This window comes from Pseudomonas sp. GW821-FHT02H09, from assembly GCF_059421425.1.
This window is the reverse complement of sequence record NZ_JBWKVA010000015.1, coordinates 114861-158814: the sequence shown is the minus strand read 5'-3', so window position 1 is coordinate 158814 and position 43954 is coordinate 114861. Positions and strand designations below refer to the sequence as shown.

Below are 43954 nucleotides of genomic sequence, written 5' to 3'. Positions count from 1 at the left end.
CCCGACTACGACACCTACGTCGAGCATATGCAAACCAAACACCCGGACAAGCCGGTGATGAGCTACGAGGCGTTCTTCCGCGAACGTCAGGAAGCCCGTTACGGAGGCGGCAATGGACAGACTCGCTGCTGTTGATTGTCGACACCGGGTTCAATCCTGAAGTCGCTGCAACGCTCAAATCGCGCTCATAAAAAACCCGGCTGATAAGGCCGGGTTTTTCATTGAATACCGCTACGAGGAATCGACAAGTTTTTCTCGGCCTGAGCTGGCGCTAGCCCATCGTTGAATTGATATCGCCCCCAAAAACGCGGTCAGGCTTCGCTGATTTTATTGACGCTGGTGATCTGACCGCTCCAGATCATCTCGTAATGGGCTGTTTGAATAATTGATGAGACTGGTCTCGGGGTCATCAGCGCCCAGCAGTAGTTGCCAGGCGTACGCACGGAGTTGTAACGAAGACCGGGACACCCTGCATCCTTGACAGCCTTCCCCAAGCGATGGGAATGCGTGTAATCGTCAGGAGCGTAGATAGGATCAGTCATCGGGATGGATGCGGCATCCTTCATCGCTATGTCCACGAAGGAGCAGGATAACCCCCGGAAAACAAACCGCTCATAGTTGAGGCTCTGGACTTTCGACCAATACAGACTCTGGTGATGCTGCACCTCTGCCAGCGCCGTTTCCATTGAGCCAGCCAGGTACAACACACCAAAGCTACCATCGCTGAATCGCGAACCAGCCGGGTTGACGTGGGTAAAAGGCGCTGTCGCGTAAGAGCATCCAGGAATACCGAACGGGATCTCCCCTCGCGGAATCAACTCAAGGTGTCCAACCTCATTTTGCAGCCTCGGATTAGTGAAAGCCTGTATTTGATACAGAACCTCAAACTCGTCCGCGTCCGCTACGTCATCAAACAATGAAATAGGCGGAAACTTCGAATTGACCAGGCGGTAGGCCTGCAACGGCTCACCGGCCAGCTCTGCCAGCTGGCTCACCATCACCATTGCGCGCCTCGTAGCACGTCAATCCGCCGAAACGTCTCGTACAGAGAAATCATATCCCCCTGAGACATAATATCGAGCGGGGTACGCCCGTTGAAAAACTCGTTTTCGTTCGCCATCGTCGGGAAACCATAGACGTTTTCCGGGTTATCAAAGACGAGGCGCAGAGCGGCGTGGATATTGAGAACAAAACTGATGCGCTGCATCTGGTCTGAATCCAGGCCCACGGACCAGCCGGGATCGCGCTGCTTGGCGCGTGTGTACGTGCTGCGAGAAATGCGCAGGATACGGCAGGCCTGATCGCTGGACGCACCCCATTTTTCGAGTATGCCTACAGCTGCTCGCAGACCAGTAACACACTGGCTCTTGGTAAATCCTTGTGCTTGGGGGATTACTGTCATGTCCAATACCTCATCACCAATCCATAGACTCAAATATAGACAAATAGCATCTACAGATCAATGCTGCCTCGACCAGTGGAGATCGTGCAGATCGAACCGATCCAGGTTGACTAGCCAAAGTGAACGACTGGAGACGGTCGATTCTGTTGAAAAAATCGCCTATGTTCCGGCGAGCGAAAAATGCCCCTCTGAGATTGAAATCCGGACGTGGAGCAGACGTTAAACCGGATCAGATTTTGCGTAGCAACTTACTGGGCGTTTGGGGGTATTTGCTTCGCCTGCAGTATCTGCATCGGCGCTGCGCTGAGCAGTTGAGAAGTTAACTTCGTTACAGCATCGCCAAAGCGGGGAACATCGGTTTTCGGCCCTGGGCGAAACTCTACGATCAACAGCGAAAAGTCATTGGCCAAGGCACACCAGCTAGCTGCCAACGTACCTGATCGGCGTTATGCTGAATGCATAATCCTTGGGACATTCATCATGCGCACGTTGATGCTGTTACTCGCCGCCAGTGTTGTTGCTGGTTGTCAGACCCCCATGCCGGCGGCGAATCCTCAGATGGCCTGGGTCGACTTCTCTACGCCATTCCCCAACGACAGACTGCTGATGGCCGAGCGCCTGGACAAGCAGCGCTTGGTTGACGGGCGTTTTTTTGAGGTCGCGCCCGGAAACCATGAGTTGATCGTCCGCTTCGACTTCGAAGTACCCGGTTCCGGGGGCTCGAGCATGATGGACGGCCCCTCCGAACGCGTATGCTACCTGACCATCAACTACGATCATTTCGAAGCTGGCCAACGCTATGTGCTCGAGGGCCGCTCGATAGCCTTCACCCCCGAGGCCCGGTTGTACAACGCCAAGCGCGAGATCGTCGCTGAAGACCGTGAGTCCTATTGCCTGATGTGAGGCGAATCAGCGGTCGTTTTTCTGGTAGATGATTTTCTTGGTGCCGGTTTCGCTCGATGGACAAATATAGCGAAGCGTTGCGTGATGCAGCTTTGACGGATCTGGGTATCGCGCTTTTGCCCGATTTCAGCGCTCAGGCTGGGCTGAAGAGCGGAACATTGGTGCAGGTGCTGCCAACGTGGAAAATAGTAGGCGCCTTCCCTGAGGACATTTATCTGGTGCGTCCTTATTCCACACATGTGCCGAGGGCCGTAACCGTTTTTGTCGAATACCTGCGAGGGCGATTCGCGGCCGGTTTTAACTGACGGTATGGAGGAGGGTTACGGCGGAGCATCTTCAGTACTAGTCCGTTGTAATGGTTGATGACCTCGTCGATGCTCATGCGGCCATTGGCTTGGTACCACGCGCAGCAATGGGTCAGCATGACTGTAAAAGGAGGGTATGCGTAACAGCTGATCTTCCTGATCGTGGAGCGCTTTGAACTAGCTCAACTAAACAGTCATTTAGTTGAGTTATAACTTTACATGCTATGACATTAGGGCAGGGTGCCAAATTCTCAGCTTTCATCGCTAATTTTTCGTAGGGCAATCAGCGATTCATGCGGCAAAGGCTCTCCGTGAATAGCAGCCATTATCTAATCCAAAACCTCTACATCAGCATCCATATCGCCACATACCAGATACAGGTCTATCAATACGTTGATCAAGGTTTCGGCATCGTGCTTCTTTTGTTCACTCACGGTTTTCTCCTCTGGGATCATGTAGACCGTTGTCTTTGAATGGCTTAATGAATCCTAAGAACGAACTGGCGTCAGGGTTATCGTGCCGTCAGGTTGTTTTTCCATGTCCAGCTTGTCACTGCTGGTCAACCCGATGGCCGCCAGAAGATCGTCAGGCAAAGGTATGATCAGGTCGCTAGTTCCATCATCAGCGTCTTGGCAGGTGACAATCCAGCGTCTATTTTCAGAGCTTGATGTTGGGTTCATATTTTCCCCTGGTGATCAAATGACAGAGCCGATTCATGATTATGATCCTGCGGACTCGCTGATTGATTCAGAGACCGTAGCTGTCTTTTTGGCTGATGCTTACGACACCGGTGACGCTGCTTATATTGTCCAAGCGATGGCCGTTGTTGCACGCGCCAAAATCCGTATCGATGCAGCGGCAGAAGCACAGCGGCCATCGTCATGTTCGTAACGGCGTTTTTCTCGCATGCGAGAAATTCGGCCTGGCCAGCCTGATCACCTGGTGAAAAGCATCGAGCAGAGCCCCACAAGGAGAATCCATAGGTACGCATAATGTATATTATGTTAAATAATGTGTCTGCGCGGAACTTCCCTCCATGTGTCCCATTTACCTATAAATCGGACTTTGCCCGCAATTACCAGAATCCAACGAAATCAATAGCATCTGCTCCCTACTTCCTAGGCTTTCGAGGTTCCCCCCGGATCTGAGTGTCGATTCTTCAGAGTTGAAAACCAGAATTCCTATCACCGCTCTAAGACCAACAGCTCTTACGTGTGATCCTTGCTGTCGGCATTACATCATTCTATTCTTCCCACGAAGAATTGGCATCTCCAGCATAATTCTTCAGGCAAACTGTCTTGGTCGGATTCGACGAAATTCGTTTGTTTAGGCGATGATGCCTCCATCCAAGTTCAGAACGGCCAAGGGTTTTGTATAGGACTCATCCATGGTTGGGCCTTCAGTTCCTTTTCCTTTGTTCCCGCCCCCTGGTGTAAAGGCTGTTGATTAACTGGACTACATCTGAAGGTTTACTGGAATACCAACCGCATCAGATGCTTAGCGCTCATTTATAACCCAACGAAGCTAGGCGATTTACCCACTCGCTGCTATTAACTGGAATCTATGATAACTAATACAGTCGGGTGGGCATGCCGAAATCGACAAACAATTGCGAAAGCTGTTGAGTAATAAAATGGAAGAGTTTCGAACATTCTCTAAAAAATGGGAAAAATAACACGCGCGGCCAAGGACAATTTGTAGTTATGATGAATTGCAGCCTAGTAACTCGAGTGCTGAATCTCTACTGATCCTAGCAAGCGTTGAAGTACTCGATAAAAATTTGAATTCGGTGGAAAGCCTTCAGGCCGCTTGCCGTTTTCTTTCGGGGATTAGATATCGATCTATAGGCTTCGTTAGAAGTCACAAGTCCATGTTGGAGAAGTTGTTGTTGTGGTGCTTTTACATTCGCAAAATACCGTTACTGCATCTGACCGACTTCGATCTTGTCGACTTTGAATTATTTTATTTATCCCCGCCCAAGCATTGGGTTGCGAAACGTTCATGCTGCCGATTCAACGCTACCGCTAACAGCACATGCTTCAACAAATCCTGGCGTCCATTTCATCCACCTCATAATATGTATCACAGTAGACGGCTTCTATGCCGTACATTAAATAGAGTTATCAGGGATGTTTTGCCAAATGTGACCTTGCGCGCGATATTGCCTTACAAACAGCCCTCTACAGAAAATAAATAACTAACAAACGGTGAAATTCAAGTAATTATTGAAAGCTATTTGAATTATTTATTTGAGCTTAGCTCTAATCGCAGTGCGCATGCGAGAAAGCTTTTTGTGTTTGTGTGCGCGCTTTATCTAAAGGTTGATGTACGCGCTTTCAATATTCTCAGACCGCATCTATACTTAAATGATGTCACCCGGCTTTCTGATGGCGGATTTTCCTGGAAAATTGATACGCCTGAGGGACAGGTCATTCACTATCTCCCTGAAAGCTTTGGGAGATATTATGAGCGCTACTGTGACGCAGTCGGTTTTAATGCTGAAACATCTTATCCACCTAACGAGTTAGCGTTTCAGCGTACAGCAACTGGCTGTGAGGTTACTGCACATACCGTGATCAGTTGGCTCCAAAACCTTCCTAAACACCCTCAGATAGACTTCACACCTTCAAAATTGTTAGACGCGCTCGCGATAAAGTCCGCCACTAAAGCAGAAAGAATAAATTATTCGGCAAGAAAACGTATGCAGGATGTGATTATTGACTCCAAAAAGCGTTATCATAAGTTTCAAGTCAGGCTGGATGGCATGAATATCAACTCAACTCATCTAGTCTAGAAGAAAACCAATTACTATCGAATAGCGGTGGCGTTGCGTTTCCACTGCTGTGTTTGACAGTAACGAATGGTGCAGTCGTCTTATGTTTTAATTACTCCGAAGTTGGTCGCTAGATACCCAAGACGGCTTTCAACGCGATCCGCCCGCCCGGTTGCGGCACTTCCCTCCCCTGGTGACCTTCATAATCAACCCGGACTCATCCCCACCCAACCCTATCCACTCTGAAGCTTTTCGCGGCGTCACGGCGAAAAACTCTACACCCCTTTGAGGTCAAACAGGCAGAGTTGACGTTCATCATTAGTCGAAATATTTTGCTCTCGCCGACCACGACGCGTTAACTTCATCGCCAGCTGCTCCGTCGACGCAGCCTGCTTGGGACTACCGCGCGTAAGTTGATCCTACGCGCGGTCAGTTAACTCTTTAGATCGGAAGTGTTTGCTGCTCCTCACCGGCAGTCGGTAGTGCCGCCAACTCGCCGATGTCCTCGTCATCTTCATCCATGGATGTGCTAACCGCGGATGACCAATCCCGTAGCTCTACTACAGCCGGGAGCTTTTCCAAGGCATTGGTCGGTTCGATCCCAAGCTCAGCTAGGCGCTGCAGAAGTTCTCCGAAGATTTCCTCCTTATGCATGCTCCAGGACGAAGCAAAGCACCGCCAGAACGTCCAGCCTGCACGCTCGAGGATACGTTGGCGATTCATGTCTGCCTCCCAGCGATCGGGGCCATGGAAAGCGTCCCCATCACACTCGATGGCCAGACGATTATCGTTGGCGCCTTCTACGACCATGTCGAGCCTGAATGCCCCACTCTTCACCTGCGGGATGACGCGGTATCCCCGCTCAACCAATCTGCTGAATACCTGCTGCTCAAACCCAGACTCGCACAGCTTGATGAGGCCATCCTGATCGACCTCCTGCTCAGTTAGCGGTTTGCTGAAGTACTCGAGGAGTGTACGACGAACATCTTTCTGGGAGAGATGATCAAGAGTGACCGAGCGAATCAGGTACATCCTGTCACGCGCACGGCTAGCGGCTACGTTGAACCGCTGTTCAGCAGCATTGCCTGAAAGCGGATGGCAGTTCTCTGGATCTGCGACCATGGAAATGAAGATGATGTCGCGCTCGCTTCCCTGGAAGGTGCTGGCGTCACCACACGCAAATTCGCGAGCATGGAGCTCCACGGCCGGGCATCGTTCACGTACTAGCGAATCGATGAATTTGGCTTGTTCCATGCCCCCTAGCAGCGTCACCACGCCAATCGAGCGACCCGCATACTTGTCGTCCTTGATAAGTGCCTGGATTTCTTCAACGATGGCTTCGGCCTCAAGCTTGTTGCAGCCCTTCTTGTTCCGCACTCCTTCTTTGACGTAGATATCCACAAGCGGTGGATCGAGGCGCTCGGATGGTCGAGGGATTCGAAGGGGCTGGATCGCGCCGCCGTAGAACTGGTTGGAATAGGAAATTATGGGAGGGACGCAGCGGAAATGCTCACGCAGCATAACCATGTGGCCTGCGAAGACTCGCGATGCCAAATCGTAAAGAGATTTATCCGGCGTCATGTCGGCGCCATAGGGCTGGTCATTCAGGAACCGGTTACGGAGCTCGCCGATCCTCTTGCCGGATTTGAAACCGCCATCGGGAGAAACCTGCTTGTCATCCCCTACTACCAGTACCTTTTTGGCCCTAACGATAGCCGGCAAAGCCCATAAATCTGACTGGCTCGCCTCATCCACAATCACCAAGTCGAAGGCGCCTATTTCCGCCGGCATGGACTCTGAAATCTTGGCGTGACTCATGATCCAGCATGGCACGGCGCCGGCAGCATCCTGCATGCACTGTTGAGCATCGCGGCGATAACGCTCCGCGTTCGGCCCTGTCCCCTGCCCTATCTTGCGTATCGCCGTCGAGTAGCCGGCTAACGCTTGCAGTACCATCGGGCTGGCATTGGCCTTAGTGGACAGCCAAGCCGCTCGGCTCACCACTTCCCGATACATACGCGCCAGGCCAGCCTCGAGTTTTACTCGCTTGCCGTTTAGCTCGACGAGTTCATGACGCGCTTCGATGCTTTGCAGGTGAGAGCGTATCTGCGCATGCTGCCACGCCTCCTTCCAACTACTTGGGAAAGCCAGGTCTTCAGCACCGTTCTCAACGGGGACAGTCAACAATCGTTCGGAGAGCTTTTCCGCTCCAGCTTTCATCACTCGATGCGCGCCCTCCCTGACATTATTCAGGAGGCCACCGAGTTCTCTGATCCGCTGCAGTTCTGTCAGCAGATCGACATACTGGGATACGATCCGATGCGTATCCTGATCCGGGCTGCCCAGGCACTCCAGAACGAATGTACGAAGTCGGCAGGCGATAGGGCCCTCGCCCGCGACTTTGGCCTGCAGAATCGCGAGCGAGGCGCCCGCCATACTGAGATCTAATCGCGCAAGGTTCTGAGTGAGGTGATCCCGCAGGCCACGAATCTCGGCGATTGTCAGCCGATGCATGTTATCCGGCGCGTCTGCGAAGACCTCCTCGCAGAGCGGCTGTACCTTGTCGACGTACCGTGATGTGAGCTCAAGAGCCGCCTGAACTGTACTAACGGTTAGCTCCAGTTGCCGCAGATGGGCCATTCCCGCTTGAAGTCGCGGGATCCCTAGGGTCTCGGCCAGCGGGTTCCAACGCGCAGTGAAGGATCGCACGTCCGCGTAAAGATTCAGGTAGTCCTGGACGGTCTTCCAGTGCTCGGCAGACTTCGGAGCTGAGCCATTGATCCGGACATGGCTGATATGTGTCTTGGCTTGGGATGCTCCGAAGCTCATCAGACCAAACGGCTTTCCTGTTTCGGTAGCTCTATCCACGGCCTCGGACGTTTTCTCGCAATCCAAGGCTTCCTCTGGGAATTCAACAAAATTTTCCAGCATGACCTTGCGCCGTTGCATTAACGCCTGCGCGGCTGGAAGCATGCCTACAAGGACTGAAATCTCACTGTCGTAGCGTTCACCTGCTGCTTTGTGGCGCAGCTCCATCGACCAAGGAACTTCGCAGTCCCCGCCGTCGTGCAACACCACAAGCTTTTCTTCGCATTGATCCAGTTCCAGATCCAGCTTCCTGGCGGCAGCGACAACGGCTTCACTGTCGGATTTCAGGGGCATGAGATCACCCTGACCCAAGGCATATTCGAGCGACTTTAGCTGGCGGAGTGAGCCATGGAGCTTCCCGATATCCGCCGCTGCCGGTAATTGCTCCACCTCAGGCAGACTGGAGTTGACGTAGACAAGGTCATGCCCGAGGTCGCGGCGGGCCTGTTTTAAGCTCCTACCGAACTCATCGTCGAAAGGCAGAGAGTGTTCGGGAGACAATGAAAGTTCGTCGTCAAACCAGGCGTATTGGTCGCCGCCCTTCATCAGAAGCTCAGCAAGCTCTTCCGCACGATACTTGGCATCGCCTACCTGGATATCGGAAAGCTGATTCAGGGCAATCTCATTGACGCGGCGATCAAGCCTCACCAGCTCAGTATGAGCAAGATCAATGGACTGGTGCAGGCGATCAATCTCCCCCCGAGCAAGTGATGGATTGATTTGCGAAACTTGGTGTTGGATAGCCTCAATCGAGCCTTGGAATTGCCGGATCCCCTCGCGGTCACTGGTCAGCAGCGCAACCGTCAGTGGCCGAACCTCAGACGGTATTTTCGACTGGAGTACCTTCAGGGCCTGCTCGCCACGAGAGGTGACAAGCACACGTTTGCCAGTCGCCAGGTAGTGGCAGATGATGTTGGCGATCGTATGGGTTTTGCCGGTACCGGGAGGGCCCTGAACCGCCACGCCTGGTGCGTGCTCCAGACGTTGAACGATAGTGACCTGCTCGTCGTTGTATGGGAGGGGGAAATACAGTTCCTTGGGCTCAGCCCTCGACCCATCCATGCTTCGGCTGGACAGCCCGCGGAAGTTGACGTGCTGGTAATCGATTGCAATCGTCGATGCCGGGGTCACCAACGCAAGCGGGCCCGCAGGCAGCTCGAGACAGTCCTTAAGTTTCTCCCGGATCTTGCGAAGGTCGTTGATCAACCAGTTGCTGGGTTTGGGGCGCGCAAACACGACCCATGCATCGCTTACCTGCAGCGTGTCACCTGGTTCCGGGAAGCCCTGGGCGCCGTCTCCCATCACCTCCAGATATTTGCCTCTGCTGTCGAGGCTTCTGGCCGAGAGCTTGAGCACATCAGCAAAGGTCGATGGCAAGAATGGGTTCAAAGTGGAGTCGGCATGCCTGCCCAGGTGATCTCGAATAGCTCTTTCGCACTCGCTGGCGCCAGGGATATTGGCATTAATCAGAGCATCGAACTCGATCATCGACTCTGTAGCGCGCGGGCGGACTTCGACCGCCATGCTCTCCTCGTTCAAAGAGATGTCGAGCGCCTGGGTCAACAAAGGATAATTGAATCCTTGCTGCGCATCGTTGATTGTTAGCGTCCAAGCGCTGACGCCGATGCCCCATACCAACTCCCGGGCAGATTTTCCCGTCTCCATCTGCTGCATCAATGCAAACATGTCGCCATAGAGGCTGATGGTCTTGCGGCGGGGCTTCTCAAGCTCAGCCCATTCGTGCCACTGGATAAGGTATGTCGTAAGCGCAGCCGAAGCTTGCGTGCGCACCTCGGATTCCACTGCGCCGATATCGCCCTCCGGATCTTTGTCCTGCTGCTCGCGGATAAGCTGGAGGAGTGCCTGCTCGGAGAGCGCTGGTGGCTTGGCGGGATTGTCACTGACTTTGATGAGGGAGCTGTAGCCGCCATCAACTGGTGCTGGAGCACGTGATTCTTCGAGCCGTTCGATCTGCAGCCAGACATTGTCGCCTGGGAATTGGAGATCAAAGTGCAACCCAGGGAGACCTAGAAGGCCCGCCGGTGGATACACGTCATTAACAGAGCTCGTTAGCTGAAAACGCGACGGATCAAGCTCCTTGAGACTTTCCTCTGCATACTCAAATAGCCGGCTGAGGAGCTCGTTAGGCGTCCGTTGCATGTTGATACTCCGTAAAAATTCAGGGGCGCGATTACATAGGTAAAGATGGCGCCAAGGATGCCATATTGCCTCTACACGTGGTCTCGAAATTAATCTCTTCCGACGAGTGTCCAGACTCATTGGGCAAGTTCAGACAGAACCGCAGGTGCCAGTCTTCCGCAGATTAGGCGTAGAGGCATGTACGTCCTATCTATAAGTGTGTAAACCGCTCGATCCGTCTTGGACAGAATCAAATGTCCAATCGGCCAGCCCTTCACAGTCACGGGCAAGGTAGTCAGATGGTACGCCTACTCTTGGATCAGTCCCCACTGCCAATGCGGCAAGCCCTGCACTCTGGGCCGACGGGTTCAATCCATCCCACCAAGAGATACGGACAGCATGATTCTCACAGGCCAATGAAATTCGCAGCAGCATATCTTCAAGCTTTGCACCGCAACGGGAGCCTTCTTGTAGCGACTGACGCACCAGCTGACAGGTCTGGTCGCTTGACTCGTGCCAGGCGAAAACATACGCCCACCCTTGATCAGTGGGGGCCGTAAAAAATGTCAGTAAATCGAGCGCTTCAGCCTCTGGCCCCAGACCCTGGATCTTGCGCCCAAGAAAATCATAATCTGGGAAAAGCAGGCCTGTGGCTTGTATTGAGCAAGGGGAACTTGACCAAAAGACAATGAATCGGAATTCAGCAAAATTCCGCTGGGCGAGTGCCGCATCGTAGATGACTTTGTGCCAGTGGAGATGCTGAAAACCAAACGCCTGACCTTGAGCAGCATCCTGTAGTAATAGGCGGTTGGCTTCAGGCAAATCTGGGTGGTCGATCATAGCTGCCAGGGAGCGTGCGGCATTCTCTTTGACAAAGTACTCACGACAAACGCTGCGGTAGGCGTAAAGGGCAACCTGTTCATGATCGAATGTCAGTGGCCTGTCATCGATAGGCGCGAACAGCCTGTTGTCGTGGTGCTTGCACAGCCACGGAAGGTAGAAACCTTATTGATCCCCGCTTTCTTCAGTTGAGGCTTGCCCCCGGTAGCTCTCAACGTGGTGAGATCTGCGGAGACCGGTAAACGTGACCCTGTTCCTCGATCAGACTGAGCTGGCCGCCCTTCTGGATGGAATGCGCAGAGATGATGGCGTTGCAGCGGGCCCCATTTTCGTGATGGAGGCATCGCCCCCTGTTGCGCTGCTGCGCCATTGCTGCCTGATGCGCTTTAGTAAAGGACATGACGGTCTCTATGTATTGGTGCCTACTCAGAGGATGCATTCCGGCACTATAGGTCGCTAGATGCCCGGGGCACCTTTCAAACTGATAAGAGGGGCATGTTCTCTCAGGCTCTTACGGCCTTTCTATCTGCCGATGGGGCGGACGGCCATTGATATCTGGTGCCGGCAGCATCCAGCTTCATAATCGGAGCCAGGGCGCCGAATGGCTCAACCCTTTTTAAGAGCAGTTGGGATAGACGATGATGAGCGAACTTCCAACCTGAGGTGCCTTCATCATGGCTACGTGGTTTTCCTGTGATCTGATCCATGTTTCAACTCCTAGGTCGTTTCGAAGGCTTGGCGTGCCTGGCGATTTGCTTATCCTCTACTCCTGAGGAGGCATTGCTACCCTCCTCCAGGCCTGGCTCATCAACCCTAGCCTGCCGCAGTTGCTCATTCTCTTTCTGTGCAGTCGCCAGCAGCACCGCGGTTTCTTGCTCACGCAAATCGGCTACAGCGGCGGACTGGTGGAGTCCCTTAACTTCTTCACGCAGAGCTGAGATCTGCCCCATGAGGTGCTCGACCACCCCGGCGGACTTGGCCTCACCCTGGCGTAGTATCTCAACTTGAGAGTTAAGAGACTGAAGCAAGGCTTCCTGAGTATGCAGGGCTTTGGTTTGCTGTCTGGCTTCACCGAGCAGGCGTTCATTGTCGCGATTCAGTCGGGTCAAATCGTCCTGTTTCACGGCGATGGTCTCCCGCAACTTGCGCTGCTCAACTTGCATCTCGTGCAGTTGAGACTCGTGCTTGCGTTGATCCTGATCCCGCTGTTCCTTCGCCGCTTCCCGATAGTGCTGGAGCGCCCCACGGGCCTGGACGTGCTTTTCCTCCAGCGATTGGATGTGCTTGTCCTTCTCAGCAACTAGAGACTCTAGGTCGGTGCAGCGCTGACTGAGGCCTGCGTTACGGGTCAGCTCAGCCTGGAGTGAGGACTGGGTGGTTGCAAATTCAGCGATCTGCGTCTCTATCGCCGCCTGCTGGGTGGCCGAATTACGGTGAGCGGTAGCCAGCTCCGATTTGAGCACGATGACCTGGTTTTCCAGCGCGGCCCGCTGCAGGTCAAAAGCCGCGGTCGCCTGGGAGATTACTTCCTGGCTCTCCTCCATAAGCTGATCCAGCAGCGTTTGCACCATGCCGTTGAGCGCGTCGCCCATCCGTTCACGTGATGCCACAGGCTTTGGGTTGGAGGGTTCAAGCTCTTTCAAGTATCGAGAAATCGTTGTCTTGGAGCCCGTATTTCCGAGCTCGACGCGCACCGCGTCGATGCTGGGATTGGCTCCCCTGGCTAGCAACGCCTGACGCGCTATTTGCACAACAGCTTTATTGATTCCGCCTCGTGCCATGGGGAGGGACTCCTACGATTTCGTAATGTGTTACATGTCATGTAAATACATAACACTTTATAGAAATTTTACGCCGTTTGATCTCGATTTACTAGAAGCACATAATAGTGCTTTATAGCCTCTTGATTCTTTGTGGCGCCCGGAAAACCTCCAAGAGGCGTATGCAGGCGCAAACGCTCCGATTTTGAAGGCAAAGTACGATGGAAAAGGCAGATCGGTACCTCAGCGCCGGCACCCGGGAGAACACCCGAAAAAGCTACCGGGCGGCGATCGAGCACTTCGAGGTGACTTGGGGCGGGTACCTGCCCACGACCGGCGTGGGCGTCGTTCGCTACCTGGCGGAGTACGCAGACAAGCTCTCCATCAACACTCTGAAGCAGCGTCTGGCAGCCCTTGCGCAATGGCACATCACTCAGGGCTTCCCTGATCCGACCAAGACGCCTGACGTTCGCCAGATGATCAAAGGCATCCGGGTCGTGCACCCTGCAAAGGTTAAGCAGGCCGCCCCACTGCTGCTGAAGCATCTGGAACAAGCGGTCACATGGCTGGAAAGGGAAGCTGCAGTAGCCCTTGAACGCGGAGATTACAAATCGCTGGTGCGTCACCGTCGCTCGGTGGCGATCATCTTGATTGGATTCTGGCGTGGCTTTCGAGGCGACGAGTTGGCCAGGCTTACGGTGGAGGACACCCAAGCCATAATCGGTGAAGGCATTACCTTTTTCCTGCCCTACACCAAGGGTGACCGCCAGCATGAAGGAACTACGTTCCAGACGCCGGCGCTCGCCATGCTCTGCCCCGTGGAGGCCTACATTAACTGGATTACAGTTGCCGGGATTGCGAAAGGCCCAGTGTTCCAGCGAATTGATCGCTGGGGCAATCTGTCAGGCAAAGCCATGCAGCCGCATAGCCTGATCCCCGTGCTGCGCCGTATTTTCAAAGAGGCAGGATTGCCAGCGGAGCTATATAGCAGCCACTCGATGCGGCGAGGCTTCGCGACTTGGGCCTCTGCGAACGGCTGGGACATCAAGGGCTTGATGAGTTATGTGGGCTGGAAGGACATGAAGTCGGCGCTGCGCTATGTGGATGCGAGCGTGTCGTTCGGCGGAATTGCTTTGCGCGCGGCCCAGCGATCGCCCGACATCGAGAGTAAAAGGATTTCCGTTGATCACTCGCGCACTGATTGACGTCTAGTCGGCAGTCTCAAAAAGTTCTTTCAGAAAGCCGTGGAAGCAGTCATTCAGAATGATAGAGCACTCGGAAAACTTATCTGCAACCTCGCGAATCTGTTGGGCAGTCCATGGCTGCCCTGCCCTGAATAGCCTTGCCATGCCGTCAGCTTGGTCAGTTCCGGGCCTGCCATGTAGAAGGTTATTACGATCCACGACTAGATCAGCAAAGCGGGATGCACCATCAAACAGGCGCGCTTTTCCTTCACTGTCATCAAGTGATTGACTGAGTGCTATGAGCCTTTTGGAGATGGCACCTGCAGTCCTGGGGTTGAGCTCTGATAGAGCGCCAGGTTGAATTCGCTCGCAGATCCAGACCGCATTCCACTCTAGTATGCTGAAGGTGAAAACCGCTTCGCCCAGCGCCTGTGAGTACTCTGGATAGATGGGTTGTCGCAAGCGTGCGTCCTTCATGACTACCTCAAGATGTTAGGCCGGTTTCTTCCGGACGCGGTACATACCGCTCAATTGTAGAGACCGGATACGTCCGGCAAGCCCAGTTGTCTCGGAAATATTCGATTGAAGGCGCAGTCGGCCGGCGTCGCTCCTGGGGTGTTCCGGGCTCAAGGACATTACCCGTTGGGCGCTCGCTAGGATGGTCAGCCTTTGGCGTATCCGGTGAGGTAGGTGCCGTAAGGAAAGCAAACACAACAACGCAGACTACCCAAGCGGCCAGAACCCCGACGCCCGAGATGGCAGTCCGCTTGAATACTGTTTCAGAACGCCCAACCGGTATCGTTACCATCGCATCGTAATCGTCTGCCGATAGAAATCTATAAAGCTTGGTCTGCCACTGTTTACGTAGTCCGCGTTGCACAAGAATAAAATGCCAACCCGACCACGCAATGGTCACCACATACAGCCACACAATGATCATTACAGCCAAAATGAGCCAAGGATTGAGCGCAACGCTGATGCGTGCGACGGCGAGGCCAATGCCTACACCCGCCGCTGTTGTAATGGTGGTAACTGTCTGGCGGGTCTTCGTTATTCATTCTGAATTCTCAGCCGCTGCCGTGACCTAATTTGGTGTCCATTTCAAATCAATCCCGTTGTTAATAGATTGATCAGTAATGGGAAAGCTCACACTTTCCCAATACGTTCCGGATCAAATTTGGGCGATGCCGCCGTCGACAAATACTTCGCTGCCGTTCACGAAGCTGGAATCATCAGAGGCCAGGAATACTGCTACCTTTGCGACTTCATCTGGATCGCCAACGCGGCCCATTGGAATCAATGAAGCAAAGTGATCCAGCAGACCTTGCTGCTGTGCCGCGTCTGGGCCTGCCAATTCTACGAGGCCTGGTGTCTTGATCGGACCAGGGCTGAGAGTGTTCACGCGAATGTCCTGACCTTTCAAGTCGAGGATCCAGTTACGGGCGAAGGACCTTACAGCTGCTTTCGAAGCGGCGTAAACACTGAAATCTGGGGTGCCAACACTACCCGCGGTAGAGCCCGTGAGAATCACGGAAGCTCCCTTGGACAGCAGTGGCAGCGCCTTTTGGACCGTAAAAAGTACGCCCTTGGTATTTCGGCCGAAGGTGTCGTCGAAATGCTCTTCAGTGACATCTTTCAGATTTCTCATTTCACCGCCGCCAGCGTTCACGAACAGAACGTCAACACGACCGTGTTGTTCTTTCACCTGGGCGTACAACGCGTCCAATTGATCCAGCTTGGAGGAGTCGACTTGAACACCGGTTGCATTACCGACAGCCAAAACAGCAGCATCAAGCTCAGGTTTGCGCCGACCAGTGATGTAAACGTGAGCACCTTCCTTAGCGAAACGAATGGCAGTTGCCAATCCAAGGCCGCTGGTACCGCCGGTGACGATGGCGATTTTACCTTCAAGTTTGCGTGACATTTGACGTTCCTCAGGTTGGCGCAAGAAAGCGCATGACCAAAGAATATCGACGAACCCTGCCTTTCGAAATAGAATTGATTGCAAACCATCATTGCAGAAATGTCGATGTCAAAGATGCCAGATTTTGAAGGATTAGCGATGTTTGCAAAGGTAGCTGAGGAGCGATCCTTTGCGGCTGCTGCGAGGGTGATGGGTGTCTCCGTCGCAACGGTTTCACGAGGAGTTGGTCGCTTGGAAGAAAGGCTAGGTGCCCGTCTTTTAAATCGGACCTCCCGACAGCTCGCACTCACAGAATTTGGCCGCAGCATAGCGGAAAGCGCTAGTCGCCTGTACCGAGAGGCGGAAGAGACGGAGGGTATTGCACGCGAACTTTCGTCACAACCTAGAGGGCTCGTGCGATTGGCGATACCGATGACTTACGGCGTCCGCTGGGTTGCCCCGATTCTACCGGAATTTCTTCTCGCTTATCCCGAAGTGTCAGTCGATCTTCATTTGTCCGACGCGTCAGTCGACCTCATTGGGGAAGGCTTTGATGCTGCGATGCGGATCGCAATATTACCCGACTCATCTCTAGTAGCACGACGAATTAGCCGGGTTGCTCGGTATCTTGTGGCGTCTCCTAGATACCTTGAACAGCATGGTCACCCAAAACACCCTCATGATCTGGTAGGTCGAAATTGCTTGGGATATGCCTATCGAGCCCAGAGTGACGTCTGGCGCTTACTCAATAAATCAGGGGATGAGGTCAGCGTCTCCCCCAATGGCTCTCTGCGCGTCACAAATGTGGACGCCTTAATCCCTGCCGTACTTGCAGGAATTGCGATAGCTGAGCTTCCAGAGTTTGTCGCAAGTGAATATCTACGCGATGGAAGACTTCAAGTGGTACTGCCAGAGTGGAGCATGCAGGAGGGAGGACTGTATTTTGTGACGCCGACCGCTCGCACCCGGCCAGCCAAAGTGGATGTGCTAGCGGATTTTTTCATAGCCAAATTATCTGATCCGGCTTGGCGTTTGACTAATCGATCCTAGGCGAATACTAGCGAATTACAGAGCGTAGCGAAATTTCCGCCCCAACCCTGATACCTCTACGCCCAAAAATCACAAACAAGATTCGGAAAGAGTGAAGCTCGACCTCACCACTCTCCTAGCTGAAACGCCTGCGCAGTGTATCGATTTGGATTGGGAAAATTTGCCACCTATGGGCCGGGAGTTTCGATGACCTGCTACTAAGGCTGCTTTGTCCCTGACACCAGGAAGCTTCAGCCTCTGGAAGCGCCAGAACCGTCACTCGAAATTTTTCCGCCTCCACCTCATGATGACGTTCGACTTTTACTCCAACGAACACCGTCAGTCCCAACCCCACCGACTCTGCATCGAGCGTTGCCTGATAACCGCGGATGACTCCTGCCTCCTCCAGATTGCGCACGCGCCGCAAACAAGTAGAGGGAGAGAGACCGATCTCTTCTGCCAGTTGTACGTTAGTCAGTCGACCGTCTCGTTGAAGGGCGGCTAGGATGCCTCTGTCATCGCTATCGAGCTCTATTTGAGGATTTCGAAAATTTGGCATAGGCAAACCTTTTATAAAACTTCATCGGCATAAACTGCCAAAACAACCCGAGTATTGAGTTCAAAACGCAACCACCTGCCCTCCCCCCTTGGACCTAGAATTTATCTCCCTCACCACTCACTGAGCTGCTTCAGAATGGAAGATAAAGCGCTGTATCTCTTAGCCCTTTTAATGATCTTTTTAATGCCCGGCCCGGACATGATCCTGCTGCTGCAAACCGGCGCAAAACAAGGCAGAACGGCTGCATTGGCAACCGCACTGGGTTTGGCATTTGCGCGTGCCTGCCACGTCACATTGACCGCCTTGGGGCTGGCAACGATGTTCAAAGTTCTTCCCTGGACATTTGATGTCGTTAAATACGCAGGCGCTGCTTATCTACTCTGGATAGGGTTACAAATGTTTAAAAGCAGTGGCGCAAGCTCACCAACAGCTGTTGAGAATCCCGTTGCATCGCCATCCTTGAAGGCAGCTTTCCGGCGTGGTCTTCTGACTAATCTGCTCAATCCGAAAGCGTTACTGTTCAGCTCAATATTGCTACCACAATTCATTGACCCCAATCGCTCCTCCGTATGGGAGCAATTTGCCGTGTTAGGTATCGTCCTCGTAATTACAGGGCTTCTGTTCGACAGTATTTTTGCAACCGCCAGCGCATGGGTAGGCCGCTGGATGGAACGAAGCGCGCTGGCGCAACGCATTCAGCAATGGCTATTCGGTACTCTTCTCATAGGATTCTCCGTAAGGCTGGCACTGGTACAGCAAGCCTGAAACCCAATTATTGAAGAGCTTTTTCATTGGCTATTGCGGTACCAGCACATTCGCGCCGATACCGACGCGAAATTGCTGCATTGACCACTGGGGCGACTTTCAATTGGGCTAACCCGCCCAGACAAACGATCCAGTTGCCAACTTTTGGATTATTTATCCGACTGCCAGCTGTAACGGCTAAGCTCCGGATTGAGAGGGGTTTTAGCGAAAACATTGGCAAAGTTGCACAGGGTTGCCAGGCTCACTCCAAGGATTACTTCCAAGGCATTTCCCTCTGTGTAGCCCGCAGTTTTGAAAGCGTCGTAGGTTTGTTCACTGACGTTACCGCGCGTCGCGATTACTTCGCGGGCAAAGGCTGCCAAGGCTTCAAGCTTCACCTCCGGTATGGCTGTTTGTCCGCGCAGTGCGCCGACCACTTCATCAGACAACTTCGCCTTGTTCAACGCTACCGCAGTGTGACCCGCTACGCAGAAATCACAACCGTGATTGGTCGCAGCAATCAGCTGCACGACTTCACGTTCAGCTAAGCTCAGCTCAGCTTTGCCATTGAGGGCAGATACCGTGACGTACGTTTCCAATGCCGCTGGAGCATTTGCCAACACAGCCAGTAAATTTGGAATGAAACCAGAGTTTTTCTGGGCGTTTTCCAAGAAAGGTTTGGCTGCTTCAGGTGCAGTTTGCAATGTGTGGAGAGTGACACGTGCCATGAGATATTTTCCTGCGAATTGAATGTCCGGCAAGTCTGTTGGCAACACGAATTTACAACCACTCTCCTGAGTAGCGTTTACCTGCCTCTGAGTATTTTCATTAGATGATTTCGTCCAGCCCGCTGATTGATTGGTTATTAGAAAGTCTTGAGCTAGAGGCCAACCTCTTTCATGTTGGCCGTTACTGTGGAGGATGGCATGCCAGCACCTACGGCTCTGCACGATCCAGTTTTCATTTGGTCGTACAAGGCAATTGTTGGCTACATATCAATGGACAGAATCAGGCGCAGCAACTGAATGCAGGAGATGCTGTGTTTTTGTTGCGTGATCAGAATTATCGGTTGTCCAGTGCCGAAGAGGCTAATACCGCCCACCGTCTACCTCGCAGAGAAATGACAAAGCTGGATAGCGAGTCCGTGGACGGTGTGGGGCTGGTATGCGGCTTCTTTTACTTCAAGTCCGGGTTGTCATCACTGATCATCGAGGGGTTGCCGGACTGGATAATTCTACGGGCTGGGGATCCGTCGCTGAGTGCTGCCCGCGCCCTGTTCGATTTGATCCTGGATGAATGCCAGCAAGCCTCACCCTCCTCTGCATTGTTGGAGCGTCTAAGCCATCTGCTATTTCTGTATGTGTTACGCCAACAGGTAATGGAAAATCATAACCTAGGGGGCTTGGTGGCCCTTGCTCGACATCCGGTCTTTGCCACATTACTGGACCAATTAATTGAGTACCCAGCGCGCTCATGGTCTTTAGAGAGTATGGCGGCGTGTACCGGGCTTTCTCGCTCGGCGTTTTTCATAAAATTTAACGAACTGGTAGGCCAGTCGCCGGGGCAAGTGCTACTAGCGCTGCGAATTCGCCATGCCTGTCAATTACTGAAGAACAACCAGACAGTGGAGACGGTGTGTGCAGCTGTGGGCTACCAGTCGATTTCCGCGTTTTCTCGCGCTTTCGCCAAATCGGTGGGCATGCAACCAGGAGCCTATCGAAAAAATTATGAAGGCCGTTGAGCTACTTTCGGATGGAATCCACCCGTATGGAGTTGGGCACCCTATCGGCAGCACGACAGCTACAGTCACACCGTCGGTGACTGTTGTGAGGAGGATTGGTGAAAAACTTTTTCGCTCAAAGCGATCGCCATCAGAATCTTGTGGCGAAACAACTTTTTGCTTCAACGCTCCGAATGAATGGTCAGCAGCAGCGCGTTGTACATTTTCCATTGCCGTAGCGAGCTTTCTGACGCTCGCGAAAGAGTTCCGAATACGTCATTACCGGCTGGTCCGGATGGTTGATACCCATTTGGGCCACATAATTGTCGTAATCGGGTACACCTACCATCAATCGCGCGCTCTGGCTCACCGACTTCAGCGCGGTCTGTAATGTGCTGAACAAAACAACTCTCTCTGTTTGGAGGGGGACTGATGCATCAAACCGCAGTTATATATCTGGAATGTGTCTGAGCTTTTCTATTTCTAAGTACGTCCAGAATCGCGCGTCACGTTGTCAGTTAACGCTAAGGCGAACAACGGGCCAGTAGGTAAGCGGCGCTATTTAATTCGGGCCGTCTGCCCGGAAATCATGTTTTCCAAGCAGCCGGCAAGTGCAGCCTATTTCTGCAAGTTAACCGGCGGCTCACCCTTCTTGACGATGTAAGGTGGTCTACGCGCGGACCCCGTTCCGATGAGTCTCCCGCCCCTCGATCTATCCATGTCATGGATTGCCACGCTGGACAACGATCCAGGCGAGCGTTGGTTACGCTCCCGCATTGCTGATTATTTGAGCGAAAAAAGTGGAACATTGCTCGAAATAAGTGCAAAAAAAAAGCGGCTTAAAATTTCCGTCAATAATTCAGGTTAACCAAGCCTAATTATTGCAGTAATTGATGAACGAAGTCACGACTCACCCTCCAGCCTTACATAGATAGCATGAAAGCTCAGCAGCATTAGACTTATCCCATATAATAAATAAATCATTGCTCCCTCTTATTCTTGGACGATATTTAGCAAGACCTCTAGCATTGGTCTTCGCAATTTCACCCAGACACTTAACGCCGGAACTTGTACATGAAAGAACTCATCGAAGGTTTCATCAAGTTTCAAAAAGAAATTTTTCCGCAGCGAACGGACCTTTTCAAATATCTCGCCACTACCCAAAATCCAAAAACGTTATTTATCACGTGCTCCGATAGTAGAGTCATTCCGGAGTTGCTCACACAGCAAGAGCCCGGAGAGCTATTCGTTATACGCAACGCTGGGAACATAGTTCCATCCTATGGTCCACAACCGGGTGGTGTCACCGCCTCTGTCGAGTATGCCGTTGCGGTACTCGAGGTCCATGACATCGTCATTTGCGGTCACTCGGATTGCGGAGCAATGACGGCGGTTTCCAGTGGCAAATCATTGAATCATTTACCGGCAGTGGCGGCCTGGATGAGCTATGCGGAGTCGGCGAAGGTAATGAACGCGACCCGTACCCACGCATCCGACAAAGAACGTGTCAGCTCAATGGTTCGGGAAAATGTTATCGCTCAGCTCTCCAACCTGAAAACCCACCCCAGCGTCAGATTGGCTCTGGAACAGAAAAAGCTGAATCTGCATGGTTGGGTCTATGACATCGAAACAGGGTCCATCGTCGCGCTCGATGGCAGAACCAACAAATTCGTTCCATTGGCGGAGTTTCCGGAAACAACGGCATAGGGCTCACCTGCTCCCTAAGCACATTGCCTGCTTGACCACGATGTCCCCACACGTTTGGAGTGAAAATCATGGCTGAATCTGAAACGCGTCCCCCACTACCCCCTTTCGATCGTGAGTCGGCAATTCTCAAAGTCCGGCTTGCAGAGGATGGCTGGAACTCCCGCGATGCAGAAAAAGTTTCACTGGCTTACACAACTGATACCAAATGGCGAAATCGAGTCGACTTCGCAGTAAACAGGGCTGAAGCTGCAGCATTCCTGACCCGAAAATGGAACAAAGAACTGGACTATCGACTGATCAAAGAGCTGTGGGCATTTACCGATAACCGCATCGCGGTACGTTACGCCTACGAATGGCACGATGACTCCGGTAATTGGTATCGCTCATACGGAAACGAGAATTGGGAGTTTGCTGAAAACGGACTGATGGCTCATCGGTTTGCCTGCGTCAATGACATGCCAATCAAAGAGTCGGAGCGAAAATTTCGTTGGCCGTTAGGCCGTCGCCCTGACGATCATCCAGGTCTTTCTGATTTAGGCCTGTAACAACCGGCGTTCGACAGATGATGTAGCGAAACGAGGAAGTGAAGATGGTCAAGATTCTGGTTCTCTATCATTCGATGTACGGCCATATCGAAATGATGGCGCAGCATGTAGCTCAGGGTGCTAGCAGCGTCCCGGGGGGGTGAAGTCACGGTAAAGCGTGTTCCTGAAACCATGGATCCTGAGGCATTCAAAGCTGCACATGGCAAAACTGACCAGGCGGCTCCAGTGGCAAACCGTGCTGAATTGTCTGGCTATGACGCCATCATATTTGGCACGCCTACCCTCTTTGGCAACATGTAAGGACAGATGCGCAACTTCCTCGATCAGACTGGCGGCCTGTGGGCTAGCGGAGCACTGGTTGGCAAGGCCGCAAGTGTATTTACATCAACGGGTACTGGCGGTGGCCAAGAGATGACCATCACCTCGACGTGGACGACACTTGCTCATCACGGCATGGTCATTGTGCCTATCGGTTATTCCGATCCAGCCTTATTCGATGTATCGCAACCAGGCGGCGGTACCCCCTATGGGGCATCCACCATTTCAGGTGCTGATGGATCCCGCCAAATTCATGAACGCTCCGACCTGCATCTATAGGAACGACTTATGCGCAGGATTGTATATCGGTCTTGGACGCTATCGAGCAACCAGCAGAACATTGCTTCACACCCAAGCAACACCAACCTGGCAAACAGCCAACAAGCAAACCCGATAGGAGAAACACCATGCAACAGTCCCACGCTTACAACGACACCAGCCTCGAGCTGACCGCGAAAATCCTCGACGCCAAGGCGCGCAAAAACTTGTCCTTCGAAGACATGGCTCAAGGCACCGGCCTCGGTCTGGCTTATGTCACTGCCGCCCTGCTCGGCCAGCATCCACTGCCTGAAGCCGCTGCCAAAGTGATCGGCGAAAAACTGGACCTGGACGCCGACTCGGTCGCCGGTCTGCAAATCATCCCACTGCGCGGCAGCCTGTCGGGTGTTCCAACAGATCCGACCATCTACCGCTTCTACGAAATGATCCAGATCTACGGCACCACCTTGAAAGCCCTGGTTCACGAGCAGTTCGGCGACGGCATCATCAGCGCGATCAACTTCAAGCTCGACATGAAGAAAGTCGAAGACCCGGAAGGCGGCCACCGTGCAGTGATCACCCTCGACGGCAAGTTCCTGCCACTGCGTCCTTTCTAAGGATGCAACCGGGCCTGTAAATCGGCCCGCAGCCTTGCGGGCCTGCTTCAAAAAATTTCTAAACCCTTTTCGATCAATCACCACATTTGAATGGAGGATTCGTCATGAAAAAATTCTGTTTCTCGCCCTGTCCCTGACGGCTTCGCTGTCAGCCTACGCACAGGAAGCTGTGGTAGCACCTGAGGCCGTTCCATATGCGTATGGCATGCACTTGGATATCGCCAAAGTCATTCACATCACCCCGACGGCTGATGTCTGTGGCCCGACGCCAGTGCAAATGACTTACCGCGATTCGCACGGTGAAACCCACATCCTGGAATACAGCGTGATCGGTAGCGGCTGCACCAACTAATTGTCACTCACTCAACACTCAATGAAAGGTAAACATCATGAAAGCGCTCATCGAAGGTTTTTTGAAGTTCCAAAAAGAAGCATTTCCGCAACGCACTGACCTGTTCAAACACTTGGCCACCACGCAACATCCAGGCACGTTGTTCATCACCTGCTCCGACAGCCGTGTTGTACCGGAACTGCTGACGCAGCAAGAGCCTGGCGAACTGTTCGTGATCCGTAACGCTGGCAACATCGTGCCGTCCTACAGCCCGCATTCCGGTGGTGTGTCTGCCACGGTCGAATACGCCGTCGCCGTACTGGGCGTGACCGATATTGTGATCTGCGGCCATTCCGATTGCGGTGCCATGACCGCTGTCGCCAAGTGCAAGTGTATGGATCACTTGCCTGCGGTCGCCGGCTGGTTGCAACATGCCGAGTCGGCGAAAGTCATCAACGAATCGCGTCCTCACGCCAGTGAAGCCGCCAAAGTCAGTTCCATGGTGCGTGAGAACGTCATCGCCCAACTGGCCAACATTCAGACTCATCCAAGCGTGCGCCTGGCTCAGGAAAAAGGTCTGGTGAATCTGCATGGCTGGGTCTATGACATCGGCACCGGTTCAATCGACGCCCTGGACGCCGACAACAAGACCTTCAAGTCACTGGTCAAGCATCCGAACACCGTTGCCGTTCATGCCCGTCCAGCAAAAGCTGTTGCCTAAATCAGCCTCTAATTTTCAGGAGCACTCAACATGCTTGAAGTCACTATGTACACCACCACGACCTGCCCCTACTGCCGTAATGCCAAGCGTTTGCTCGATGCCAAAGGGGTTGCGTACAAGGAAATCGATGTGCGCTCAGTCGACGTGAAGAACGAAATGGTCAGCCGAAGCGGTCGCCATACCGTCCCGCAGATCTTTTTCGGCAACTGGCACGTTGGCGGCTTCGATGACTTGGCTCAACTTGAAAGCGAAGGCGGCATCGACCAGGTACTCAACCCGCGCATGGCGGGATGAGCACCGATGACGGCCAGTTCACAAATCCAGCACCAGGGGGGCGTCGCCCTCCTTGGCTTGCGCTGGCACCGCACAGCAAATCAGTACTTCCCCTTCGGCCGGCATCTCAGCCGGCAGGTTCAGATAATGCACTTGGCCACTGACCAATCGGGTCCTGCATGTACCGCACGATCCGCCCCGGCAACTGAAGTCCGGGTTCAGGCCACGGCTCTCGGCCAGTTCCAGTAAACTCCCACCACCCGGCTCCCAACGAGCTTCCTTCGCCGATGCCGAAAACAGCACTTTGACCGGGCTGCTTGCCGCGGGTATCTGCTCGACCGCCGGGGTTAAATGATCCCGTTGGCGAACCAGGGTCGAAGGACCGAAAGTCTCCGCGTGAATACGATCATCGCCAATACGCAACTGACGCAGGCCGTCGTACAGCGCCTGGGTAAAAGCACCAGGGCCACACAGGTAAAAGTCGTAATCGTCCAGGGGCAGCAATGCCTTGAGCAGTTCGACATCCACACGCCCCGCCACTTCAAAATCCTCACCAACGCGAGCATGAGTTTCCGGCTGACTGAGCAGACGCAGCGCACGAACTTTATCCTTGGCACGGGTCGCCAGTTCGTACAGCTCATCGCGAAACCCGAGTTCACTCAGGCTGCGCGCACTTTGGATGAACCAGGTCGGTCGAGTGCGACGGATACGTTCGCCTTCATAAATCACTTCACGCAGCATCGACAACAGTGGCGTCACGCCCACGCCCGCGGCCAGCAAAACCAACGGTCGATATTCATCGGCTTGCACCGTGAAGCGCCCTTGAGGGGCACGGGCTTCAACCAGATCCCCTACCTTAACGCGGTCGTGCAGATGCGACGAGATGAGTCCGTCACGCTTGACGCTAATACGGAAAAAACTGTCCGACGGCGCACTCGACAGGCTGTAGGTTCTGACCAGAGGCGCCTGTCCTTCAGCAAGGCAAAAGCGCACCGGCAGATGTTGGCCAGCCTCAAACCGCGGTATGCCCGCGCCATCGGCCGGTTCAAAATAGAAGGAGCGAATGGAGCTGCTCTCGTCAACGATCCGCGTCACCCTTAGCGGTCGCCATTGATCACGCAGGTTATCGGCTTGCAATCGGCCCTCAGCTTGCTCCCAACTGCCCGTCATCAGGCTGTTAGGCGAAAAACCTTCAAACCGCCAACGTAGGGCCAACACAGCCTGACGTCGAACCACCTGTTCCACGGTCAGTGTCCAGAGCCGCTCAGCCCCCTGAAAGGCGGCAATCTCCGGCCCCTCGAGAATGATCTCGGTACGCCCGCTGACTTGCAGCATGTCGCCTGTTTCAAAATCGATGAACACCAGCCCTGCGCGCGGGTTGAGCAGGAAATTACCCAAGGTGTTGAAGTGCAGGTTGCCAGCGAAATCGGGAATCGTCAGCACGTTGCCTTCGATCCTGACGAAACCTGAATTGCCTCCCCGGTGAGAAACGTCCACCGAGCGCCGGGATGCATCGCCATCCAGATCGACGTAGCTGGCGAGGAAAAAGGTATCGGCCTTGCTGATGGTCGACTTCGCGGCTTCATCCAGTTCGCTGAGACATTCGGCCGCTACGTTTGCTGAGGCTTGGCCAAGGCTGACCGGCTCAACGCCTCGCAACTGAATGTATTGCGGGCAGTTGCCGAAAGTGTGCACCACAGAAACGGTAAAACCGCCTGACGAGGCGGTGCTGATGTTGCCGTTCATGCGATTGCGCCTTCGGGTCTTCAGGTCAATGCCCAGCAGTCCCACCGCAGCGCCTTGCTTAAGGGCCGCCCTAACTGGATCACCCTCGGCGGGCAGGCGGTCGAGTTGCAGCACACGCGGATCGGGTGAATGGATGAAGCCAGGGGGGCCTTCGATCAACGTGGCCCAAGGCATCCCTTGTTCATCGACCGCGCCCACCACCAGGTAAGGCAACTGGTTGTAAAACAATCGATGCTGATCAGGCATGTAGTCACGTACGACCTTGCGTCCAAATATCTCCATTTGATCGGCGACGCCGACGCTTTCCTGCAACTCACGCTCACCCGCATGCCAAGGGGATGCTCCTGGCGCGTCCGACTGATTCATGATCACCTCTACGCATTCGTAAACAGGTGCCCTTCACCCGCCGCCCGGCGAGGAATGGTTGAATCCCCGGCAGCGGGGTCTAATACGCAGTTGCCGGTGATCATCAACTCTGCGCTTTGCAACCTCATGAAGCTCGAGACAGACCCTGCACGCACTTCGAGCAACCTGGAATCGCCTAAGTGGGTAGCGACCCCGCTATGGAAGCCCATAAAGCTTTTTTCTGTCTTGATCAGTTTGACCAGATGGACGAATTTGCTCCCCTTTAGCGTAGGCCCGAACCACTGCTGGGCGCGTGCTGATTTTTTCTAGCCAAGCGGCGACGTTAGGATAACCATCGAGCGTCATTCCTTGCTTGTCATGTTGTAGCATCCAAGGATAGATCGCCATATCGGCAATGGAGTACTCGCCGGCGACGTAAGGTCGTTCGCTCAATTGCTGCTCCAGAACGCCATACAAACGTTCGGTCTCTTTACTGAACCGTGCCACGGCGAGCGGTACATGTTCAGAGGCGTAATTAAGGAAGAACACTGCCTGTCCCAATATCGGCCCCAGGTTCGCCGCTTGCCAGAACAGCCACTGCATGACTTCAGCCGCCCCTTTCGCATCGGCGGGGATGAATTGCCCGCGGCGCTGAGCCAAGTACAACAAAATCGCCCCTGACTCAAAGACCGATACACCAGTCTCTCTGTCGACTATCGCTGGAATGCGCTGATTGGGTGAAATTCGGGTGAACTCAGTGGAAAATTGCTCACCATTGCTGATATTGACGGGATGCGCGACGTAGGGATGTTCCGATTCCTCAAGAAAAATGGCGACCTTCTGCCCGTTGGGGGTTGGCCAGTAGTAGTAATCGACAGCATTGGAAAGATTGAACATTGGGTTACCTTTTTCGGCAGCAGAATGAAAACCTAGGCCACATACTCGTCAGTGCTCAGCACTTCGGCGTACCCGAACTTCAAAGCGGCCATGAACGCCGCATGCACCAGATGTGCAGGAACCTTGACGTCGTTGAATTCCAGGTCGTGGGTCGTACAGGCATCGTGAATAACTGTCGCCTCAAACCCGAAGTCGTCAGACGCGCGGGTGACAGCATCGATGCACATGTGGCTCATGTTGCCGACCACGGTGACCCGTTCAATCTCGTTGTGTTCAAGCACTTCGAGCAGTTCCGTTTCGCGGTATGGGTTCATGAAGTGTTTGACGATGACCAACTCGTCCCCAAGATTGCGCACCTTCTCGTGCAATTGCGCGCCGTCGGATCCTGGAACAAAAAACGGTGCATTAGGGGCTAAAGTCTCGTGACGGATATGGATGACTAAGTCACCCCGCTCACGTGCTGCTCCAATCACACGAGCCGCATTGTCAGCGGCCGAGTCAGTAGCGTTGAGTTCCCATTTGCCGCCGGAAAAATAGTCGTTCTGAATATCAACGACGATGAGTGCTGTGTTAGTCATATGGTTACCTTGGTAAAAAGTCGATCGGAGTTGGTGGATCATTTCAGGGCACTTGCGGCGTTTCGTACCAACCACGGTCGGGGGTGGCGAAGCGCATCTTCTTGCGGATAAAAGCGGCATTTTCGACGCTCGTTATTTTTTCGAGCAGTACGAATGCAACTTCGGTGGCAGTGCCCGGCCCGCTTGAAGTGATGATCTGGTCATCGACAACCACGGGGCGATCGACAAAGCGTGCACCGGTTTCCAACAGTTGGTTTTTCCGCTTGCCGCCCTCCTGGTGGTAGGTCGTGGCGTTCCTGTCACGCAGCACGCCGGCCACGCCCAGGCACACGGAAGACACGCAAACGCTGGCAACGTGTTTACCGGCTTCGACGAAATGCCGGATGGTCGCCAGGAAGGGTTCGCTCAAGGCTTCCTCGTAAAAACCCGACGGTTCAAAACCACCCGGCAGTGCCAAGGCATCGAAGCTGCTCACGTCCAGATCGCTCAATAAAAAACTCGGATTGAGCGTGAGACCAAAGGTGGTCACGATCTTTCTGCGAAGGCCGGCGTTGACCAGTTCCACAGGGTGATCACCCAGCAGGTTGGCCCAGCCAAGCACATCGGTAAAAGCGGCCATTTCCAGAGGCTCTACGCCGTTGGCCAGTAACATAAGCACGCGTTTCATCGGTCATGAGCCTCTGCTGTACAGCATGGAAGAGTGTGTGTGCTTATGCTCCGCCTTAACCGCGATGTAGAGAACGACCACAAAATACAATCCACTATTTCGCTCACTGAAATGCCCGAACGGCGCTTGTATCCGTTTGTAGCTCAGGCGATTTCAGACATATTTCCATGCGCCGGGCGGGCAAGTCAGACACATACGAGACACAGCATCCGGTTCAAATGGCCCTGTCGCTTCACTCCTCCCACCCCGTACAGGAACACCCGATGAACAAGTTATTCGCAGGACTGGGACTTGCCACAGCCATGGCCAGCGCCACTGCTGCGCTGGCGGCCCCCGTTAAACCAACGGTTGTGCTGGTGCACGGCGCCTTCGCCGACTCCAGCAGCTGGAACGGCGTGGTCAAGATTCTGGAAAAAGACGGCTACCCGGTGATCGCGGCTTCCAACCCGCTGCGCAGCCTCAAAGGCGATGCGCAATCGGTGGCTGATGTACTGAAAAGCATCAAAACCCCTGTGGTACTGGTTGGTCACTCCTACGGTGGCCCGGTGATCAGCGCAGCCGCCTACGGCAATGCCAACGTCAAGGCGCTGGTTTACGTCGCGGCTATCGCGCCTGAAGCCGGTGAATCCACCGCCGACCTGACGGGTCGTTTACCGGGTAATACCTTGGGGCAAACCCTGGCTCCACCGGTTGAATTGGCCAATGGTGGAAAGGATCTGTTCATCCAGCAGGACAAGTTCCACGATCAGTTCGCCGCCGATGTGCCGAATGCTGACGCAAAATTGATGGCAGCGACCCAACGTCCCGTGACCGTAGCTGCGCTAAATGAAGCCTCGAGCGAACCCGCCTGGAAAACCATTCCGTCGTATTTCGTCTATGGCGACAAGGACAAGAACATCCCTGCGCAAGCCCAGGTGTTCATGGCTGAGCGGGCACACGCCAAGAAGACTGTCGTAGTCAAAGGCGCGTCCCATGTGGTGATGGTGTCCAATCCGAAAGTCGTTGCCAGCCTGATTGAAACAGCTGCCACTGCTAAGTAATGACTAGCAGTGACCTCCGCTGTTGAGTGCGCTGCAAGCGTTCAAAGAACATCCGGCTGCATGGCCGGATGCTCGCGCAGGCCGTCGACGATGTGGTCAACAAAACTGCGCACCCGCATCGAGGCCTTGCGCCCTTCGCGGTACACCACGTGCACCGGCAGCGCCGGTAACTCATAGGGCTGCAACACACGCCGCAATCGCCCAGTGTTCAAATACTCGTACAACGGATAGCTAAGACAACGGGTAATGCCGGCGCCATGAGCGGTTGCATCGATGGCCGCCTGTACTGTCGCGCAACTGATCCGTGTCCGGGCTTTTAAGTGATTCACCTCACCGTCGTGGTGGAAGTCCCACTGGACCCAGTCTCGATAAGCATGGGTGGCGACCAGTCGATGATTTTGCAGATCCTCAGGTACGCCGGGCTCACCGTGAGCAGCCAGATAAGCAGGGCTGCTGCATACCATCGAGCGTACATAGCCCACCTGTCGTGCGATCAATGACGAACTTGGTAGATTGCCGATCAGCACCGCCACATCGATGCCCTCTTCATTCATGTTCGGAAAACGATCATGGTATTGCGCAAAGACTTTTACCTCAGGATACAGACTCATGTAGTCCGTCAGAATCGAGGTCATGACATAACGACTGAACAGCAAAGGCATCAGCACCGTGAGATTGCCTTGGGCCTGAACGTGTAAGCCCTTGGCCGAAGCCTCTGCGTCTTCGATGGCCTTGAGAATGCGTGAACAATCGACCATGAAGCCGGCGCCGGCCTCGGTCAGCGACACCCCGCGGGTGCTTCGAAGTAACAGAGGCACGCCAAGACGTTCCTCCAGCCGTGCAATGGCGCGAACGACCGTAGGTCCGGACACATCGAGACGACGGGCCGCAGCAGCCAGACTGGGGTGCTCCGATAACGCTTCGAACATCAGCATTTCATGGTAGCGATCCATCAGTTGGAACCCTTCGCCGCAGCCTTGAGCGCCGAATCCTTGCCGAGTCGATCCGCGAGAAAATCCACGAAGGTACGAACCTTTGCCGGTATTCGGGTGCTCTTGAGGTAGACCACTTGAATGGGCAGCGCAGGCGGTTCGAAGTCCTCCAGCACCAATTCCAGTTCGCCAGCCGCCACCTGTCTGGCCACCTGATAGGACAACACCCGCGTCACGCCCCAGCCCAGGCTGGCGATATTGATCGCGGCCTGATTGGCGGTGACCACCAATCGCGGTTCGAATCGAAAGCTCAGGGCGTTGCCGTCGTTGACGAATTGCCAGTCGCTCAGCAAATGGCTGGCCGAAGACATGACGATGTTGGCGGTACTGAGTTCTCCGGGATGACGCGGCCTGCCGTAGCGTTCGAAATAATCGGGGGTACCGCAGATCACCTGGCGTACTTCGCCGACTTTGATGGCGTGCTGATTGGTCTCGTGCAAATGACCAATGCGGATGGCCACATCGATACCCTCATCGGCCATGTTCACCACACGGTCAACCAGCAAGGCATTGAGATGCACCGAGGGATATTGATCTACGTAGTCGGCCAGCAGCGGCGCAATGTACAACTCACCAAACAGCACCGACGCGGTCACGGTTAAATGCCCGCACGGTATCGAGTAACTACCAGCAGCCGCTTCCTCCGCCTCGTCGATATCACTGAGGATACGCCGACAATCCTCGAGATAGCGTTGACCCGCTTCGGTGAGATGCAGGCTGCGAGTGGTTCGAGAAAGGAGCTGTGTGCCGATTCGCTCCTCCATCGCGGCGATGGCACGGGTCACGCTGGGGGGAGAGATATTCAACAGGCGGGCGGCGGCGGCAAAGCCTTCTTCCTCGGCTACGGCCATGAATATCTGCATTTCTTGAAAACGATCCATAGTCGCCCCTGTCTTGATGAGAGGACAGCGAGGTATCTGGCCGCTTGCGCGGGAAGACCTGATTGCCAGTATCGTCGGCTACAGCGACGTTCGCACGCGCCGTCGGGCTGGCTGCATGTACGTAAAGCGTCCTGGGAGAACTGCGAAACAGATGAAAAGGAACTGGCCGGAATTATTCTCCCGGCAAGCTCCTTCAGAATCGAGTCAAGCCTCTTGCAAGCCTACAGCAGTACGTTGCATGCCAACGAAGTTCGGCAACCCTTCGATGCTGCTCAACCAGGCACGGACATTCGGGTATTCAGTCAGCGCCACGTTACCTTCCGGTGCGTGGGACACGTAAGTGTAGGCAGCAACATCGGCGACGGTCGGCTTGTCGCCGGCCAGGAATTTGCTCTGACCCAGCTCCTCCTCCATGATCTTGAGCAGGGCATGAGAACGTTTGATCGTATCTTCGGCGTCAAAACCGGCACCAAACACGGTGATCAATCGCGCGGCGGCAGGACCCGAACTGATTTGACCGGCGGCCACCGACAACCAGCGTTGAACCTTGGCTTGCTCTACCGGATCGGTCGGCAGCCATTGGCCCTTGCCATATTTGGCGGCGAGATAAACCACGATGGCGTTGGAGTCTGCCAGGACGGTGCCGTTGTCATCGATCACCGGCACTTGGCCAAAGCGGTTGAGAGCCAGGAAGTCAGGCGTTTTGTGCGCGCCCTTCATCAGATCCACGAATACCAGTTCGGTTGGCAGTCCCAGCAGGGACAGCATCAGTTCGACCCGATGAGAGTGGCCAGACAAAGGGTGACGATAAAGTTTGATCGCTTGCTGGGACATGACGTGCTCCGATTGCTGTTTGAGTTCGACCCGGTGATCGCGTCGATGGAGTTATCTTCCCCTCCTCTCATAAACAGCGGAATGACCAGCAATTACAATCCAGCATTTCATTTCGTGTAATGATCATTTTTTTGCCGAAGCTACTGCCCCACCGACACTCACAACATCAGGTCCATAAAGGCGACTGACGCCGCGCTGTGATAGTTGTTTTTTACGCCGTAACAGGGCGGCTCCGCGCCGTGGCCCCTTGTCCACCAGTCTGCGAAGCCTTTGGTGGCAAATATTTCCTCTGCGTCCGGCGTCATCGATAAGTAAGCACATGCCGGTGCCAGGTACAGGTCGCCGATGCTCAATGCGGGCCCACCCACAAACGGATCGTTGCCTTTGATCTTCATCAACTCGCTGAGCACCAGTTTCGATTTCTCGATGCCTTGAAGGCGAGAGGCGTCGTTCTGCCCGCCAATGAAGTCAGGGAACAGGTAATAACCGAAGACGGCGACCATCGAACCATAACCATAGGAATCGTAGATTGCCTGAGCCATATGGCTCCTGGCGCGGTCCCGAGCAGTTTTGGGTGTCAGTGAAGTCCCAGGCAGAACTTCATCCAGATAGCTCATGATTGCGCTTGTTTCGATCACCCTGAAATCGTCGTGATCGATGACCGGCACTTTCCCGAACGCATTCCGTGCGAGGTGTTCCGGATGATGCGGTTCACCTTTCATCACGTTAACCTGTAACTGATTGAATTCCGCTCCTTTCTCCTTCAGCAGCATTTTCACCGTACGAACGTATGGACTGCCGTCAAAACCGTAGAGAGTAAGGCTCATGACGCTTGCTCCAACATAGATGGACGTTATCGAGCCCCTGGCTTGTAAGCAGTGTTGCGATGCCAGAGGAACCGAGTCTGTAACACATCAAACGAGCTTGTCGGTATACGGGAGCAACGGCGGCATGAAAGCCGCGAGGGAGGTCAACGTCAATTTGACGGTGCTGTAACCGATGTTGATGGTGACGTACACCTAGGCAAGCCCATTCAATGTAGACCAATCCAATGACGAGTGAACGGAGTGTTCACGACCATATTTATCGACATACGCTCTCCCCTGCTTCGCTCAAACCAAATCGATTTCAAGCAAAAGCGCGAGGCTGATTCCGTTTGTTCTTCTGTACGAGCTTACCCACAACCCGAATGGCAATTGCCGAAAACATGATGCTAAACGGCAATACATACCAAGCGCTCAGGGGGACGCGTTTGAAGTTGGAGTAAGCAAAAACTGCTGCTAGCACCCACATGCCGGTGAGGTGCAAGGCCTTCCAGGTCTTGCGACCAATCAGACGTGTGGTGGTCTTGAAGGACGTAATTGTCATCCACAGGATAAACAAATAGCCAAGCGTGCCATGGATGTTGGTGATAGTGCTTCGACCGGGCCAGAACTCGGTGTTCAGCTGACCGTACTCGTAGATCAATACCGCATGCAGCAGGTGAGAGAACGCGAATGCCAGACCAATGAAACGACGCTCGCGCACAAGCGCTTTGGAAAACGGGGACGGTACCAAAACAGCGAATGCAGAGGCGGTAAAAGCCACAAGAAACAGAGCAAACGAGGTGCGCGAGGTGGCGCGGATTGCGCTACGTAGACCTTCAACTAAATCTGGATTCAGCGCCAGTATCAACGCCGTCATCACCAATATCAGCAAACACAGCAGACCGAACAGCGACCAGCCTTCGTAACGAGGTAATTGGACTTTCATAACAACGCTCTTGAAAAAAGTATTTGGATTGGCCGTCTGCTGTCATCTGCCAGAGACAGGTGTACGCAGGGTCACAAATTCTTCTGCCGAGGTCGGGTGCACACCGATGGTTTCATCGAACAGGAGCTTGGTCGCACCCGCTTTCAACGCGATGGCCAGCCCTTGGATGATGTCTCCGGCGTCGGGACCCACCATGTGCGCGCCCAAGACCCGATCAGTAACAGCATCCACCACCAGCTTCATCAACGTCTGCTCAGACGAATCCGTGAGGGTCAGTTTCATCGGCTTAAATCGGCTTTCGAAAACGGTCACATTGTGGCCATTCTCCAGCGCCTGTTCCTCAGTCAGCCCAACGGTTCCGATGTTGGGCTGGCTGAACACAGCAGTGGGAATGTGGCGGTAATCTACTGGACGATATTCTTCAGGTTTGAACAATCGACGAGCGACCGCCATGCCTTCCGCCGTTGCAACAGGGGTCAGTTGCACTCGGCCAATCACATCACCCAACGCCAGGATCGATGGTTCGCGAGTTTCAAAGTTGTCATTGACGTCTATGTAACCCTTTTCATTGAGTTCGACGCGGGTATTTTCCAGGCCCAGATTGTCGAGCATCGGCCGCCGGCCAGTGGCGTAGAAAATGCTGTCGGTCTCCAGTTGACGACCGTCGTTGAGTGTCGCCAGTAGACTACCGTCAGACTGTTTATCGATCTGGACGATATCGGTGTTGAATTCCAATTGCAGTCCGCGCTTGGTCAGCTCCTGCACCAGGTGCGTGCGAACCGCCTTATCAAACCCACGCAGGAATAGATCACCGCGATACAGAAGGCTGGTGTCGGCACCAAGGCCATTGAAGATGCCGGCGAATTCGACGGCGATGTAACCACCGCCCACCACCAGTACTCGCTTGGGCAGTTGCTCCAGAAAGAATGCTTCATTCGAAGTGATGGCATGCTCGCGACCTGGAATATCCGGAATTTGTGGCCAGCCGCCTGTTGCAATCAAAATGCGTTCGGCGCTGAAACGCTGTCCATTGATTTCCACATGATGCGCGTCGGTGAGTCGTGCATGACCTTCGAGTATCGTTACGCCGCTGTTGATCAGCAGTTTGCGATAAATACCATTGAGTCGTTCGATCTCACGGTTCTTGTTGGAGATCAATTTTCCCCAGTCGAATTGTGCCTTGCCGGCAGTCCAACCAAAGCCCTCGGCCTGTTCAAAGTCGTCAGCAAAATGGGACCCGTAGACCAGCAGTTTCTTCGGTACGCAACCGACGTTGACGCACGTACCACCGAGGTAGCGACTCTCGGCAACCGCCACTTTCGCGCCGAACCCTGCGGCAAAACGCGCTGCGCGGACACCGCCGGAACCTGCACCAATCACAAATAAATCAAAGTCGTAGGTCATCTCAATTCTCTGCAAGGTCGCACAACACATGGGCGCCGAATGTCGTTATAGGGGAGAAAAACGAAGCTTCAATGCACGCAAAATTGGGGCGCATAGTTTCAGGACCGACGCCTTGTTCTGATGCGTGCTGGATCTGTGCGTGACATGAGCCGCTCTAGATTCGCTAGCCAGCGCTCCCATCAATTGGGGCAGCAAAAAGCCGCATTCGTATTCGGTAAGGGCCATGGCTGGAGTATCCAACCAAGGGTTACCGTCGCAGGAATGAGCGACATCAATCATGTGGGGACTCCCTGGATGGACACTGCATTAACCCGAAATGGGTCAACTGCTTCTGCGTTCAGTCTCACCATGTATGGGCAATTAGAGAACCTGCAGGGATGTCATGACTTAATTGTGCTGAGTGAAATAATCCAGCGAGGCGTTGTTCTGAACATACTGATCAGGCTTGGCGTCAGCGTCTTATGCGAGGTCATTGATAGTCTCAAAATTCCAAGTCTCCAAAACACCTCCTGGTTCGAGTGCACCGTTGGTTTAGCGGAGGCATCGCAATGTACTGAAAAGCATCTGGTGTCCTTTGAGATGCATGAAGTTAAAATGGAGAATCTTCTGGACACATAGCCAACAGTGTCCTTGGAAAAAAATCAGCTCTCTGCCGAGCTACGGATAAACCCGATCGGTCCCCTTCCCGGCCGTCCACACCATGGTGAAACCGCTTTATGTCTCTTGCGCTCGAACGTCTAGTCGCTGGCACGCCAATCCCTTTCGCGGGTAATCGTGTCTCTGTGGTCAGCCCCGAACTGGCGGCACGCTTCCAGCCCGGAGACCACCTGCTGGTGGAACAGGTCAGCGGCGAGTTGTTGTTGATCCCGGTGGCGGATCAGCAAGCGGCTGCCGTGGCGATCGAGCGCGCCGAAGCGGCGTTCAGCGCCCTGTCGGCGGTCTCGGATCAGGCGATCAGCGGGTTCTTCGATCTGTTTGCCCAACGTCTGGAAACCCCCGATTGCTGGGCCTTGATCGAGGCGGCGAACCTGGCCGACATCCAGCGAGCCAAGGCGCGTGGGCGCTCTACCACACGACTGTTGGCCGATGAGCGCATGCGTCGGGACATGATTGCCGGTCTGCGTGCCTGGCGCGATGCGCCGGCCACCCGTGGCACAGTGGTCAGTTGCGTCGAGCATGACGGCTGGAAAGTCGAGCAAGTGGTCTCGCCGTTGGGCATCGTCGCTTTCGTCTTCGAAGGCCGGCCGAATGTCTTCGCCGATGCCGCCGGTGTGTTGCGCACCGGTAACACCGCAGTGCTGCGCATTGGCAGCGATGCCTTGGGCACGGCGCAAGCCATCGTCACCCACGCGTTGAATCCGGCATTAGTCGACGCCGGGTTGCCAGCCGGCGCAGTGTCGCTGGTGGAAAGCGTCAATCACGCCGCCGGTTGGGCGATGTTCGCCGACCGACGTCTGTCCCTAGCTGTGGCCCGTGGTTCGGGACGTGCCGTCAGTCAGTTGGGCAGCATCGCGCAGCAGGCCGGCACCGCCGTCAGCCTGCACGGCACCGGTGGCGCCTGGCTGATCGCCAACGCCGACGCCGATGCCACGCGCTTTGCCGCTGTGGTGCGCAACTCCCTGGACCGCAAGGTCTGCAACACCCTGAACGTGTGCCTGATCCACCGCGACCGCGCCACCGAACTGGTGCCGCTGTTTCTACAGGCCTTGAAACAGGCTGGAGCCGCACGGGACGAAGGTTGCAAGTTGCACATCGTTGAGGGCAGCGAGTCGTACCTGCCTTACGATTGGAGGACTGCGAAGGTCGACGTCTGCCGCGCCGAAGGTTATCAGACCGAAGCCTTGGCCGAGCCGCTGCCCGAAGATCAATTGGGGCGCGAGTGGGAATGGGAAGAAACCCCGGAAGTCAGCCTGAAAATCGTCGACGACCTGGACAACGCCATCGCCTTGTTCAACCGCTACAGCCCGCAGTTCACCGTGTCGCTGATCAGTGAAGATGGCGCGGCGCATGAGCGCTTCTACAACGCGGTCAACGCGCCTTTTGTCGGCAACGGCATTACCCGTTGGGTCGATGGCCAGTACGCCCTCAACAAGCCGGAACTGGGCCTGTCGAACTGGGAGAGCGGGCGCCTGTTTGCGCGTAGCGCGATTCTCTCGGGCGATGGTGTGTTCACTATTCGCAGCCGCATGACCCAGATCGATCTGGGCGTCAAACGCTAAGTCCCTCCTTCCAGCGACCATCCGACTATGAGGTCGCTGGAAGGACACGGTTATCTATCGCGTGCTGCCAGGGACGCTTAGCCGCCGCTGCACGCCGTTCCCCAGACTTGATACGTTACGGTGTGACGCTCGCCCTGCGAATCGTCATACGTCAGTACCACGGGGACGATTCCGCAGGCATTACTTACATCGGTATGCTGATGGTTCTGGTGATATCAAGGGGCACCCCAGTCCGTGCAACTTCCTCAGCCGTGCTGCCAAGATGCTGCTGGAAACAATGGCAAACGTCAGAGCAATCACCGGTTTCAAAAAGTTTTCCGATAAGCGATTCATGCGCGACTTTCCCGCAGCAGCATACGAGCGGAGTCGGCCATCACGGTAAGAGAGCCGGCCAGCATCAATACGTCTTTGAGCACCAGGCGACCGCCACCGGACAGGTAGGGAAAACTGTGTTGAGCGTCGCCCAGAGCACCCACCCAGGCTTCGGGCGTAGTGATCAGAAAGCTCAGAGTCACCAGCGGCGTACCGAGGGCCAACGCACCACCGAGTAAGCCGGTGCGTCGTGAGATCGGGTTGGACAGCACCAACAAGCCAATCAGGAGTTCGACAATGCCCAACCCGGTCGAAAACCCGTAGGTGTTGTTGCCTGTCTGCCAGGCGCGCTTCTCGACGTTCAGTTCACCTTCAAATGTGGAGTTAGTCTGCTGGTTTTGAGAACGGTGCTTTTGTTCGTCATTCTCAAGTTGTTGCTTGATCGTCTCAACGTGACCTTCCCGTTTCAATGACGTAAAAAAGCCTCGGCACTTTGTAGTGCCGAGGCTGCGGTGGACGCGATGTCAGACTAGTTATTCAGCGTATCAAACGCTTCGAGCGTGCGTAGCGAATAGATGTACGCAGCGCCCGCGTTCATCGAGATAGCCGTGGCCAGGGTCGCCGCCACCTCTTCGCGGCTCGCGCCTGCCTTGATCGCTGCGTTCGTATGTGCGGCGATACAACCATCGCAACGAGTAGTGACAGCGACGGCGATCGAGATCAACTCGCGTGTCTTGTCATCCAGCACATCGTTTTCGGCAGCGGCTTCACCGAGTGCCATGTAGGCTTTGACCATCTTAGGGTTGCTCTTGCCCAGTGCGCCGAAGGCTTTCTGGATGGTTGGCAATAATTCGGACCAGTTATTGAACATAGCGTTAACTCCTGAACAGGTTAAGTGTACTGTTTCGACACACTCAGTTTTCTTCAGTGGCGCAGTTCAGGTTTGTTCAATGGGCTCAGCTTTTATTGCGAAAGACTCAAAATGAATTCAATCGATAAACTCATCAGCTTGGCCAATGTTCGCGGCAGCCTGGATTTGCGCTGCCAATTCGAGGGGGATTGGGCACGGGAGCATGAGCAGGAAGCCCTGGGCAAGGCGCCCTATCACATCGTGCTGGCCGGAGAGTGCCGGGTGGATTTTCCCGATGGCCAACGCGTTCCCATGAAGGCCTGGGACATTTTGCTGCTGCCCAGGGGCGCGCCGCATGTCATGCACAGCCCCGGTAGAACTGTAGCGCCGACCGTGCCGAAAGTTACCGAAGGTGGTGTTGTGCCGATGCATCGTATTGGCGGGGCCAGTCGCGATTTCGACATGCTCTGTGGCGGGTTTCACTTCAATCGCACGTCACTACTATTTGCCGCGCTGCCCGAGTATCTGGTCATTCCGCCCACCGCCAGTGGGCAGCTGCCTGCGCTGGTGGAGATGCTGCGTGGCGAAGCGGATGGCGATCAGGTCTGCTCCAGATTCATGCTCGACGCGCTATCCCAGGCGCTGTTCACCTTGATCCTGCGAGCGCACCTGGCAAGCGATGGCCAGACCACCGGCTCATTGGCCTTGCTCAGCGATAAACGCCTCGGACGCGCCTGGCAGGCGATGCTGGCCGACCCTGCATTCGAGTGGACCGTTGAAGGGCTGGCGGAAATGGCGAGCATGTCCCGAGCAACTTTTCTGCGCGCATTTGTACGTGTGGCTGGCGCATCACCCTGGGTGCTCTTGACTCAGGTCCGCATGGAAATGGCGTTCAACCTGCTGAGCCACTCCCATCTGGGGTTGAGCGATATTGCCGTACAGGTCGGGTACCAGTCGCAGTCGGCCTTCAGCAAGAAATTCAAGGAATTTTACGGGGAGGCACCGGGGAAACTGCGTCGCGGGATTTAGTTTGAGTGTCGGCTCTACACCTTCGCCGAGTCGATCGAAGGTGGGTTACGGGCAGTTTGAAAACGGCAAGCCAAACCCCAGTGAAAAGATCATCAATGGCTGCTTCGCTTGCCATACGAAATTGCCCCCTGCGACGGACTTGATCTTCACGAAATATTCCGAATAGCCGATCCAGCTCGGGAGCGCCTTCACTAGACTGGTGCCAACCGATGCGAGGACTGCTTCAATTTTCAACAGGGGCTTGGGTGCATCGCAACCCCACATGGGTGTGACCGCTAAAAGTTTGCTTTGCGGTTGTATCTAGCCCCCAGCGCGAGTCGCGTTTTAATCCTTAATGCAACGCCATTACTAATCCCCCTCCCGCCCCCCATCGCGGGCTATTTTTTCGGGCTGGGAAACATGAAGTGGCCTCATTGTTCACGGATACCGGCCTGAATGCCCAGTCGATGTTGGCGCTGATTGAAAACTGACCCACCCTGCCAATTGAAAATTGACCCAGGGCGGATTGCTGATTTTTGTCCCAGCAATTGTGGATAAGCTTAGCAGTAGTGTCCTGGTTGAAGACGCATCGGGCCCGACCGCATGCAGGCATGCGGCAGGGTGTTTATGGTGCAGATCAAAACGGTTCATCGTCCTCGATACCATCTTCGTCCTTGCGCTTTCGTTCATCCGCCGGATTTTTCCCAACATTTCCGTGCTGATCACCCTGTGTTCTCCTGCTCGGAAAGTGAGCAGAAGCAGTTGAACACCTGGGTCAGTTTTCAGTCGGCAGAACAACCTCTACTGGGTCAGTTTTGGGGCAGCGGCAACAGCACTGCCATCCTAGAGTGTGAAGGAGGCACTGCGGCAACCCACAAACACCAATTTAGGAGGCACCGAATGACGACATTTCCGACTGGACTCATCTGATTGTCGGCCGAGGCGCATACACCCATCACGGTGTCTACGTTGGCAGGGATCGCGTCGCAACCGACCCAGGCTCGCGCTGACCTGCGGGTGCTTGATTCTGTTGTGCTCGGCGGTACTGGATCGGTGAAACTCCTCGCGCCAACTTGAAGGCACGACTGAACGAAAATTCCGACCTATAGCCAACTTGAGAGGCGATCTCGCCAAGTCGCAGCTCGGTCTCCTCCAACAGTTGCGCGGCAATTCCCATGCGCCAACGCGTCAGATATTGGTGTGGTGGCTCGCCCACCAAGGCGCAGAAGTTGCGGGCAAAAGCAGCACGCGACAAGCGAGCTTCTTTGGCGAGTTCCTCCAAGGTCCATGCATGGTCAGGTGCTTCGTGTATGCGCGCGAGAACCCGTGTCATCTGCGGCGATCGCAAAGCTGAAAACCAGTCGTTTGCCGTTGGAGAAGCCGCATCGGCCCAACTACGCATGAAGTAAACGAACAGGGACGAGAGCAGGTTACGCACCACGATATGGTTGCCGAAGTTCGGTGTCTCCACTTCGTGACGTAGCATGCGCAGTGTATCGCTCAGCGACGAACTGCCAGGCTCCATTCCGGCGCGCAACGACACCGACTGCGGTAACGCCCGCAGTGCTGGAAGCGCCAGGTGCTGATCCACGTTGAATTGACCGCAAATCAGCGTGGTGGCCTTTGGACCGCTGTCGAGGACGCCATCGCGCAGGGCGAGGAAGGATTCGAGCGGCATGACTCGGCCGCGCTTCGAATACACAACTTCATGCGCATGGCCACGCGGGAACATGACCATTTCACCAGCCTGCAGCTCGATGGTTGCCGCGTCTGCTTGGCGGACGAAGGCCCGTCCCTCCGCGACGAAATGAAACATTACGGCTTCGCAAGCTTGCACCGCAAACCCCCATGGCCCCGCCACGCGGGTGCGCGCCAGCACCAAGCCATCGGCTCGAACCGCTTTCAACCAACCATTCAATGCGTCCATCGCCTCATATTAGCAGAATGAGACGAATTGGTATGTGTTAGCGAGTTTTAGACATGGTTCATCTCCTTCGCGACTGATGCAATACAGATCACATCAACCAAAAGGTGAAACCATGAATAGAGATCGCATTCAGGCAGCAATCGACACCATCTACGCGCGTGTCTTCAACCAGGGCGAGTCCGAATTGCTGGCAGGTCTAGTTGCTGGTCCGTATATCCAGCACAACCCGCTGTTTCCGGATGGCACCGATTTCATCGCCGGCTACATCAAGCAGGTTGGGAAAGTGGCGTGCGAAGTTAAGCGTATTGCGATCGACGGCGACCTGGCTTTCATCCACGTGCGCTATCTGGACTGGGGCGGCAAGGAAACCGCAGGCGTGGACATCTTCCGCTTCGATGCCGATGGAAAGATCGTGGAACACTGGGACGTGCTGCAGCCGGTGCCGGAAACGGCCAACAACACGAACACGATGTTCTGAGTGGGGATATGGCGGTGGCGAAGGCCAATCCATATACGGATGACCTTGAACGCAACGCCTCCAATTTCGTTGCTTTCGTTGCCTTGTCACCGCTGTTTTTTATCGAACGCACGGCACTGGTGTAGGGCTGGTGAGGCAGAGTCGATAGCGTTCTGTCGCCCGCAGCGGGCGAGCTTCGAGCTGCCCAAGCGCGCGTCGTATTCGGCGGGCGACCGAAGATTTCTGCTGCGCGAGTGCGCGCGCTCGCCTGCAACCATCGCATGACCACAAAAAGTCCCCTCACAGGGATATTGCATGCAACCCGAGGAACACGTCATGACTAAATCGATAAACTCAGACGACATGAAGTTCATCGAAGTCGATGGTTTGAAAATCCGCTTTCAACGTAGCGAAATAAATGCGGTTTCATTAGATCATTACAGACTGAATGCACGCCGATGCTGTTTGAAAATCCAGCCGCTCCATTGCCGCGTCCAACTCCTTAGCCAGATCGTAACCGAGCTGTAATAGAAGCGACGACCGCAAAGCGCTGTAGAGCTCGCAGGCATCCAAACTCTGTTGCTGGAGCAATAGGTAAAACTCAGTTATTTGGGATGGATCCCAGTTAGCAGAAGCATTCTCATTCGTTTCAGATACTCCCTGTTGTGCAATCCAATGTTTAGCAGCCGTCAGCGTTTCCTCCAGATCCAGCGTGATCACACCAAACAATGCGTCGGCGCGCATCCTGTCGTTATCGTTAATGGCCAATTCGATTTGTAGAGATGTTTCTGCAAAACGCCTGGCTCCTAACGTACCGAGGGTTCCCCGCAGTGTGTGGAACAGGCTCGCCGCATCGCGGCTCCGCCCTTCTTGCCATGCGATACGCGCTTTAGTGATGGGAGCGACGCCGTCCTCTACAGTCCTTTTGATCAATGTAATGAGGGTGTCAAAATAGGTTTTGTCGTTCTTGGCGACGGCGAGTAACGGCCCAACATCGAATTCCGAAAGGTCGTCAATCGAAGGTGCTAAAGTCATTGTTTTTGGCGTCTTTGATGCATGGCTGATAGTCGGCACATGTTGGCGGATGGTGCTCAGCATCTGCTTGACGTCAATGGGTTTGGCGATAAAACCATCCATACCAGCGGT

Annotated in this window: 44 protein-coding genes and 5 pseudogenes (1 of these 49 running past the window's edge); 23 read left to right on the top strand and 26 right to left on the bottom strand. The window is 54.5% G+C overall.

The annotated features are described in order from the left end of the window. Positions 1–135 (top strand): YbdD/YjiX family protein (locus AC07VR_RS20470; RefSeq protein ID WP_495012361.1); only part of this gene is annotated, 135 nt, incomplete at its 5' end. Between the two features lie 176 nt (positions 136–311). Here AC07VR_RS20470 and AC07VR_RS20465 read toward each other — a convergent pair. Together AC07VR_RS20465 and AC07VR_RS20460 are read right to left on the bottom strand one after the other, a co-directional pair. Further along, positions 312–1004, bottom strand: a complete 693-nt coding sequence (locus AC07VR_RS20465; RefSeq protein ID WP_495012358.1) for an RES family NAD+ phosphorylase — start codon at positions 1002–1004, stop codon at positions 312–314. Continuing rightward, positions 998–1402 carry an antitoxin Xre-like helix-turn-helix domain-containing protein gene (locus AC07VR_RS20460; RefSeq protein ID WP_495012357.1) on the bottom strand — a complete coding sequence of 135 codons (405 nt, stop codon included), beginning with the start codon at positions 1400–1402 and terminating at the stop codon, positions 998–1000. Before AC07VR_RS20460 ends, AC07VR_RS20465 begins: the two co-directional genes overlap by 7 nt. Before the next feature lie 326 nt (positions 1403–1728). Here AC07VR_RS20460 and AC07VR_RS20455 point away from each other — a divergent pair. From AC07VR_RS20455 to AC07VR_RS20435, 5 genes and pseudogenes are all read left to right on the top strand, one after another. After that, a pseudogene (locus AC07VR_RS20455) lies at positions 1729–1842 on the top strand (PA0061/PA0062 family lipoprotein); the annotation flags it as partial. A gap of 40 nt (positions 1843–1882) precedes the next feature. Next, positions 1883–2305: a PA0061/PA0062 family lipoprotein gene (locus tag AC07VR_RS20450; RefSeq protein ID WP_494991576.1), complete on the top strand. Its 423-nt coding sequence runs from the start codon at positions 1883–1885 to the stop codon at positions 2303–2305. Between the two features lie 68 nt (positions 2306–2373). Beyond that, positions 2374–2610 (top strand): annotated as a pseudogene (locus tag AC07VR_RS20445) (LysR substrate-binding domain-containing protein); the annotation flags it as partial. Between the two features lie 537 nt (positions 2611–3147). Next, the gene (locus AC07VR_RS20440) at positions 3148–3501 is read left to right on the top strand and encodes a helix-turn-helix domain-containing protein (protein ID WP_495012356.1); all 354 of its coding nucleotides are present in this window, start codon (positions 3148–3150) and stop codon (positions 3499–3501) included. Between the two features lie 1345 nt (positions 3502–4846). Beyond that, entirely contained in the window at positions 4847–5404 is a 558-nt protein-coding gene (locus AC07VR_RS20435; RefSeq protein WP_495012355.1) for a hypothetical protein, read from the top strand. A gap of 420 nt (positions 5405–5824) precedes the next feature. Here AC07VR_RS20435 and AC07VR_RS20430 read toward each other — a convergent pair whose 3' ends face one another. The 4 genes from AC07VR_RS20430 to AC07VR_RS20415 all read right to left on the bottom strand — a co-directional run bounded on the left by AC07VR_RS20430 (position 5825) and on the right by AC07VR_RS20415 (position 13011). Continuing rightward, positions 5825–10411 carry a PDDEXK-like endonuclease domain-containing protein gene (locus AC07VR_RS20430; RefSeq protein ID WP_495012354.1) on the bottom strand — a complete coding sequence of 1529 codons (4587 nt, stop codon included), beginning with the start codon at positions 10409–10411 and terminating at the stop codon, positions 5825–5827. A gap of 186 nt (positions 10412–10597) precedes the next feature. Continuing rightward, positions 10598–11230 carry a hypothetical protein gene (locus tag AC07VR_RS20425; RefSeq protein WP_495012353.1) on the bottom strand — a complete coding sequence of 211 codons (633 nt, stop codon included), beginning with the start codon at positions 11228–11230 and terminating at the stop codon, positions 10598–10600. Between the two features lie 503 nt (positions 11231–11733). Then, positions 11734–11937: a hypothetical protein gene (locus tag AC07VR_RS20420; protein WP_495012352.1), complete on the bottom strand. Its 204-nt coding sequence runs from the start codon at positions 11935–11937 to the stop codon at positions 11734–11736. A 3-nt stretch (positions 11938–11940) separates the two neighbouring features. Further along, positions 11941–13011, bottom strand: coding sequence for a DNA-binding protein (locus tag AC07VR_RS20415; RefSeq protein WP_495012351.1), 1071 nt, complete (start codon positions 13009–13011; stop codon positions 11941–11943). A 200-nt stretch (positions 13012–13211) separates the two neighbouring features. Between AC07VR_RS20415 and AC07VR_RS20410 the strand changes: the two genes are divergently transcribed. Continuing rightward, positions 13212–14195 carry a tyrosine-type recombinase/integrase gene (locus AC07VR_RS20410; RefSeq protein WP_495012350.1) on the top strand — a complete coding sequence of 328 codons (984 nt, stop codon included), beginning with the start codon at positions 13212–13214 and terminating at the stop codon, positions 14193–14195. 3 nt (positions 14196–14198) lie between these two features. On the opposite strand, the gene AC07VR_RS20405 is transcribed toward AC07VR_RS20410, so the two are convergent. Further along, entirely contained in the window at positions 14199–14651 is a 453-nt protein-coding gene (locus AC07VR_RS20405; protein WP_495012349.1) for a hypothetical protein, read from the bottom strand. 694 nt (positions 14652–15345) lie between these two features. Beyond that, the gene (locus tag AC07VR_RS20400) at positions 15346–16098 is read right to left on the bottom strand and encodes an SDR family NAD(P)-dependent oxidoreductase (protein ID WP_495012348.1); all 753 of its coding nucleotides are present in this window, start codon (positions 16096–16098) and stop codon (positions 15346–15348) included. A 105-nt stretch (positions 16099–16203) separates the two neighbouring features. Between AC07VR_RS20400 and AC07VR_RS20395 the strand changes: the two genes are divergently transcribed. Further along, positions 16204–17127: a LysR family transcriptional regulator gene (locus AC07VR_RS20395; protein ID WP_495012360.1), complete on the top strand. Its 924-nt coding sequence runs from the start codon at positions 16204–16206 to the stop codon at positions 17125–17127. 235 nt (positions 17128–17362) lie between these two features. Here the strand turns inward: AC07VR_RS20395 and AC07VR_RS20390 are convergent. Then, positions 17363–17641: pseudogene (locus tag AC07VR_RS20390) on the bottom strand (Lrp/AsnC family transcriptional regulator); the annotation flags it as partial. Between the two features lie 159 nt (positions 17642–17800). Here AC07VR_RS20390 and AC07VR_RS20385 point away from each other — a divergent pair. Further along, the gene (locus AC07VR_RS20385) at positions 17801–18430 is read left to right on the top strand and encodes a LysE family translocator (RefSeq protein ID WP_495012347.1); all 630 of its coding nucleotides are present in this window, start codon (positions 17801–17803) and stop codon (positions 18428–18430) included. 149 nt (positions 18431–18579) lie between these two features. On the opposite strand, the gene AC07VR_RS20380 is transcribed toward AC07VR_RS20385, so the two are convergent. Then, on the bottom strand, positions 18580–19137 hold the full coding sequence (locus AC07VR_RS20380) for a carboxymuconolactone decarboxylase family protein (protein ID WP_495012346.1): 558 nt from the start codon (positions 19135–19137) through the stop codon (positions 18580–18582). Positions 19138–19241: 104 nt separating this feature from the next. Between AC07VR_RS20380 and AC07VR_RS20375 the strand changes: the two genes are divergently transcribed. Then, entirely contained in the window at positions 19242–20150 is a 909-nt protein-coding gene (locus AC07VR_RS20375) for a cupin domain-containing protein (protein WP_495012345.1), read from the top strand. Positions 20151–20331: 181 nt separating this feature from the next. Here AC07VR_RS20375 and AC07VR_RS20370 read toward each other — a convergent pair whose 3' ends face one another. After that, a complete protein-coding gene (locus AC07VR_RS20370; protein WP_495012344.1) occupies positions 20332–20532 on the bottom strand; it encodes a YbdD/YjiX family protein in 201 nt (66 codons plus the stop codon). Positions 20533–20847: 315 nt separating this feature from the next. On the opposite strand from AC07VR_RS20370, the gene AC07VR_RS20365 reads away from it, so the two are divergent. The 8 genes and pseudogenes from AC07VR_RS20365 (at position 20848) to grxC (ending at position 24920) form a co-directional block, all read left to right on the top strand. Further along, on the top strand, positions 20848–20997 hold the full coding sequence (locus AC07VR_RS20365) for a hypothetical protein (RefSeq protein ID WP_495012343.1): 150 nt from the start codon (positions 20848–20850) through the stop codon (positions 20995–20997). A 206-nt stretch (positions 20998–21203) separates the two neighbouring features. Further along, complete coding sequence (locus tag AC07VR_RS20360) at positions 21204–21836, top strand: carbonic anhydrase (RefSeq protein WP_495012342.1); 633 nt, start codon at positions 21204–21206, stop codon at positions 21834–21836. Positions 21837–21904: 68 nt separating this feature from the next. Continuing rightward, on the top strand, positions 21905–22381 hold the full coding sequence (locus AC07VR_RS20355; protein WP_214383422.1) for a nuclear transport factor 2 family protein: 477 nt from the start codon (positions 21905–21907) through the stop codon (positions 22379–22381). A 44-nt stretch (positions 22382–22425) separates the two neighbouring features. Further along, positions 22426–22978, top strand: a pseudogene (wrbA, locus tag AC07VR_RS20350) (NAD(P)H:quinone oxidoreductase). Positions 22979–23106: 128 nt separating this feature from the next. Next, positions 23107–23574, top strand: a complete 468-nt coding sequence (gene cynS / locus AC07VR_RS20345) for a cyanase (RefSeq protein ID WP_495012341.1) — start codon at positions 23107–23109, stop codon at positions 23572–23574. Positions 23575–23743: 169 nt separating this feature from the next. Further along, complete coding sequence (locus AC07VR_RS20340) at positions 23744–23926, top strand: DUF2790 domain-containing protein (protein ID WP_495012340.1); 183 nt, start codon at positions 23744–23746, stop codon at positions 23924–23926. Between the two features lie 37 nt (positions 23927–23963). Further along, a complete protein-coding gene (locus AC07VR_RS20335) occupies positions 23964–24626 on the top strand; it encodes a carbonic anhydrase (RefSeq protein ID WP_110750121.1) in 663 nt (220 codons plus the stop codon). A gap of 30 nt (positions 24627–24656) precedes the next feature. Next, positions 24657–24920: a glutaredoxin 3 gene (grxC, locus tag AC07VR_RS20330; RefSeq protein ID WP_495012339.1), complete on the top strand. Its 264-nt coding sequence runs from the start codon at positions 24657–24659 to the stop codon at positions 24918–24920. Between the two features lie 18 nt (positions 24921–24938). Here the strand turns inward: grxC and AC07VR_RS20325 are convergent, their stop codons facing one another. The 4 genes from AC07VR_RS20325 to AC07VR_RS20310 all read right to left on the bottom strand — a co-directional run bounded on the left by AC07VR_RS20325 (position 24939) and on the right by AC07VR_RS20310 (position 29132). Further along, positions 24939–27011 (bottom strand): 2Fe-2S iron-sulfur cluster-binding protein, encoded by a 2073-nt coding sequence (locus AC07VR_RS20325; RefSeq protein ID WP_495012338.1) that lies wholly within the window; start codon positions 27009–27011, stop codon positions 24939–24941. Between the two features lie 195 nt (positions 27012–27206). Then, on the bottom strand, positions 27207–27887 hold the full coding sequence (locus AC07VR_RS20320; protein WP_495012337.1) for a glutathione S-transferase family protein: 681 nt from the start codon (positions 27885–27887) through the stop codon (positions 27207–27209). A gap of 32 nt (positions 27888–27919) precedes the next feature. Beyond that, positions 27920–28465 (bottom strand): cysteine hydrolase family protein, encoded by a 546-nt coding sequence (locus tag AC07VR_RS20315; protein WP_140678626.1) that lies wholly within the window; start codon positions 28463–28465, stop codon positions 27920–27922. Between the two features lie 43 nt (positions 28466–28508). Then, positions 28509–29132, bottom strand: coding sequence for a DJ-1/PfpI family protein (locus tag AC07VR_RS20310; protein WP_495012336.1), 624 nt, complete (start codon positions 29130–29132; stop codon positions 28509–28511). 263 nt (positions 29133–29395) lie between these two features. Between AC07VR_RS20310 and AC07VR_RS20305 the strand changes: the two genes are divergently transcribed. Next, positions 29396–30172 carry an alpha/beta fold hydrolase gene (locus tag AC07VR_RS20305; RefSeq protein ID WP_495012335.1) on the top strand — a complete coding sequence of 259 codons (777 nt, stop codon included), beginning with the start codon at positions 29396–29398 and terminating at the stop codon, positions 30170–30172. Positions 30173–30213: 41 nt separating this feature from the next. Here the strand turns inward: AC07VR_RS20305 and AC07VR_RS20300 are convergent, their stop codons facing one another. From AC07VR_RS20300 to gorA, 6 genes are all read right to left on the bottom strand, one after another. Then, positions 30214–31125 carry a LysR family transcriptional regulator gene (locus AC07VR_RS20300; RefSeq protein WP_495012334.1) on the bottom strand — a complete coding sequence of 304 codons (912 nt, stop codon included), beginning with the start codon at positions 31123–31125 and terminating at the stop codon, positions 30214–30216. Beyond that, positions 31125–32045 (bottom strand): LysR substrate-binding domain-containing protein, encoded by a 921-nt coding sequence (locus AC07VR_RS20295; RefSeq protein ID WP_495012333.1) that lies wholly within the window; start codon positions 32043–32045, stop codon positions 31125–31127. The genes AC07VR_RS20300 and AC07VR_RS20295 overlap by 1 nt, the downstream gene beginning before the upstream one ends. A 204-nt stretch (positions 32046–32249) precedes the next feature. Beyond that, positions 32250–32879: a glutathione S-transferase family protein gene (locus AC07VR_RS20290; RefSeq protein WP_495012332.1), complete on the bottom strand. Its 630-nt coding sequence runs from the start codon at positions 32877–32879 to the stop codon at positions 32250–32252. 158 nt (positions 32880–33037) lie between these two features. Next, positions 33038–33706 (bottom strand): glutathione S-transferase family protein, encoded by a 669-nt coding sequence (locus tag AC07VR_RS20285; protein WP_495012331.1) that lies wholly within the window; start codon positions 33704–33706, stop codon positions 33038–33040. 301 nt (positions 33707–34007) lie between these two features. After that, positions 34008–34631: a ferric reductase-like transmembrane domain-containing protein gene (locus AC07VR_RS20280; protein WP_495012330.1), complete on the bottom strand. Its 624-nt coding sequence runs from the start codon at positions 34629–34631 to the stop codon at positions 34008–34010. Positions 34632–34673: 42 nt separating this feature from the next. Beyond that, positions 34674–36035, bottom strand: coding sequence for a glutathione-disulfide reductase (gene gorA, locus AC07VR_RS20275; protein ID WP_495012329.1), 1362 nt, complete (start codon positions 36033–36035; stop codon positions 34674–34676). A gap of 144 nt (positions 36036–36179) precedes the next feature. Here gorA and AC07VR_RS20270 point away from each other — a divergent pair, with 144 nt between their 5' ends. Together AC07VR_RS20270 and AC07VR_RS20265 are read left to right on the top strand one after the other, a co-directional pair. Then, on the top strand, positions 36180–36653 hold the full coding sequence (locus tag AC07VR_RS20270) for a hypothetical protein (RefSeq protein ID WP_495012328.1): 474 nt from the start codon (positions 36180–36182) through the stop codon (positions 36651–36653). A 98-nt stretch (positions 36654–36751) separates the two neighbouring features. Beyond that, positions 36752–38254 carry an aldehyde dehydrogenase family protein gene (locus AC07VR_RS20265; RefSeq protein ID WP_495012327.1) on the top strand — a complete coding sequence of 501 codons (1503 nt, stop codon included), beginning with the start codon at positions 36752–36754 and terminating at the stop codon, positions 38252–38254. 77 nt (positions 38255–38331) lie between these two features. On the opposite strand, the pseudogene AC07VR_RS20260 reads toward AC07VR_RS20265, so the two are convergent. The 3 genes and pseudogenes from AC07VR_RS20260 to AC07VR_RS20250 all read right to left on the bottom strand — a co-directional run. Continuing rightward, a pseudogene (locus tag AC07VR_RS20260) lies at positions 38332–38448 on the bottom strand (DUF2790 domain-containing protein); the annotation flags it as partial. 135 nt (positions 38449–38583) lie between these two features. Next, entirely contained in the window at positions 38584–39036 is a 453-nt protein-coding gene (locus tag AC07VR_RS20255; protein WP_495012326.1) for a DUF417 family protein, read from the bottom strand. A gap of 59 nt (positions 39037–39095) precedes the next feature. After that, a complete protein-coding gene (locus AC07VR_RS20250) occupies positions 39096–39437 on the bottom strand; it encodes a carboxymuconolactone decarboxylase family protein (RefSeq protein WP_495012325.1) in 342 nt (113 codons plus the stop codon). 111 nt (positions 39438–39548) lie between these two features. On the opposite strand from AC07VR_RS20250, the gene AC07VR_RS20245 reads away from it, so the two are divergent. Next, a complete protein-coding gene (locus AC07VR_RS20245) occupies positions 39549–40445 on the top strand; it encodes an AraC family transcriptional regulator (RefSeq protein WP_495012324.1) in 897 nt (298 codons plus the stop codon). A 943-nt stretch (positions 40446–41388) separates the two neighbouring features. On the opposite strand, the gene AC07VR_RS20240 is transcribed toward AC07VR_RS20245, so the two are convergent. Next, positions 41389–42351: an AraC family transcriptional regulator gene (locus tag AC07VR_RS20240; RefSeq protein ID WP_495012323.1), complete on the bottom strand. Its 963-nt coding sequence runs from the start codon at positions 42349–42351 to the stop codon at positions 41389–41391. 112 nt (positions 42352–42463) lie between these two features. On the opposite strand from AC07VR_RS20240, the gene AC07VR_RS20235 reads away from it, so the two are divergent. Continuing rightward, complete coding sequence (locus AC07VR_RS20235) at positions 42464–42829, top strand: nuclear transport factor 2 family protein (protein ID WP_494991620.1); 366 nt, start codon at positions 42464–42466, stop codon at positions 42827–42829. A gap of 408 nt (positions 42830–43237) precedes the next feature. Here the strand turns inward: AC07VR_RS20235 and AC07VR_RS20230 are convergent, their stop codons facing one another. Further along, positions 43238–43954, bottom strand: partial view of a response regulator gene (locus AC07VR_RS20230; protein WP_495012322.1) — the final stretch only. Its footprint extends 3030 nt past the window's final position; only the last 717 of its 3747 coding nucleotides appear in the window; the start codon falls outside the window, past its right edge; the stop codon is at positions 43238–43240.

Coding starts and splice junctions, on each gene's coding strand:
- AC07VR_RS20380 (WP_495012346.1), bottom strand. CDS start 19,137: ATGGCACGTGTCACTCTCCACACATTGCAAACTGCACCTGAAGCAGCC.
- AC07VR_RS20295 (WP_495012333.1), bottom strand. CDS start 32,045: ATGGATCGTTTTCAAGAAATGCAGATATTCATGGCCGTAGCCGAGGAA.
- AC07VR_RS20270 (WP_495012328.1), top strand. CDS start 36,180: ATGAGCCGCTCTAGATTCGCTAGCCAGCGCTCCCATCAATTGGGGCAG.
- AC07VR_RS20375 (WP_495012345.1), top strand. CDS start 19,242: ATGATTTCGTCCAGCCCGCTGATTGATTGGTTATTAGAAAGTCTTGAG.
- AC07VR_RS20415 (WP_495012351.1), bottom strand. CDS start 13,011: ATGGCACGAGGCGGAATCAATAAAGCTGTTGTGCAAATAGCGCGTCAG.
- AC07VR_RS20355 (WP_214383422.1), top strand. CDS start 21,905: ATGGCTGAATCTGAAACGCGTCCCCCACTACCCCCTTTCGATCGTGAG.
- AC07VR_RS20400 (WP_495012348.1), bottom strand. CDS start 16,098: ATGTCACGCAAACTTGAAGGTAAAATCGCCATCGTCACCGGCGGTACC.
- AC07VR_RS20410 (WP_495012350.1), top strand. CDS start 13,212: ATGGAAAAGGCAGATCGGTACCTCAGCGCCGGCACCCGGGAGAACACC.
- AC07VR_RS20235 (WP_494991620.1), top strand. CDS start 42,464: ATGAATAGAGATCGCATTCAGGCAGCAATCGACACCATCTACGCGCGT.
- AC07VR_RS20460 (WP_495012357.1), bottom strand. CDS start 1,402: ATGACAGTAATCCCCCAAGCACAAGGATTTACCAAGAGCCAGTGTGTT.
- AC07VR_RS20250 (WP_495012325.1), bottom strand. CDS start 39,437: ATGTTCAATAACTGGTCCGAATTATTGCCAACCATCCAGAAAGCCTTC.
- AC07VR_RS20360 (WP_495012342.1), top strand. CDS start 21,204: ATGAAAGAACTCATCGAAGGTTTCATCAAGTTTCAAAAAGAAATTTTT.
- AC07VR_RS20365 (WP_495012343.1), top strand. CDS start 20,848: ATGTCATGGATTGCCACGCTGGACAACGATCCAGGCGAGCGTTGGTTA.
- AC07VR_RS20440 (WP_495012356.1), top strand. CDS start 3,148: ATGTCCAGCTTGTCACTGCTGGTCAACCCGATGGCCGCCAGAAGATCG.
- AC07VR_RS20465 (WP_495012358.1), bottom strand. CDS start 1,004: ATGGTGATGGTGAGCCAGCTGGCAGAGCTGGCCGGTGAGCCGTTGCAG.
- AC07VR_RS20395 (WP_495012360.1), top strand. CDS start 16,204: ATGTCAAAGATGCCAGATTTTGAAGGATTAGCGATGTTTGCAAAGGTA.
- AC07VR_RS20430 (WP_495012354.1), bottom strand. CDS start 10,411: ATGCAACGGACGCCTAACGAGCTCCTCAGCCGGCTATTTGAGTATGCA.
- AC07VR_RS20325 (WP_495012338.1), bottom strand. CDS start 27,011: ATGAATCAGTCGGACGCGCCAGGAGCATCCCCTTGGCATGCGGGTGAG.
- AC07VR_RS20425 (WP_495012353.1), bottom strand. CDS start 11,230: ATGATCGACCACCCAGATTTGCCTGAAGCCAACCGCCTATTACTACAG.
- grxC (WP_495012339.1), top strand. CDS start 24,657: ATGCTTGAAGTCACTATGTACACCACCACGACCTGCCCCTACTGCCGT.
- AC07VR_RS20240 (WP_495012323.1), bottom strand. CDS start 42,351: ATGGACGCATTGAATGGTTGGTTGAAAGCGGTTCGAGCCGATGGCTTG.
- AC07VR_RS20385 (WP_495012347.1), top strand. CDS start 17,801: ATGGAAGATAAAGCGCTGTATCTCTTAGCCCTTTTAATGATCTTTTTA.
- AC07VR_RS20420 (WP_495012352.1), bottom strand. CDS start 11,937: ATGGATCAGATCACAGGAAAACCACGTAGCCATGATGAAGGCACCTCA.
- cynS (WP_495012341.1), top strand. CDS start 23,107: ATGCAACAGTCCCACGCTTACAACGACACCAGCCTCGAGCTGACCGCG.
- AC07VR_RS20335 (WP_110750121.1), top strand. CDS start 23,964: ATGAAAGCGCTCATCGAAGGTTTTTTGAAGTTCCAAAAAGAAGCATTT.
- AC07VR_RS20450 (WP_494991576.1), top strand. CDS start 1,883: ATGCGCACGTTGATGCTGTTACTCGCCGCCAGTGTTGTTGCTGGTTGT.
- AC07VR_RS20405 (WP_495012349.1), bottom strand. CDS start 14,651: ATGAAGGACGCACGCTTGCGACAACCCATCTATCCAGAGTACTCACAG.
- AC07VR_RS20305 (WP_495012335.1), top strand. CDS start 29,396: ATGAACAAGTTATTCGCAGGACTGGGACTTGCCACAGCCATGGCCAGC.
- AC07VR_RS20315 (WP_140678626.1), bottom strand. CDS start 28,465: ATGACTAACACAGCACTCATCGTCGTTGATATTCAGAACGACTATTTT.
- AC07VR_RS20320 (WP_495012337.1), bottom strand. CDS start 27,887: ATGTTCAATCTTTCCAATGCTGTCGATTACTACTACTGGCCAACCCCC.
- AC07VR_RS20280 (WP_495012330.1), bottom strand. CDS start 34,631: ATGAAAGTCCAATTACCTCGTTACGAAGGCTGGTCGCTGTTCGGTCTG.
- gorA (WP_495012329.1), bottom strand. CDS start 36,035: ATGACCTACGACTTTGATTTATTTGTGATTGGTGCAGGTTCCGGCGGT.
- AC07VR_RS20300 (WP_495012334.1), bottom strand. CDS start 31,125: ATGGATCGCTACCATGAAATGCTGATGTTCGAAGCGTTATCGGAGCAC.
- AC07VR_RS20245 (WP_495012324.1), top strand. CDS start 39,549: ATGAATTCAATCGATAAACTCATCAGCTTGGCCAATGTTCGCGGCAGC.
- AC07VR_RS20285 (WP_495012331.1), bottom strand. CDS start 33,706: ATGAGCCTTACTCTCTACGGTTTTGACGGCAGTCCATACGTTCGTACG.
- AC07VR_RS20290 (WP_495012332.1), bottom strand. CDS start 32,879: ATGTCCCAGCAAGCGATCAAACTTTATCGTCACCCTTTGTCTGGCCAC.
- AC07VR_RS20265 (WP_495012327.1), top strand. CDS start 36,752: ATGTCTCTTGCGCTCGAACGTCTAGTCGCTGGCACGCCAATCCCTTTC.
- AC07VR_RS20310 (WP_495012336.1), bottom strand. CDS start 29,132: ATGAAACGCGTGCTTATGTTACTGGCCAACGGCGTAGAGCCTCTGGAA.